Genomic DNA, 57,671 nt, shown 5'->3' with positions numbered 1-57,671 from the left:
TATTGATAAACCCATTCTTGCTTCGGTTTTATCGCTTTTCATCTTTATTGCAGGGCTGATTTCGCTCCCGTTGATGCCCATTTCCGAATATCCGGAAGTTGCGCCGCCATCGGTTGTGGTGCGCGCTGCTTATCCGGGCGCGAACCCCAAAGTTATTGCTGAAACCGTTGCTGCTCCACTTGAAGAAGCCATTAACGGCGTTGAAGACATGCTGTACATGTCATCGCAAGCTACAACTGACGGTAATGTGAATATTACCGTTACGTTCAAGCTGGGTTCCGATGCGGATAAAGCGCAGCAATTGGTGCAAAACAGAATTTCGCAGGCATTGCCGCGCCTTCCCGATGTTGTGCGCACCATTGGTGTGACGTCTGCAAAAAGCTCTCCCGACCTGACATTGGTGGTGCACTTATTTTCCCCCAACGACCGCTATGATATGCTGTATCTGCGCAATTACGCGCTGCTTAATGTCAAAGACCGTTTGGCGCGTATAGAAGGTGTGGGGCAGGCATTGTTATTCGGCGCGGGTGACTATGCGATGCGCGTCTGGCTTGATCCGCAAAAGGTCGCCGCCCGTGGTTTGAACGCCAGCGATGTTGTAAATGCCATTCGCGAACAGAATATTCAGGTTGCGGCAGGTATCATCGGTGGTTCGCCCGCTGCGAAAGATGTGCATTTTGAATTGCCCGTGAATGCGCAGGGCCGTTTACAAACCGTGGAGGAATTCGGGGATATTATTTTAAAAGCAGGGCAGGATGGTTCCATTACGCAATTAAAAGACGTGGCACGCCTTGAACTGGGTGCTTCGGAATATTCGCTGCGGTCATTGCTGAACAACAAACCTGCTGTTGCGGTACCTATTTTCCAAAGCCCCGGCGCAAACGCGATTGAAATCTCTGACCGCATCCGCGCGATGATGGAAGAATTGAAAAAGGATTTCCCCGAAGGCGTTGATTACAGCATCGTGTACGACCCCACCGTATTCGTTCGCCAATCGATTGAAAAAGTTATTCATACATTGCTCGAAGCTGTGGCTCTGGTGGTGCTTGTGGTCATTATCTTTTTGCAAACATGGCGCGCATCCATCATTCCGCTATTGGCTGTACCGATTTCTATTATCGGGACATTTGCCTTCATGCATTTGTTTGGCTTCTCGATTAATGCGCTATCACTGTTCGGGCTTGTGTTGTCGATTGGGATTGTGGTGGATGACGCGATTGTGGTGGTTGAAAACGTCGAACGAAATATTGAAAACGGACTTAAGCCGCGTGATGCCGCATTTCAAGCGATGAAAGAGGTGAGTGGGCCGATTATTGCCATCGCGCTCGTGCTGTGTGCCGTGTTTATTCCTATCGCATTTATCAGTGGTCTTACGGGCCAGTTCTATCGCCAGTTTGCGCTTACCATTACCATCTCTACGGTTATTTCTGCGTTTAACTCTCTCACTTTATCGCCAGCGCTGGCGGCATTGTTGCTCAAGAGCCATGATGCGCCAAAGGACGCGCTCACCAAGGCCATGGATAAGTTGTTCGGCCCCTTCTTTAGCTGGTTCAACAAATTTTTCCGCGCCAGTTCTAATAATTATTCACACGGTGTTGCCAAAATTCTAGGACGTAAAAGCATTGCGATGATGATTTATGGTGGCTTGATTGCTGCCACGTTCTTGTTATTCGGCATGGTCCCTGCGGGGTATGTGCCATCGCAAGACAAGCAATATCTTGTTGCATTCGCGCAGTTGCCCGGTGGCGCATCGCTTGAACGCAGCGAAGAAGTTATCCGCACCATGTCTGAAATTGCATTAAAAGAGCCCGGCGTTGAAAGCTCGGTTGCGTTTCCTGGTTTATCAATTGCGGGGTTTAGCAACAGCCCGAATGCCGGTATCGTGTTTACAACCCTGAAACCGTTTGAAGAACGTATGTCGCCAAATTTATCAGGCGCTGCGATTGCCGCATCACTCACGCAGAAATATGCAGGCATTAAAGATGCGTTCACCGCTATTTTCCCGCCGCCACCTGTATCGGGCCTTGGTACAATCGGCGGATTTAAATTGCAAATCGAAGATCGCGGCGATGCCGGATATGATGAATTGAATAATGTCATGATGCAGGTGCAGAATAAGGCCCGCATGTCCAATTTATTGGATCCATGGAGCGTGTTCAGTTCCTACCAGATCAACGTGCCGCAGCTGGATACCGAAGTAAACCGCGCGAAAGCCAAACAGCTGGGTATTCCGCTGACCGAAGTATTCAACACCATGCAGATTTATCTGGGTTCACTGTATATCAACGACTTCAATAAATTTGGTCGTACCTTCCGCGTGGTCGCACAGGCCGATGCGCCGTTCCGCGCGCATCCTGAAGATATTTTGCAGCTTAAAGTGCGTAATTATAACAATGAAATGGTGCCGCTTGGTGCGATGGTAAATGTAAAGGAAACTTACGGTCCTGATCGCGCCATGCGTTATAACGCATTCCGTTCTGCTGACCTGAATGGCGGGCCGGCACGCGGCGTTTCATCGGGTCAGGCGCAGGAAGAAATCGAACGCATTCTCAAGGAAACCTTGCCAAAGGGCATGAGTTATGAGTGGACAGATTTAACCTATCAGCAAATTCTTGCTGGCAACACGGCATTGCTTGTCTTCCCACTGTGTGTGTTGTTCGTTTTCTTTGTGCTCGCCGCGCAATACGAAAGCATCAGTCTGCCGCTTGCCGTTATCTTGATTGTTCCGATGTGTCTTCTTTGCGCTATTACAGGTGTGTGGATTATGGGCAAGGAGAATAACATTTTTACCCAAATTGGGTTTATCGTCCTGGTGGGGCTGTCGTGTAAAAACTCGATTTTGATTGTTGAGTTCGCGCGCGAATTGGAAATTCAAGGCCGCAGCATTGTCGATGCAGCGATTGAAGCCTGCCATTTGCGCCTGCGCCCGATTTTGATGACATCCTTTGCCTTTATTATGGGGGTAATTCCCCTGGCAACTTCCACTGGCGCTGGTGCAGAAATGCGCCGTGATATGGGCGTTGCTGTGTTTTCGGGAATGCTGGGTGTAACCTTCTTTGGCCTGTTCCTTACGCCGGTATTTTATGTTCTCATTCGTCAGCTGGCGACGCGCAATAAAAAACAAATCCCGCAGCAAGGGGCCCACCATGAATAAGGTAGCCATGAATAGAATTATCGTCACCGTTTCTTCCTTGCTGCTCGCAAGCTGCACCCTCGCACCTGATTTGGTGATGCCCGATACGCAAACACCCGAAGCATTCAAGGAAGCTGCAAAGGCACCAGCATCCAACGAAAAAATTGCGGATGGTGCGTGGGCACCCGCACGCACTGATTTATTGGCGGGCGGGCCATGGTGGTATGTATTTAATGACAAGCAACTGGATGAACTGATCGCAGAAGCAAAACAGCAAAACCCAACACTCGAAGCAGCAAAAGCCCGCCTCGAACAGGCACGCGCGCGTTCAGGAATTGCAGATAGTACATTATTCCCGCGCCTTGATGTGGGTGCTGGTCCAACAATTGGTCAGCCATCAGCCGTTTCGCTTGGCTTACCCCATGGCAGCATGTCAAAAACCACCTATACCTATACGGCTTCGGGCACGGTTTCATATGAAGCGGATTTGTTTGGTGGTAATCGCGCTGCATCGAATTCAGCAGAATTGAGTGCTGCAAGTGCCGAGGCAGCCTATCATGCTGCGATGCTATCGCTCGAAGCAGATGTCGCGCAGGCCTATTATGCCCTGCGTTCACTTGACCGCGAACAGGAAATTTTAAATACCACGCAAAAGCTTCGCGAAGAAACCCGCGATTTGACCAAGCGCAGTTTAAAAATCGGTGATGTCAGCGAACTTGACGTTACGCGCGCTGAAGCCGAGCTTGCGCAAACCAAGTCCGAAAGTTTGGAAGTAGGCAGACGGCGCGCCGAAGCCGAACATAACCTTGCATTATTGCTGGGTAAGCCGCCCGCCAAATTGAATATGAAAAAGAATGCCATTTCCGGTGTTCCGCCTGTTGTTCCTGCGGGCGTACCATCGGAATTGCTTCAGCGCCGCCCGGATATTCAAGCTGCGCAAAAGCAAATGGCAGCAGCAAATGAACGCATTGGGGTTGCCCGTGCCGCTTTCTGGCCAGTGCTTAACCTCACGGCGTCGGGCGGGTTCCAATCCAACCAACTGGGCCAGCTCTTTGACTGGTCAAGCCGCACATGGCTATTGGGACCGCTCGTTGGCACTATGCTGACTGCACCTATCTTTGATGCAGGTCGTAATTTCTCCAACCTTGCGTTGAGCAAAGCGGAATTTCAAGAAGCCGTTGCCAATTACCGCCAAAGTGTGTTGGTTGCGTTTAAGGAAGTTGAAGACCAGCTGAGTGGACTGCGTTATCTCAAAGGTGAAGCCGAAGCACAAGCCGAAGGGGTTCGCGCGGCGCGCAAAGCATTCTCGATTGCCAAGACGCGTTACGAAAATGGCTATATCAGCTATCTGGAATTTATCGATGCGCAGCGCTCACTACTTGCCGCTGAGCGTGGCGAAGTACAGGTCCTTGGTGGTCGTTACGTAGCCACCGTGCAGCTTATCCGCGCGCTGGGCGGTTCATGGAGTACGAAAGATATGCAAACCGCAACTCCAGTAGTAGCCCCAGAAACTGCAACCGTTGATTCTGCCAAGAAAACCAACCCGTAACGCAGTTTTTGAGACTCTATACGTAGTGGCTTTTTTCTCTTATCCTTCAGGGCTATCCGCCTGAACCAAGAGACAATCCTTTCGTGACTCCAGATAAAAATCTTTCGCTATTCCAACGCATGTCCAAGCCTTCGAACGAAGCGGAACTGCCAGCCTATCTGCATGTGCCCTTGCAGCAAAAGGCATTCACAATAGCCGATTCAGATTACAAGCTGACTGATGTTGAAAAACAAATGCGCCATAGCGGTTTGTTGTTTGATTATCTGCACCGCCGTTTTGGCCGTGATGGCGGTGCGCTTAATACGGTTTTATTGACCGAAGATTTATTGAAATGGCTTAATCAGCCCGCGCCCGGCAATTATCCATTGCCGATTACCAATTTACTGTGGCTGATTGCCAATTATGTTACGCCGTTTGACCGTCTATGCGATATCAAAACCAAAAAAGGTATCGAAGATTTATATACCGAGGTTGCAGGTAAATATTATGTAGGCATGAATTTGCCATCGCGCCTGCTTCCCGATGCCGTATTTGATTATTTAGCGCAGGATTATCCCTGCGCACGCTCGCCGCATGAACCAGCACTGCCGTTATCCCGTGGCATGGCACAAGTGTGGCGTGATTTTATACCCGAAGTTCCTTTTGCTCCCGCTGATGCGATGGCGCGTATCACTTTTTTCATGCGCTTTTTAATGCTTGTGCAAATGACCGAAATTGATTTGCGGTTATTTTCTCCGCAACTGGTCAAATACCTCAACGGGCCATTATTCCCCAGCGATATGAATAATGTACATGCAACGGGGCTAATTTACGAAGTACTTCGTCTTGCCGGAATGGGCGATGTGGCGGGTTGGAAAAATCCAAGCCAGGTTACCGATTATATAAAGCGTTTTTACAATGGCGCATTTGCAACGCTGCCCTTGCCAAAATCGGTTGGAGAGCATCATCTAGCATTGGCATCCCAGTTTGGGTTGCTGCAAAAGCCGCCTATATTTTTAGCGGGTGATACCAAGGCACGTAAGAAATATATTATGGAAGATGAACCTGCGCTGCCGCAGGACACCGGTAAAGCATGGGTAAACCTGATTGATGTTGGCGAAACCAACGCAACTTTTAATAGTATTACGCGCCGTTTGATACAGGCCATTCAAACCGCGCAGGTATCGATGACCACGTTGTTGCCGCCCTATGAACCCTATCTTGGCATTGTGAAGGCAAATAACTTAATTACCTCGCCATGGGGCAAATTGAATATTTTTGCGGTGGATGCCAGCAAGTGCGCCGATGTAATGCTATCGCAGGGCCTTTCAACCATGAATGGTCGCACCAATATCGGCTATTGCACATGGGAGACCAGCAAGCTACCCCGCGCGCATCGCGCTGGTCTTGATTTGCTCGATGAAATATGGGTTCCCAGTGAATATGTAAAATCGGTATTTGCAGTAGCAACCAGCAAGCCCGTACATGTTATGCCATACCCTGTCACGGTCATGCAGCCCAGCCCAGATATATCACGCAAAACATACGGTCTGCCGAATGATGTGTTTGTATTTGTTACTGCGTTTGATTGTTTTGATTTAATGGCGCGCAAGAACCCGCTTGCCGTTGTTGCTGCGTTTCAGCGTGCATTTCCGAATAATCCTGATGTGCGGTTACTTATTAAAACACGCAATATTGAAAAAGGAAATGCGCCGAAAGAACATGCTGCTCGCCATAAATTGCAGGAAGCAGCGCAAAAAGATACGCGCATTATCCTTTATCACAATAATTACTCGGATGTGGAAATGGCGTCCTTCCTCAATCTGGCTGATTGTTATGTCAGCTTGCATCGTTCCTCTGCCTATGGACGAACGATTATGGAATCCATGCTATTGGGCAAGCCTGTTATCGTAACGAAAGGTTCCGGTACTGCCGATTTTGCAAATGTTAAAACCGCATTACTGGTCGATGCAGTGGAGTGCAGTATTGTCTATGATGCCTATAAATTCCTTGATCAGGAAAAAGGCCATCAATGGCTCGACCCTGATCTTGCACAGGCAACCAAAGCCATGCAGCGTGTTGTGGAAGATAAGGCTTTTGCCGCAAACCTTGCCAAGGCAGGGCAGGCGCATATTGCGGCCAATTATAATCCTGAAGTTACTGGCGCACGGTTGCGTAAGCGTATTGAGGAATTGATGAAATGATCTCAGTCATTCTGTACGGTCGCAATGATAGTCATGGTTATAATCTGCATAAACGTGCGGCCATCAGCTTGAACTGCATTGCCGAAGTGTTGACCGATAAGGACGATGAAATCATATTTGTGGATTACAACACGCCTGATGATTTCATTACATTCCCTGAAGCGATTGCCGATACGCTGACGCCGCGTTGTAAATCCATGCTGCGCATCATTCGCGTGCGCCCCAAGCACCATAACAAATACTTTAAATCCCAAACGGATTTGGTTGCGCTGGAACCTGTGTCGCGCAATGTGGCGTTTCGGGCCAGCAATCCGAATAACCGCTGGATGTTATGCACCAATACCGACATGGTTTTTGCCATGCATGATGACAGCAAGTCGTTATCCGATGTGGTACGTGACTTGCCAGACGGGTTTTATGAACTGCCGCGTTATGAAATGCCCGATTTATTATGGGAAGGGCTCGCCCGCAGCAACCCCAAAGAAAATATCCGCCTCATGAAGGAATGGGGCATGCGATATCACATCAATGAAATACTTGAACGTGGGGAGTTTGCGCTCTTTGATGCGCCGGGTGATTTCCAGCTATTCCTGCGCAAGGATATTTTTGCGATGGACGGGTTTGATGAGCGTTATAACCTTGGTTGGCACATGGACAGCAATTTATGCAAACGCTTTTATATCAAATACGGCGAGACCTTATCGGCAGATAAATGGTTGGCAGGTTGGCATTGCAACCATACCCGCACACAAAGTATTGCGCATGGCGCGGGCCGCAAATCGAACTCCTGGGATGAGGTTGTGCATCAAATCGTACGCCCCGATGTACCGGAGCAGCGTGATACATGGGGCTTGGTCAATGAAAAACTTGAGGAGGTTCGTTTAACCGATAAGCGCAAAACTGATGTGCTCGCCGCATTAAATTCGCTTTGTCCGACAGCCGCAAAAGAACCATATCATTTTCCGAATTATTCGGGTGATTGGGTGCCGTGCCCGCCTGAACATCTCAAGCCCTATCTTGCGGATATTCTTTATCCGTTCCACCGTGATCATGTTGCAGGCTATATGGGCTATAGCACCGAACAGTTTGGTGCATTTGTTGAAGTATGGAAGCAGCTGGGTTTTACCGGAAAAATCTTGCTTATTGGCCGCGAACAACAGGCCGAATTTGCTCAAAAATCAGGCCTTGCTGACTTACAATGTGTTTCGCCGGAAGAAGCGGACGCGCAATGTACCATTTTTATAGCTGGTTATAAGGAATGGCGCGGCGAAGATTTTCAGGTTGATAAAGAACACAATGAGCAGCTCATCAAAATTATGGAAACCATGTTGCAACTGGAACAGCAGCGCGTTCCAATTCCTACCCATGCGCCGCGAAAATTCATTGTAACCAATGGTAACCAGTTCGAGATGTGCCGCTTGTTGCAAGCCTATACCAATATGCAGGAAACACCGTTTGGCACACGAATCCGCCACGGCTATGTCGGTGCAAAAAAGGCCAAATAACGTGCAAATCACTTGCTAATTCTTGCATCCAGCCCCGTTTAACGACACAATTCTAAATTCGTTATTTCTGGAGCGTATTTCGTAATGTCTTCTCTATCTCTTTCCGTTATTGGCCTTGGAAAGCTTGGCTCTCCCTTTGCTGCGGTCATGGCCGCCAAGGGCTATCGCGTAACTGCGGTTGATAAGAATAAAAAATTCGTCATGGCTATTAATGGCGGCATAGCCCCTGTGCCGGAACCGCAATTACAGGAATTCATCAAAAAAGGTCGCGCCCGTTTGCGCGCCACAATGAATATGGAAGAGGCGGTTCTGAATTCCGATGTCACGTTCATCATCGTGCCGACCCCTTCTGGCAAAGATGGTGTATTCAATAACGCCTTTGTGCTTAGTGCGATAAAGGAAATGGGGCCGGCCATTAAAAAGAAAAAAACACGGCATATTATTGTGGTCACATCTACGGTAATGCCCGGCTCTAGCGATAGTATTATCCGCGAGACGATTGAGAAAGCGACCGGCAAGATTGTGGGCGATAGCATCGGGTATTGCTATAATCCTGAATTTATCGCGCTGGGCAGTGTGATTGGCGATATGCTTGATCCTGACTTTATTTTAATTGGCGAATCCGATGCGCGGTCAGGCAAAACCGTCGGCGATATCTACAAAAAAGTGTGCGGCAAGGACACCATTTTGCACCGTATGAACTGTGTGAACGCCGAACTTACTAAACTCTCGATTAACACCTTTGTCACCGCTAAAATTTCTTATGCGAATATGCTCACTGATATTTGCGAACGCTTGCCCGGCGCAGATGTGGATGTAGTGACAGCGGCCGTCGGCGCTGACAGCCGTATCGGCAAAAAATATCTTAAAGGGGCGGTGGCTTATGGTGGCCCCTGCTTTCCGCGAGACAACATCGCGTTATCGATGATGGCGCGCAAATTGGGTGCGCGGGTTGATTTATCCTTTGCGACTGACCGCATCAATGATTATCAAACAGAGCGTTTGAATAAGCGCATTGAGAAAATGTTTCCGTCCGGCGCGCATATCGGTATTGCCGGCATGTCGTATAAACCAGATACGCCCGTAATTGAACGCAGCGCGGGTATGGCGCTTGCCGCGCAATTGCTGCGCAATGGCTATAAGGTATCGATTACCGACCCGCTTGCCGCAAAAGCAGCAAAAGCAGCGTTAAATGACAAAGTGTCGGTTGTTCCTGACATTAAAACGCTTGGCGCAAAAGTGGATGTGTTGCTGGTGATGAATGCGCAACACGAATATCGCAAGCTCACTATTGGTAAGCGCAAAAATCCGTTGGTGATTTTCGATTGCTGGCGCATATATGACCCGAACAAATTTGGAAAGAAGGCTGTATTGCTGGCACTTGGCCGCGGCAACAGTTTTGTAAAGAAAAAGGCAGGATAAGATGACCGTGAATTTAGCTAAAGATGCAAAAAATGATGTAATCGTAGTTACAGGCGCGGGTGGTTTCATCGGCGGTCATCTGGTTGCACGATTACGCACTCAAGGTTTTACAAAAATACGTGCGGTTGATGTAAAACCGCTGACCGAATGGTATCAGCGTTTCGACGATATTGATAACCGTCAAGGTAATCTCAAGGAGATGCAGACCTGTTACAATGTCTGCAAGGATGCAAAGATTGTGTTCAACCTTGCTGCGGATATGGGCGGCATGTGGTTTATCGAACGGTTTAAGGCCGAATGCATGTTATCGGTGCTGATTAGCACCAATATGTTATTGGCGGCACGTGACAGCGGGGTTGATCGTTTTTTCTATGCATCATCTGCGTGTGTTTATAATGCCGAGAAACAAAAACAGGCAGCCGTAACACCCTTGCGAGAAGAAGATGCATATCCAGCGTTATGTGAAGATGGCTATGGCTGGGAAAAACTGTTCTCCGAACGTATGGCGCGCCATTTTATGGAAGATTATTTTATGACCACGCGGGTTGCGCGGTTCCATAATGTGTATGGCCCGCAAGGCACCTATGATGGTGGGCGCGAAAAAGCCCCCGCGGCCATTTGCCGTAAAATCGCTAATGCCAAAATTTCCGGTCACCACGAAATTGATATATGGGGTGATGGCGAGCAAACCCGCAGCTTTATGTACATTGATGATTGTTTGGAGGGATCCATGCGCATCATGGAGAGCGATTGCAACGTGCCGCTGAATTTGGGCAGTGATGAATTGGTGACAATTAATCAAATGGTCAGCATCGTCGAAGGTATCGCAGGCATTAAGCTTAAACGCAATTACCAATTGGATGCACCGCAAGGTGTACGTGGCCGTAACAGCGACAATACCAAGATAAAAAAAGAAATTGGCTGGGCGCCGGGTATTACCTTGCAAACGGGTTTGGAAAAAACCTATGCGTGGATTTATAACGAATTGAAGAAGCCAGAGAGCGAACGCAAGGCCGCGTTTGTCGAAAAAACCGATGACCGTTATGCAGGCACTTTGGGTATGTCGGCTTTGGCAGGCCTTCCCAAGGATATTCCGGCGATGGGTCTGTTCAAATCAGAAGATAAAGCGAAGAAGTTTGTTTAGTGGGCAACCGCAGTTACGCACACATGCCAACCAAAGCGTTTTTCAAGCCAGCGAAATAATGGTTTCGGCATCCACGCAAAAAACCACTCGAAGCGATAGATGTATTTCACATAATCAGGAATGAAATACGGAAAAATGTGATCAACAAAAATATCTTTCACTTCAAACCCCTGCCGTTCCACATATTCGGTCAAGGTTTTCTTGGTATAGATATAAGTTACGGGGCAGCCCGTTTGTGCTTCGGAATGTTTGGCAATCAGCGCATCCGTTTGATCAAAGCGGAAGCCTTCCTGCGCTAATATCCAAAACACTTTCCACGACCATTTGTAATACATCATAATTTTAATTTCAGTGCCGGGCTTGGCGTATTTGCGAATTTCTGCCAGCGCAACATCAGGATGCGGGGTGTGGTGTAACACGCCGAATGAATAGATAAGATCGTATGTTTCTACAGGAACTGTTTTGCTTAGCTCTTCGGAGTTACAATTATAAAATGTGATTTTATCGGCAAGCCCCATAACCTCTGCACGCTGCTTGGCAAGGTTCAAACTTTCGGTTGATAGATCAACCGCTGTCACGGTCGCACCTGCACGGGCAAAATTGATGGTGTCGGTGCCAAGCCCGCAGCCGATTTCCAATACTTTTTTGCCATTCCACCGTTCAAACTCGGCAAACCCGGGAATATGCGGTTCAACAAAATATTTACGTGCCTCAACCTCGTCAAAATACTCTTTGGTGCCAACGGGCTTAGTGGAATGGCGGATATTGCATGGGCGCTTATCCCAATAGGATTTCACGTTTTCGATGGGTACTTTGGCAAAATCCATGACGAACCTTTGGCGATAAAAACCGGGATAAGGGGTTGCGGCGGGCACAAGCAATACTATATGATTCTATAAGTATTTAAAAAATTAACAACAATCATAAAGCCCCATAAATGAACCCCCTTCAACAAACCAATGAACTCTTTTTTAACCGTTCCGGAATGGATGAAGGCCGCGTCACGCGCCTTGTTCAGGATACGTTAAAAGGCCTCGATGATGGCGAGTTATTTCTGGAATATGTATCAAGCGAAAATTTTGTGTTTGATGACGGCAAGCTAAAAATGACCAATGCCGATACATCGCAAGGTTTTGGATTGCGCGGGGTGGTTGGCGATGTCACGGGTCTTGCCCATGCTACCACATTGGATGAAGCAGCCATCAAACGCGCTGCGCAAACCGTGCAGGCAGTAAAGATAGGTCGCACAGGAACAGCAGCGATGGATCCTGCGCAAACCAATCGCCACTTATATGCTGATGCTAATCCGCTAAATGCCATGGCCTTTGAAGATAAGATTGCATTATTGCAGGCGATGGATACATATGCCCGCGGTAAAGATCCGCGTGTGTCACAGGTTAGCGTGACGCTGGCAGGCTCATGGCAGGCGGTGCAAATCATTCGCGCCTCAGGCCAACGCCTTGCCGATATCCGCCCCTTGGTGCGTTTAAATGTCAGTGTCATCATGCGCGATGGCACGCGTCAGGAATCCGGCTGGGCTGGCGGCGGTGGGCGCGAAGCCTATGCACGTTTCGTTGAACCAAAATACTGGATGCCTATGGTCGATACCGCCGTTGCCATGGCAGAAACCAATCTGCGCTCGGTTGATGCACCGGCGGGTGAAACCACCGTGGTGCTTGGCCCAGGCTGGCCGGGCGTATTGTTGCATGAGGCCATCGGCCATGGATTAGAGGGGGATTTCAACCGCAAAAAAACATCCGTGTTCACATCATTGCTGGGCAGCCGTGTGGCAGCCCCCGGCGTAACGGTGGTGGATGATGGTGCAATTGAAAATCGACGCGGGTCACTAACCATAGATGATGAAGGTACACCAACCCAACGCACTGTGCTGATTGAAGACGGTATCTTGGTTGGCTACATGCAAGATAGATTAAATGGCCGTTTAATGGGTACCGGTTCAACTGGTAACGGCCGTCGTCAAGGGTTTGCGCATAAACCCATGCCTCGCATGACCAATACGCATATGATGTCGGGCAGCTATGCGCCGCAGGAAATCATTGCTTCGGTTAAAAACGGAATTTACGCCGCGCAATTCGGTGGCGGGCAGGTGGATATTACCTCCGGTAAGTTCGTATTTTCCGCACAGGAAGCATATAAAATCGAAGGTGGTAAAATTACTACGCCGATTAAAGGCGCAACCCTGATTGGTAGCGGCGCAGATGCATTGAAAAAAATTAGCATGGTTGGGAATGATAGCGCGCTGGATGGCGGCATTGGCACCTGCGGTAAGGATGGGCAAAGCGTGCCCGTGGGGGTAGGCCAGCCCACCATGAAGATTGACGGCATGACCGTCGGCGGAGCCGCTGTTTAAAATTTCCGGCGCTACCGTTTGATGCTTATTTCTTGGCGGGATAGCTGGAAGGTTTATCCAGCAGATTGCGCTTTACCTTATACAACGCGAATTCCGTTTCCATGGGGATAACAACCTGTTCCAGCCATGTCGGTATTTTATCGTAACTCATACGGTAGCCCAGCGATAATGTCTCCAGCTCCTTTTCATCGGGCCGTGTTTCAATCTTGTTCATTGAAACCGTGAGATTGGTGGTTTTAATGCGCGGCGCGCTATCCAGCGTACTTTCATAATAGGCCGCTTTGCACACTAGCACGTAATCCAAATCCAGCTTTTTGGCGATCGCACGCGCCGCAACATCATCGCGGGTGGAGCGGAAGAACATCACCATATCCGTGATGCCTCGGTCATTGCGATGATAGGGCGCGGCAATAAAATGGTGTTTGGTATAAAACATAAATTCGGGGGTGTAATCCATCTGCGCCATGATGGTTGCAGTCACATGTTCGTCATCATGCAAATCGCGCAGGTATGAAATGGTTTGTGTGCGGTCCTTGCATGGCATAGGCCCGCTATTGCCTAGATAGAACATGATATCGGGATTTAGTTTGCTGCCCTGAATAATTGCCGGAATGATCACTGTGGGAAGGAATGTAAAGGAAAGAACAACCAACATTTCCCAAGCGAATAACTGGCGCCCTGAATAATGGTGAGGGAGGGTTTTGAGGTAATTAATCAGCAGCCATACCAGCGGCACCATCGCTAATAACTGCGCATAGCTAATCAGGCGCACTTCCCAGAACATGGCAAGGCTGGTGAAAAACACTGTGAAAAATGCATAAAGAAGCCAGAGGCTACGCACACGCTGCGATTGGCGTGGTTTAAATAGTTGATAAAGGCTAGTAATCAGCGCAATCGTTGGTGCAAACAAACGGGTGGACAGGTAATAAATTGCCCCGCCAATCGCCTGATTGGGTGTGGATGAAAAACTATCCCCCAGCTTCAGCCATGCTTCATAAAACGGTATCGCTTCACGGATATTGGGGAAGAAGACTTGCTGCAGCAGAGGATTTACTTTTGCATAGGGTCCCATGATGAAATCCGGAAATTGCAGCAGGAATACATATAAATCAACCATGCTGGCAAACAGCGCAAAGGTCAGCAACACCGGCATGCTTTTAGTCATGCGCGAGACGATGAACAGCGCCGCAAAGAACGCGATTACATAAACGGCCAACATCACATGAAAGAAAGAATAGGAATCATATTCCGTTGCCCAGCGCACCGCCGGCGCTTTAGCAACTAATAACACAAGGATGCTGGTTGTCAGCAGCGACCCGCCAAATATCACCCCATTAATGAAGGCCGGGCGTTTTGATACAATCATCAGCAAGGTCATGCAGAAGCAAAACCCCAGCAGCATGGGAAGAATTTCTGCGCCATTCCACATCGCAAGGCCAATCGCAAGGCCTGCTAGCACCGCCATGCGTTTTTCCCGAATGCCCAATACCATGGATTGCAGAGCATAAAACGCAACACCCGCGCCCAGCAGAATATAGGCATGATGGTCAACCCGCATGGGCGAAAACTGGAAAATGAGCTGAATAGAAAGCGGCACCATGAAACAGGCGAGGCCCGCATACCCCTTGCCAAGCAGCGGGGTTGCAAAACGGCGCACCAGTTTAAGCAGGAAGAATAACAAAATGCAGGGCAGCACAAACGCGACCAGCATTGCCAAGCTGCTGCGTGGCGCATCCCATTGAAAGAAGTGACTTAAGGCTTCGAATACAAGGAGCAGACCTGCCAGCGGAATATCAACCAGCCGCGCCCAGTGCATGCTGATGACATGCTGCGGATAAAGTTGCGGTAGGCGCATATCAAACCAGCTTTGCCCGTCCAGCCAATTAAACACCTGCACAAAGCGGGTGTAATCATCGGTGTCCGGCATGGTCCAATGATTAAAATGGCTGTTGGGATTATAAATCGCCGAGATAACGACATAGAGCAGCACCATCCAATGCGTGGTGCGAAAAGGCGGTCGAAACGCGTCAACAATGAAACGAAAGAGGGTAGTCGTCCAAGTCATTTATAATACGACATATATGGGCGAAAGCTTTCTAAGGTTACGTACCTTGGGTTTCTATACCGGGTGGCAGGCTTGTGCTGCTGGAAGGGACAGAGCCCGATTTGCTGGCGACAGGCTTTGCGGGCGGCGGATTGTTGTTATCGCGGTTGATGTTTTCGCCGCGCAATAATGCACGTACTTCATCGCCCGATAATGTTTCGTATTCCAAAAGCGCCTTGGAAACTTTATGCAAATCTTCCATGTGGGTGGTAAGAATCTCGCGTGCTTTGCCTTCGGCCCAGTCAATCAGTTTGCGCACTTCTTCATCGATGCGGCGATTGGTCTCTTCCGACACGTTTTGCTGGCGTGCAACCGAATGGCCCATGAATACTTCTTCTTCATTGGAGCTGAGGCGTATCGTGCCCAAGGTTTCATTCATACCGAATTCGGTCACCATACGCCGGGCTAAGCCGGTGGCACGTTCAATATCGTTCGATGCGCCAGTGGTTACATGATCACTTCCAAAGATTAGTTCTTCCGCAACGCGGCCGCCAAACAGGGATGCCAGCTGTGACTTCAACTGCAATTTCGACATTGAATAACGGTCTTGTTCAGGAAGGCTCATGGTCACGCCCAGTGCGCGGCCACGTGGAATTATCGTTACCTTATGTAAGGGGTCATGCTCCGGCATATGCAGGCCAACTAAAGCATGGCCTACTTCGTGATAGGCGGTCAGCTTCTTTTCCTTTTCGGTCATGACCATGGAACGGCGCTCTGCGCCCATCATCACCTTATCTTTGGCATGTTCCAGCTCGGCCATACCTATGGTGTTCAGGTTGCGGCGCGCTGCCATCAGCGCTGCTTCATTCACAAGGTTGGCAAGATCGGCCCCCGAAAAACCCGGTGTGCCACGCGCGATTACCCGCGCATCGACGTCAGCTGCCAATGGAACTTTACGCATATGAACGCGAAGGATTTTCTCACGGCCCGAAATATCAGGGTTTGGCACAACCACTTGGCGGTCAAAGCGGCCCGGGCGCAGCAGCGCAGGGTCAAGCACATCGGGGCGGTTGGTTGCTGCGATTAAAATCACGCCTTCATTGGCCTCAAAGCCATCCATTTCAACCAACAATTGGTTGAGTGTCTGTTCGCGTTCATCATTACCACCACCAACGCCTGCGCCGCGCTTGCGGCCTAATGCGTCGATTTCATCGATGAAAATAATGCAAGGGGCATTCTTTTTGCCTTGTTCAAACATGTCGCGTACGCGCGCAGCGCCAACACCTACAAACATTTCAACGAAATCAGAACCCGAAATGGTGAAGAACGGCACATTAGCCTCGCCTGCAACGGCGCGAGCAATAAGCGTTTTACCTGTACCCGGAGGGCCAACCAACAATACGCCTTTTGGAATTTTACCGCCAAGGCGCTGGAATTTTTGCGGCTCACGAAGGAAATCGACGATTTCGGTCAGTTCCTGCTTTGCTTCATCCACGCCTGCAACATCTTCAAATACAACCTTGCCGGTTTTTTCGGTGAGCATGCGTGCGCGCGATTTGCCAAAGCCCATCGCCTTGCCGCTGCCGGATTGCATCTGGCGCATAAAGAAAATCCACACACCGATTAAAAGCAGCATCGGGAACCAGCCGATAAGCACGCCTAAAATACTTGGCTGGTTGCCATCATCGGGCTGCGCAGTGACACGCACATTCTTGTCCTTGAACATTTCGGTCAAGCTGGTGTTGGGCGGAACATAGGTTGTGAATGCCTGATTATCTGCCCCGCGGCCATAGATGTATTGCCCCTTAATCGTGATATCGGAAACTTTCTTTTCATCCACGCGTGCAAGGAAATCACTAAATGGGATATTTGCACCAGCTGCAACAGGGGAAGGATTTTGCGACATGTTGTACAAACCCATGAATACAACAGCCATTAAAATCAGAACCAGGATATTTTTGCCTAAATTATTCAAGAGAAGACCTCAGCGTTAGGTGGGTAATCGGTGGACGTTTAGTTTAAGCCGTGTGGTTCAAAGAGATATAGTGCCCATAAATGATTAAACAACATCAAACGAAGCAGCAAAAATGGGGTTTAACCAAGAAGTGCAGGGCATGGTTTAAAGGTCTCTGACAGTAGCAGTCTTTTTGGTAAAAAGATAGCTTTTACAATTGCTTGAGGATTATTGGCCGCGTCCTGTTCTGTCGTAAATTCAGGCACGCTATGCAATTGATTATCCACATATAAAGCAGGCAATGTGGCGCGGTGTAGCGCAGCGCAATCTGCAACCTGTTTGTACCCCATTTTTTCAAGCAATTCTCTGCCCAATGCGCCCAAGGGTGCGATGTATAAATTTTTATCGATTAGTGACGCCAAATGTGAAGAATTAGTAATAATTTTGAACCGGTTATCCCACAGCATATTATTTTCTAATCGTGCAGCTTTTGGTAATGCGGCATGCTCGCGGTAAAATTTAATCAGCCCAAACTGCATGATAATCTGGCAGCCGCACAATGTTTGATGCGGCGTTTCTTTTGACAAAAGATTTTGCACAAGAATTTCAATAGATGCATTCTTAGGCGGATAATCTTCTCCTGACATGCACAGTAACACGCGGATAAGCACGCGGCGCTTCATGTCGTCACCAAGACTTTTCCACGCGTTCATATCAATCTGGATATGCCCAAACGCACTAACCTCGGCATATTGCTTCAGCCATTGGTTGGTGGTTTCCTCCAGTGTAGCGCGCGCCAACCCTGCGCTTCGTGCCACTTCATAAAGTGTCGCTGTAGTAACGCCTTCTTGGGCCAAAGGTCCTGCCAAATTGCGTAGTCGTCCGCGCAAATATGCTTCTGATTCGTTCGATGGATCGCGTACATATGCCCAGCCATTCATGGCACAAGTGGCTTCCAGCCTATGTTTGTGTACGGGCAACAATGGGCGGATAAGTTTAATCCCATCCATCAAACGCGAACTGGGCATGCCCGCCAGCCCATCCACACCACTGCCTTTTAAAAAACGCATCATGACCGTTTCCGCTTGATCATCGGCATGATGCGCTACGAATAAATGTTCGATTTTTAAATTTCGGCATGCCTGCATTAACAATTCATAACGTGCATTGCGTGCCTGTTGGTGGATGGCAGAACTAGGCGCGTGTTCTTTTTCCCACTTCAATGTGACGTGTGTAATTTTTTTTGATACGCACCATTCATGGACTTGCGCAGCTTCGGTTGCTGATTCAGCGCGTAATTGATGATCAATGGTTATCGCAAACAGTTTGCCGCCACGTTGGTTTAACCAATCATTTAAAAGATGCGTAAGGGCTATGCTATCCGGCCCGCCGGAAACAGCGACTGCTACATGCGGTTTAGCGCCTAATGCTCCACAATGCTGCATCAGCCCGTCAAATTCTGAAGCACTTAAATGGCGCCCATTACTTGGCTTATACGCACCCTCGCATGATGCGGTTGTGGTGCTCATGAGCAGCCAAGCGTTTTCTTTTGCTGTTCGGCGCGGTTTTTGGTCACAGCTGTTGCGCTGGGGAATTTCTTGGAAAGTTCACCAAGCGTTGTGCACGCATCTGCCTTTTTGCCCATCGACCCTAATGACATGGAAAGTTTCAATAGATTATCCGGGGCTTTCGCGCCCTTGGGGAATTCCTGATAGGCTTCGGCAAATGAAACAGCGGCTTCCTGAAATTTCCCTCTTACATAGAATGTTTCAGCAAGCCAGTATTTCGCATTTTCAGTCAGATGATGCTTGGGGTGGTTTTTCAAAAACACCGTGAATGCTTTTTCTGCATCATCGTATTTGGCTTGGCGCAATGCGTTAAATGCTTCGTCATATTGTGCCTGCGCGGTTGAATCATCGCCCTTCACAACATTCGGTTCATCCTTGTTCTTGGAAATCGTGCCCAATGTGCCGTTGCTTTTATCCTTTGGCTGCGGCGCATCCAGCGTTTTGCCTGTTTCCGCTGGTTCCGGTGCAACAGCAGGAGTTGGTGTTGGAGCAGGTGCAGGCGGCGGCGCTGCTGCCGCGGCTTGTTGTTGTGCTGCTAAATTTTGCTGTGCAGCGACAAGGCCTTTCATATTGGCTTCGTGCGTTGCAATTTTCTGTTCCAGATCCTTAAAGCGAATATCATTGTCAGCGGCAATTTTTTGCTGGGTTTGTGCAAGCTGGTTTACCTGAAAGGTCAGCTTTTCCATTTGCCCTGTCATACCACGGACCAGATTTTCAAGCGCGTTCATGCGCAGCTGCAAATCAGTTGCCTGAAGGCCAACAGCTGGCGCGGTTTGTGGCGTGGCAACGGGTGGCGGTGGTGCGTCGCCTTCTTCAACACTATCGTGATTAAAATTTTGAGCAGCAGATAAGGGCAGTGCAAAACACAAGGTGCTCACAAGTAACGCGGAAAGCGTGACACGAAAAGAAGATGAGAGGCGCATAGGTATTCTCAATGAAGTGATTAGAACAAACCCAGTTTACACAGCATTAGGGCAAAAATAAAACGGGCAAAGAAAAAGGGCGCATAAAGCGCCCTTTTTTAATTGATTAAGCGTTAAGCTTATTTGATCACAGAAACACCGCGGCGGTTTTGTGCCCATGCTTCTTCGCTGTCTCCCGTTGCTTCTGGACGTTCCTTACCATAGGAAACCGTTTCAATGCGGTTTGCAGGAACGCCGGCAGCTACAAGGTACTTCTTAACGGAAGAAGCGCGCTTTTGGCCAAGCGCCAAGTTGTATTCGCGTGTACCGCGCTCATCGCAGTGACCTTCAACCGTAATGCTTACTGAACCGTATTCTTTGAGCCATGCAGCTTGCTTGTCCAAAGTTGCGCGGCCTTCATCGTTCACATCGGCTGAGTCAAAACCGAACCATACACGGTCGCCTACGTTATCAACGAAATCTTCAACGGATCCTGGTTTTGCATTTGGGTTCTTTAATGCGCCGCCATCAACGCCAGCAATGCCGCCACGGCCACCTGCACGGCTGCCGGATGAGTTTGCGCTGCCTGATGAACCATCGGGCGTGGATTCACATGCTGAAACCAGCAAAAGTGCAGCCACAAGGCTAAGAACTTTTAGACGCCCATTCTTCAATAACATTTTTATTCTCCGTGTTGGTTTTGGGTGGTGGTGTTTTTGGTAACTTTGAATCTCGTGAAAACGGCTTACGAATCATAGCCTTTGTTCGTCCATACTCTTGCCAAAACTGAAATCAATTTGAAAGAAGTACTTCAATAACTTAGGCTTTAATTTTGAAAATGTAACCCTGTCTCCACACAAATTTACGTAATGTGCCTAAATGCCTAAAAAGCATGGCAAAATTAAGAACATTACGCTCATGGAATAAGCGGCGACCATGCCGGATCAGAACCATCCAGCGGGGTTACAACTTCACGTTCATTATGACCCGTAATGTCGATCGAGTAGAGACGGGCGGTCTTGCCGCCACTGCCGCCACGTTCCTTGAAGAACATCAACACACGTCCATTTGGTGCCCATGTGGGGCCTTCGGCATGGAATGCCTGGGTAAGCAAGCGTTCACCGCTGCCATCTGGACGCATCACGCCAATATAGAACTGACCACCTTCTTGTTTGGTGAAGGCAATCAAGTCACCGCGCGGTGACCATACAGGCGTGCCGTACTTGCCACTGCCAAAACTGATACGGTGGGGGTTTGAACCTTCGCCGCCCATTACATAGATTTGTTGCGAACCACCACGGTCGGATTCAAATGCAATCTGATTGCCATCCGGCGAGTATGATGGCGCGGTGTTGATCGATGGATGGTTCGTCAAACGGTTGGTACGGCGCGTGCGCAAATCCATTGCGAAAATATTGCTGTCGCCGCCTTCTTCGATCAAGCTGAAGACCACCTTCTTGCCATCGGGCGAGAAGCGTGGAGCAAATGTCATCCCGGGGAAATCGCCCAATACTTCTTGGCGGCCACTGTCGATATTAAAAAGATAAACACGTGGCTTATTGTTGTAATAGGCAAGATAGGTAATTTCTTGCAGAGTAGGCGAGAAGCGCGGGGTTAGAATAAGCGTTCTACCATCGGTCAGGAAGCGGTGGTTTTCACCATCTTGATCCATAATCGCAAGGCGTTTTGCACGGCGGTTTTCTGCGCCGCTTTCTGAAATATAAACAACGCGGGTATCAAAATAACCTTCTTCGCCGGTGATGCGTTTATAAATAGCATCCGCAACAATGTGCGCGATGCGGCGCCAGTTTTGCGGCACAGTGAAGTAAGCCATGCCGGTCATTTGCTGTTCGGCGAACACATCCCACAAACGGAATTCAACTTTCAAACGACCATCGCCTTGCGGCGCGACGGTGCCGGTTACCAGTCCTTGCGCATTGATTACGCGCCAATCCGGAAAGCGCGGTGTGGCATGCGCACTGGCCGCATCTTGTACGAAGCTGTTCGGATTAATAGCTTTGAAAAGACCGGAACGCTCTAAATCTTGTGCGACCACTTTTGAAATATCTTGACCCACTCTTGCGCTAGTTGCATCGCTGCCGCCCATTTGGGTGATGGCAATAGGAATGGGCTCTGCAACGCCTTGCGTAATATCAACGCGCAATTTTGCTTCAGCGCGCTGCGCCGGTGATGCAAAAAGGCATAAGAGAACAAAAAGGCTGCGTAGGAGGATTTGCATTTTAGAGCATGTCCTTGGGGTTAAAGTTGAAAATGGTTTCTTGCCATTGTTGATATTTTTCGGGCGGTAAAGCAAGAGGGCTGCACCGAGGGTTACGTAAGGCCCTCAAGGCTGATTCCGCAACTGCCCTAAAGAAGGGGTCACGGCCCATGCGGGCCTGATCCACCACAATCGCATCTTTCAAGGTGCGGTCGGGATTGACCTGAATGTAAATCTCTACCGATATGTTTTCAATGTCCTTCGCGCCGACGGGAACATTCCAGCATCCGGAAATTTGTCTGCGTAATGCATCCTCCTCACTGATTGAAAGCTTATCAGCCATATTGGGTGCTGATGGTGCGGATGTGGCAGGTTTTGGTTCTTTTTGTGGCTCGGGCGTGGGTGTTGGTGCTGGCAAAGGCTTGTCAGCTGGCTTTTCGGATGGTTTCTTTATATCCGGCTTGGGTTCGTTCTTTAGCTTGGCTACGTTTTTCAAAATGCTCGATAAGGGGTCGGCCTTGGGTTCCGGCTTTTTCATCTCCGGTGGTTTGGGCTTTGGCGTTGGTGCAGGAAGAATGGCTTCCGGCTTGGGTTCAGGTGGTTTTGGTTCTGGTGTTGGTGGCTTGGGCTCCGGAGTTGGCGGCGCAGGCACAGGCTTAGGCGGTTCGGGTTTTGGCTCCGGCGGCTTGGGTGGTTCCGGTTTTACCTCGGGCTTTGGTGGCTCGGGTTTGGGGTCTTCCTGATGTTCAATATTTTTGGCGGTTGCAATCGGCGCTAATTCCGCGATTTCAACAGGGATAATCGCAGGGGGCTCCGGCAATGGCTTTGCGAATTGCGGTAAGCCAAGCCACAGCAATATGCATATTAATATATGAAGCAGCGCAGAAGCGACGACCCATTTTCTCATCTGTCTTGCCTAACCACTCGCAATTATTTTTTGGGCAAATCCGCAACCAACGCAACATGCTTGAAACCCGCGGCTGATAAAGCACCCATCGCTTCCATAATCCGGCCATAAGCAACACCCTTATCGCCACGCACGAAAATACGCATATCGGGATTTGCTCCCTTCATGGCTTGCAAACGCGGAACCAGCGCCTCAAGCGCAAGTTTTGTTTCTTGCAGATATATATCACCATTTGCCGTTACGGTAACAACCAGCGGCTCTTTATCGGATGAAATATTCTGTCCTTGCGTTTGCGGTAAATCCACTGGCACTGAAACAGTCAATAATGGCGCGGTGACCATGAAGATAATCAGCAGCACGAGCATGACGTCCACCAAAGGTGTGACGTTAATCTCGCTCATCGCGGCAGCTTTGCGCCGTCCACGCCGCCCAGCTTTTGCACCCAGTTGAACTGCCATATTACATATCCTCTAAATTGCGGGACATGGTGGCAAGCAAATCATTACCAAAATGGTCGAGGCGTTCAGCGTAGCGAGATATTTCGCTATTGAACTTATTATACGCAAGAACGGCAGGAATAGCCGCAACAAGGCCGATGGCGGTTGCAAACAATGCTTCGGCAATACCTGGTGCAACAACCGCAAGGCTCGTGTTTTGCGAGCTGGCAATCGCAGCAAAGCTGTTCATGATGCCCCATACTGTACCAAAGAGACCAATAAAGGTTGCAACTGAACCAACCGATGCAAGGAATGTCATGTGTTTTTCGATCTGGGTCAATTCGCGGCCGATCGTACCGTTAATCGCGCGTTCAATGCGTGCCAGCAAACTTGCGCGCATCGCTGCCGTTGCCGTCAGGTTCTTTTCAACAGCGGCTTTCCATTCCTTCATCGCGGCAATGAAGATGGAGCTCATGGGGTCAGAAATCTTGCCATTGATTTTATCATAAAGCATGTCAAGTGATCCACCGGCCCAGAAACGGTCTTCAAAGAAAATGGCTTTGTTCTGTAATGATTTCAGTTTGGATGATTTTTGCAAAATAATCGCCCATGTCCAAACGGATGAAAAAATCAGAACAAGAATGACGAGTTTTACAACACCATCGGCATGCATGAATAACCCTAATGGCGACATATCCACATGTGCTACAGAGCCGGGAAGTTTGAGCTGATCAACAATTTGCTGTTCCATGTTTCGTGCCTTAAGTGGGTTTGTGAATGGCGTTAATCTAAATTTGCGCGTGTTACCGCGTCAATGCTTGTGTATAGCTATTTTTAAGCTTTATTACGGCTCTATTTTACTTCTGATTGAGGCCGGAATACGGCAGGGTTGGCCGTTCTTATTAATCGACACCAAAACAACTTCGGATGTGGATAAAAGGGTGCCTTTACGCAAGACATTTTGTTGTAAAACCAGTGACGCATTGCCGATTTTAGTGATGCTGGTGTGAACTTCCAGCGCGTCATCCAAAACAGCGGAGGCCAGATATTCGATGTTGATGTTTTTTACAACAAACATCGCGCCATCATCTTTGATCATCGCGTTGTGGTCGGCGCCCATCGCGCGTAACATTTCTGTGCGTGCGCGCTCGGCAAATTTCAGGTAATTCGCGTGATAAACAATTTTTCCGGCATCGGTGTCTTCAAAATAGACGCGTACAGGCCATATATGTGGTTTATTCATCATCGCTACTTGTCAATAAACTGATTTGTTCTGGCGCGCGCTTTGGCGCTTTCATGCCTAAATGCGCATAGGCGTTATCTGTTACCATACGGCCGCGCGGTGTGCGCTGGATAAAGCTTTGCTGGATTAAATAGGGTTCAACTACTTCTTCAATCACATCGCGTTGTTCGGATAGTGCGGCAGAAATCGTCTCGATACCAACCGGACCGCCATTATAATTTTCAGCAATTAAACGCAGATAGCGTCTATCCATCGCATCTAATCCCTTCGCATCGACATCCAGTTTCTGTAATGCGCCATCGGCTAGTTTGGCATCAATTTCTTTCGCGCCTTGTACGGTTGCAAAATCACATACGCGTTGTAGCAAACGGCCAGCAACACGCGGCGTTGCGCGTGAACGCTTGGCTATTTCCAGTGCACCACTATCAGTAATCTTTAGCCCTTGAATGTTTACCGCGCGCAACACAATCTGCTGCAATTCTTCTGCGGTATAAAATTGCAAGGGCAGGGGAATGCCGAAACGCTCACGCAAAGGTTTAGTCAGTAATCCCGAACGGGTTGTTGCGGCAATCAGTGTAAAGGGCGGCAAATCAATTCGTACCGAACGCGCCGCAGGCCCTTCGCCGATCATCAGATCCAGTTGGAAATCTTCCATAGCGGGATACAGCACTTCTTCAACCGCCGGGTTCAGGCGATGAATTTCGTCAATAAACAGCACATCATGCGGCTGTAAATTGGTGAGAATGGCTGCAAGATCGCCCGCCCGCGTGATAATCGGACCGGATGTTGCACGAAAGCCCACGCCCAACTCACGCGATATGATTTGCGCAAGCGTTGTTTTCCCCAGCCCTGGTGGGCCATAGAGCAATACATGGTCCAGCGCGCGCTTGCGCATCGCAGCTGCTTGGATGAACACCGATAAATTGCTTTTCAAGCTGCTTTGCCCGACAAATTCTGCCAAACGCTGCGGGCGCAATTGCTGCTCTGCTTCACTTGCAGTTTCTTGGGCGATTTTTTCAGCACGGATGATGGGGTTGGGGCTGTTCATCTGACTTTATGGGTCGGTTTGGGTGAAAGTTCCTGCAATGATTTTTTGACCAAGGCATCAAAACCAATATCTTTTTCTTCACCAATTACGGCCATGACAGTGGCAAAGGCTTCATCACGGCGAAAGCCAAGATTGGTGAGTGTTGAAACCGCATCGCCGGCCAAGTTTGGAACAGCAATCGGTGATTTGGAAGTGGTATGAAACGCCGCAACATTGCTCGCGCCAATCTGTGCAACCTTGTCTTTTAATTCGGTCATTAAGCGCGCCGCGAGTTTTGGTCCAACACCATCGGCGGATGATAACAATGTCTTGTCACCATTTATAATTGCCGATGATAATTGCTCGCCTGATAAAGTGGACAAAATAGAAAGCGCGACCTTGGTTCCAACACCCTGCACGGTGGTTAAAACCTTAAACGCCGATTTCTCCTCTGCGTCAGCAAAACCAATCAGCGTGATTGCATCTTCGCGCACCTGCGTTTCAATCAGCAGTGATACGTTGCTGCCAACTCCGCCAATACGGCGCAATGTCTGCGCCGAGCATAACGCTACGTAGCCAACGCCATTCACGTCAATCAACGCTTGATTTTCATTCACCGCATCTAATCTGCCGGTTAATTTGCCGATCATGCGCGCATCCCATTCTGTAATTGGTTGCTCGCGCGGTGGTGCGCATGGCATACGGCAATCGCCAATGCGTCGGCTGCATCGGGTGACTGCAATTCGGCAGCAGGCATCAACATTTTTACCATCTGTGCGACTTGATTTTTGTCAGCATGACCATATCCGCTAATGGATTTTTTGACGACATTCGCGGCATATTCGCTAACATCCATTCCGGCATGGGCTGGCGCAAGCATGACAACACCGCGCGCCATTCCCAATTTCAATGCGGATAACGCATTTTTATTTACAAATGTTTCTTCAACGGCGGCTTCGTGCGGCATGTGTGTGTCGAGTATGGTTTTGAGCGTTGTATATAAGGTGGTTAGACGCTCACCTATCGTATCGCTTTTTGCAGCTGTTGTAATGCGTCCGCACGCGACATAGTGCAGGCTATGTCCGGCAGCATCAATAATCCCCCATCCGGTATGATTTAATCCGGGGTCGAGACCGATAATACGCACAGATGATTGTGGAGTGATTCGCTGCATCGTTTGATGCTAGCAAATTTCAGCTCTGATTCCAGTTGTGGTTGAGGGGGCCATGGCCTTTGCCGTAGCCCGGCGCATTCTTAATCGCGCCAATTACGTACTCACGCGCCCGGGCGACACTATCGGTTAACGACAACCCTTGCCCAAGGCTAACCGCAATCGCGCTTGCCAATGTGCACCCCGTGCCATGGGTATGGGTCGTTTGGATGCGCGGGCTTTGCCATTCATGCAGTACACTGCCATCCCACAGTACGTCGGTAATTACATCGCCGGGCACATGTCCGCCTTTAAGTAGCACAGCCTTGCTCTTAAATCTTCCAAGTTCCTGTGCGGCTTTGCGTACATCAGTGATCTTGCGTTCCAGCAGGGTTTCAGCTTCCGGAATATTTGGCGTAATCAGTGTTGCAAGAGGCAGAAGTTTTTCTTTGAGTGCCGCAACCGCATTGGCCTTCAATAACGCATTCCCGCTTTTAGAAATCATCACTGGGTCAACCACGCATGGAATGGTTTTAGCTTTTTTTGAAATAACAGAGGCGATGGTTTCAATCACTTCCGCGTCGTGTAGCATACCTGTTTTAAGCGCGTCCGCGCCAATATCTGACAGTGTTACATTCATCTGCGCAGCAATAATATGCGCGGGTACAGCATGTACATCGCTCACTTCACACGTGTTTTGTACAGTAATCGCGGTAATGGCGGTCATGGCATAGCCGCCCAGCGCACTCACGGTTTTGATATCACCTTGAATGCCCGCGCCGCCGCCGCTGTCAGAACCGGCGATGATAAGGATACGGCCTTTCATGACCTTAGGCTGCTTTTTGAATGAACGCGCACAACTCGCTGACCACGCTATTGACGAGAGCTTCATCATCGCCTTCCGCCATCACGCGGATAAGCGGCTCGGTTCCCGATTTACGCACCAGCAGCCGCCCTTGATTGCCTAAACGCTTTTCAGCCTGTGCAATCGCATCTTTCACATCATTTTCTTCCAGAACAGTTGTGGTGGTTACGCGTACATTTGTTAGTTTTTGCGGTACGGGCGTAAAGACCCGCAATGCTTCGCTGGCTTTCTTTTTTGTTTGCACCAGCATCGCCAGAATTTGCAGCGCGGCAACTAATCCATCCCCGGTTGTGTTGAAATCGCTCATCACAATGTGCCCTGACTGCTCGCCGCCCAGATTGCATCCGGTCTTTGCCATCTGTTCCACCACATAACGGTCACCAACAGCCGCGCGGTGCAGGTTGATATTCTCATTTTTCAGATAGCGCTCAAGGCCCAGATTGGACATTACAGTTGCGACAATTCCGTTACCGCGCAGCATCCCATGATCTTTCCAGCTTTTTGCAATCAGCGCCATAATCTGGTCGCCATCCACGCGCGCACCCTTTTCATCTGCCAAAATCAGGCGGTCGGCGTCACCATCCAGCGCAATACCTAAATCGGCATTGTGCAATACGACGCTTTCCATCATGGCTTCGGGCGCAACCGCGCCACATTTTTTATTAATGTTGAAGCCATCGGGTTTGGTTCCAAGCGAAATCACTTCCGCGCCCAGTTCCCATAATACCGCAGGCGCTACCTTGTATGCCGCACCTTCAGCGCAGTCGATGACGATTTTTAATCCATCCAAACGCAACCCTTTGGGGAATGAATTTTTTACAAACTCGATATAGCGACCCGCCGCGTCATCAAGGCGTTTTGCTCTACCAAAATGTTTTGGATCTGCCAAAAACTGCTGCAAGTCATTCTTCATCAATTTCTCAATCTGCATTTCAGTTTCATCCGATAGCTTGTTACCGTCAGGTCCAAAGAGTTTTATCCCATTATCATCAAACGGATTGTGGGATGCGGAAATCATCACGCCCAAATCCGCGCGCAGCGAACGCGTCAACATTGCAACCGCAGGTGTGGGTAACGGGCCAAGTAAAGTTACATCCATGCCCATGCAAACAAAACCGGAGGTAAGTGCAGGTTCAATCATATAACCGGAAAGACGCGTATCTTTTCCAATCACGACATGGTGGCGGTGATTGCCGCGCTTGAATTGCATGGCGGCGGCCATTGCCAATTTCAGCAATGTCGGCGCGGTCATGGGTTCTTGATTAACTTTGCCGCGTACGCCGTCGGTTCCGAATAAATGCCGTGTCATGAATACCCTGTTATTAAGCTCTGTTAGTACTTTGAATATAAATTATCGTACTGACTTTGAAACATCACGCTTTTTTACAGAGTTTTTCATGGGTTTGCACCGTTGTTTCAACCTGGTTTCAGGGCCGCTTTAAAAGACACAGATGGCTTCTTTCTCTAAAATACACGCCAAATGCTGTGCAAACTCAAGGTTTTGTTAAGGCCTGACCCATAGAGTTTTGAGCAGGATTCACAATAAAAAAGGCCTCTCCTTAAAGGCCATATTACAGGCATGAACACGCAACCTGCACCTGAGACGGCGGAAACTCCGCCCCTGTCTCCTGAAACATCTGCTGAACCGCAGACAGGGGATGCGTCCGCGCAACCTGCCGCTGTTGTAGCGACTGCGGTAATTGACAATGAACTGGATGCAAGTACGCACTTTGCCTTCAAACATAAAATTTTTACAATTAAAAATTGCCGTTTTGCGCTAAACGGCAGTGACCGCATGCCATGCTTTTACATTCCTATGGGCGAGAACACAGTCGCCATCGAGCTTGCGAAGTTACAACAGGAATTCAATCTCCCGCCAGACTCGGTGGATGCGGCATTGCTGCTTAAAGTTCAAAAGGGATTGAGCTACGTAAAAGAAATTCGTCCCAATGACAGTATCCCGCGTGAAATTCTCGATGGCAGCGCATCATGGTCGGTAGATGAATCCCATAAAGAATTGGCGCTTGCCAAATTACAAATGGAATTGATTTTCTGGATACAGGGGCGGCGTGATGAAGTGCCGGCACTGGAACAACTAAAACGCAATCTCGCAACTCCCAAACTACGCGGTCAGGTAAAGGATGCGCATGCCAAAATTTGCCAGCTTTTGAAGTTCGATGAATTGAAGGTTTCACGTGACCGTGTTGATGAAATTGCACGTGAAACCACCTATATCGAAGCATTACGGGAACGCAGCTATAAACTAAACGATATTGCTATCAAGCTCGCCAGCTTTTATACGACCTATAAAAAAGAAGCTGCATTTTCCGCCGAAATTACTCGCATGCAGGATTTAATGCGCCGCGCGATAAAGTTGATTGGCGAGCGCTTTAATAAAGTCGATATGATGCTGCGCGAAGTACTGAAAGTTGTAAATGAACACACCATTACCATCAATGTGGTGCGATCCATTCGTGATGAAGTGCATCTTGAACTAAGAAAATGGGATGAATACTTTCCTAAATGGGCAGCTCTAAATGTCGAGCGTGATGATGGAACCGAAAAATTCTTCCGCGTTTTCTACCGTTTTCTAGCTGAAAACTATATGGAACAGCAAAGCTGGAGCGCTCCAAAGAAGAAGTAAACTAGTTACGTTTATTCTTCAAAAGATCTTCTACCACGTTTGGGTCGGCCAGCGTTGATGTATCACCCAGTTGATCGGTTTCTCCGCAAACAATTTTGCGTAAGATGCGTCGCATAATTTTCCCTGAACGTGTTTTGGGTAATCCCACGGTGAATTGAATGAAATCCGGGGTTGCGATTGGGCTGATTATTTTGCGCACATGGCCAATCAGTTCCTTATTCAACGCATCGCTGGGGATCTGATCTGCTTTCAAGGTCACGAATGCATAAATTCCTTGTCCTTTAATATCGTGAGGGAACCCAACAACGGCAGCTTCAGCAACCGCAGTGTGCGCTACTAGCGCACTTTCGATTTCTGCAGTGCCCAAACGGTGGCCCGCGACATTCAGCACATCATCCACCCGGCCTGTAATCCAGTAATAGCCATCGCCGTCACGTCGTGCGCCATCGCCTGTAAAGTATTTTCCTGCATAGGTTGTGAAATAGGTTTGTTCAAACCGCGCATGGTCGCCGTATAAACTACGCGCTTGTCCGGGCCATGAATCGACCAAACACAAATTACCCTCTGCTGCACCGTGTAACTCCTTGCCATCATTATCAACCAGTACGGGCTTGATGCCAAAGAAGGGCAGGGTAGCAGAGCCTGGCTTTAGCGGAATGGTAGCGGGCATCGGCGTAATCGCATGCCCACCGGTTTCGGTTTGCCACCATGTATCAATAATCGGGCAGCGTTCATCACCAACGACGCGGTAATACCACATCCATGCCTCGGGATTGATAGGCTCGCCCACTGTGGCAAGGATACGTAACGATGCACGGCTGGTTTGTTTTACGAAGTCATCGCCTTCACGCATTAGCGCGCGGATAGCGGTTGGTGCCGTATAAAATATATTCACTTTGTGTTTATCGACAATTTGCCAGAACCGTGACGCATCGGGATAATTCGGAACACCCTCAAACATCAAACTGGTTGTACCGTTGGCCAGCGGGCCATATACCACATAACTATGCCCGGTTACCCAGCCCACATCGGCTGTACAGAAATAAACCTCGCCTTCCTGTACATCAAATACCCATTTATGGGTAAGGGATGCATAAAGCAAATATCCCGCACAGGTATGCAAGACGCCTTTTGGTTTTCCGGTGGAGCCTGACGTATATAAAATGAATAACGGGTCTTCGCTGCCGACGGGTTCTGGCGCGCAAACGGGCGCTTCCCCTTTAATTAGCTCGTGGTACCATTTGTCTCGTTCGTTCCATGAAACGCTATTGCCAGTGCGTTTGACGACCACCACATGCTTGACAATCGGGCAACCTTTCAATGCTTCATCGGTATTTTGCTTCAGTGGAATGGTTTTACTGCCGCGCAGGCCTTCATCTGCGGTAATTACAACTTCTGATCCGCAATCAAGGATGCGTTCTTTCAAACTGGTTGGTGAAAACCCGCCAAATACTACCGAATGCACCGCGCCAATCCGTGCGCAGGCCAGCATGGCAAAGGCTGCTTCAGGGATCATTGGCATATAGATCGTAACGCGGTCACCTTTCTTTACGCCCAACTTTTTCAGTGCATTTGCCAATTTACATGTTTCGTCATACGCCTGCTGGTAACTGATGTGTCGCGTTAAATGCCCATCATCGCTTTCCCAAAGCAGGGCGGTCTGGTGCGCACGTTTTTCCAAATGCCGATCTAGGCAATTAACCGATACATTCATTACGCCATCTTCAAACCATTTAATGGAAACAGGTTTGTTGAATGATGTATTTTTAACGCGTGTGAATGGCTTCATCCAATCCAGTTTTCGGGCCTGTTCTGCCCAGAATACATCCGGTTGCTCAAGCGATTGGTTGTACATCCGCTGATAATCCGCAGCGCTAACCAGCGCATGCTTTTGAATGGAAGGTTTGACAGGAATTAAATCGGAAGTGCTCATCAAAAAAACCTAATCGCTTGTGGATAGATTGCTTTAACCATTTGTTTAACTGATTTGATAGGTTTTTAGTAATTGCACAAGATCCATGAAAACCGCAGAAAAAAACCGTGTGAATCCAATACCCCCACGCAAACAGGCTGTGCACCGCAATAAACCCTTTACGCTTTTTTGGCTGAATAAACCCGAAAAAGCTTAAGAATTCAGCAAGTTATCTTTAACGGCGTTTTAGCACTTCAACGGCATACTATTGGCATCACAAAGACAAATTCATGTCCAGAATCTGACGACTTGGGAGAGAGTAACATGTCACGCGAAACCGAACTAACATTTGCAAGCGGCGCGGATGATACATTGGAACGCTTGGTCCAAATGACCAATCAGACCAATCTTGTTGCTTTGGACAAAACAATTGCTGCTATTCGCCGTTCACCAGTAACCACCTATGCAGCAGCAGCTGCACGTTGCGGCAGCATTGGTGAACGTATTGTTCGCGCAGCAACCGAAGTGGGCGCAACCTTGCAGGAACGCCCAGCTCGTTAAAATAAGCGCGCTAATGTTAAGCGGCTAATTCCAAAACCCTTTTCCATTCTTTATCGGTGACTGGTGAGACGCTAAGGCGTGATTGTTTGACCAGCGCCATGCCCTTTAAAACCGCATCTGTTTTTATCTGTTTCAGCGTCACGGTTTTTTTTAACGCCTTTAGTGGCTTTACGCTCACCATCACAAACCGCTTTTTTTCGTCCGACGGGTCAAGGTGGGCTTCCTTGGTAATTTCCATAATGCCAACAATTTCCAGTCCTTCATTGGAATGATAGAAAAATGCCCTATCACCCTTCTTCATGGCTTTCAGATTGTTAGCAGCTTGGTAATTCCGCACACCATCCCAATTGCCTTTGCCATCTTTCACCAATTTATCCCAAGGGTAAGCATCCGGTTCCGATTTCATCAGCCAGTAAGCCATAATTACTCCGTGGTAAGGGGACGGGAGAGAAGCTGTTCCATCATGGCGCCAATATCGGCGTTATGATGCAGCACGGAAACCACGGCATCGATAATCGGTGTATCGACATGGTATTTTTTGGCGAGTAATTGCGCTGCAAGCGATGTGCTAACACCTTCGGCAACCGAAACGCGGTTTTTTAATATGGTTTCCAATCGCTCGCCGCCGCCCAATGCCATGCCAAGCGACATATTGCGTGATTGCGTAGAACCACATGTCAAAACCAAATCACCAAGACCTGCAAGTCCCATCAAGGTTTCCTGCTTGCCGCCCAACGCAACTGCAAGGCGTGTCATTTCACGAAGCCCGCGGGTCATAAATGCTGTGCGCGCATTTTCGCCAAGATGTTTTCCAATTACCATACCGCATCCGATGGCTATGACGTTTTTCAAAGCGCCCGCAAGCTCAACGCCAATAATATCTGCGCTGGCATACGGTCTGAAATAATGGCTGCTTAGTTGTTCGCATAATTGCTTGGCAAAATCTAATGTATCGGCAGCGATGGTAACAGCGGTGGGTTTGCCTTGTGCCACTTCCTTGGCAAATGTTGGGCCGGATAATACGCAAATTGGGTTATCGCCAAATATTTCTTTCACCACATCGGCCATTAATTTGCCCGTGTTGCTTTCGATGCCCTTTGCACAAATGATAAGCGAAGCCGATATTGAAACACGTGTTTTGATACGTTCACACTCAGCGCGGATAAATTGTGCAGGGACAGCCAGCAACACCGAATCGCAATGCCTTAATCCGCTTACATCGCTCGAAGCGGTGATGGACGCATCAATATGAACAGCAGGTAAATAGTGGGAATTGATATGGGTATCGTTGATATCACGTACAACTTTTTCGTTGCGTGCGAACATGATAACTTTTTTGTGCGCCATGTGCATCGCTTGCGCTAATGCTGTTGCCCATGCGCCGCCACCCAAAATGCCGATTGTCTGAATAGGTTTCATGATTAGTGCTTATAGCATTTCTGTTGCTTCATAAAGAGGCCATCTAGGGCGCGGTTTGAAATCAAGCCCGTCAATCATGCCGAGGCGCAGTTTTTCCAATCCCGCCCAAGCCACCATGACCCCGTTATCGGTGCACAAGGCTGGCGGCGGTGTTACCAGTTTAAAGCCATGTTTTCCACTTACGTATTGCAGCTTGGCTCGCAGAGTCTGGTTGGCGGCAACGCCGCCCGCAACGACCAGCGTTTTTCCATTTGGATAATCCACGATCATCTTTTCTATCGCATGTTTTACGCGGTCACTAAGGCAATCCGCCACCACGCGCTGGAAACACGCGGCAATATCGCTGCGTTTCTGGTCATCCAGAACACCAATACGTTCCGATAGGCTTCTTACAGCCGTTTTCAAACCTGAAAATGAAAAATCGCAATTAGGTTTGCCCAGCATGGGGCAGGGCAGTTCGTATTTATTGGCATCACCTGTTTTTGCTGCCGCTTCAACGGCTGGCCCACCCGGAAATCCCAGCCCTAATAATTTGGCAACCTTGTCAAACGCTTCACCTACCGCGTCATCAATCGTCGAGCCATACAGTTTATATTTGCCAACACCTTCCACCGCCAATAACTGGCAATGCCCACCAGAAATCAGTAGTAGCAAATAAGGAAATGAAACATCATCCGTAAGACGCGCGGTCAGCGCATGCGCTTCCAAATGATTGACGGCAAGAAACGGCTTACCGGTTGAAAGCGACAATGCCTTGCCCATCATGGCGCCAACCATTACCCCCCCAATTAAACCCGGGCCGCAGGTTGCAGCAATTCCATCGAAGTCATGTAGTTTTATCCCGGAATCCCGAATCGTTTTTTGGGTCAGCACATCAATCGCATCCAGATGTGCACGTGCAGCAATTTCAGGCACAACGCCGCCATACACGCGGTGTTCGTCCAATTGCGATAATAAACTATGCGCTAAAACGCGGCGGTTATTATCCACAACCGCTACGGCAGTCTCATCGCATGATGTTTCAATCCCCAATACAATCATATGAAATGATATAGCCTAGCCCAAAAGCCTTTGCTATATCTCTTCACATGACAGCAATTGTTTCAATTCTCATGGGCATTGCCATGGCTGCCGTTCTGGTAGTGCTAGTACTCGGCCTGTTCAGCATGGTCAAAGGCGGGGAGTTCAACCGCAAATACGGCAACCGCCTGATGCGCTGGCGCGTCGGCTTGCAGGCCGTTGCGCTTGTCCTTTTTGCTGTCGCATTGCTTTTAAAGCATGGTTCTTAAAATAAGGATGGAGTTGGTTTAGATGAAAATTCTCGTTCCCGTGAAGCGCGTGATTGATTACAACGTGAAAATCCGCGTCAAAGCCGATAATAGCGGGGTTGAAACCGCAAACGTCAAAATGGGTATGAATCCGTTTGATGAAATCGCGGTTGAAGAAGCGGTGCGTCTGAAAGAAAAAGGCAAGGCAACCGAAGTCATTGCCGTTACAATTGGCTCCAGCCAGTGTCAGGATTTATTGCGTACCGCTATGGCGATTGGCGCAGATCGCGGCATCCATGTTGTATTTGATGGTGAAACACAACCGCTTGGCGTTGCCAAAACATTAAAAGCGATTGTCGATCAGGAAAAGCCGGATTTGGTTATTTTGGGTAAGCAGGCGATTGACGGGGATAACAATCAGGTCGGACAAATGCTTGGTGCGCTATTGGGCTGGGGTCAGGCAACCTTTGCTTCCAAAGTAGAAGTAGGTAATGGCAGCGTAAATGTCACGCGTGAGGTCGATGGCGGTCTAGAAACCTTATCGCTCAAACTTCCTGCAATCATCACAACCGATTTACGGTTGAACGAACCACGTTATGCAACACTTCCAAACATCATGAAGGCCAAGAAAAAGCCGATTGAACCGTTTGATGCCGCAGCTAAGGGCGTTGATTTAACCCCACGTATCAAAACCCTTCGCGTTGATGAGCCCGGCACCCGCAAAGCAGGTATTAAAGTGCCAGATGTAGCAACATTGGTTGATAAACTTAAAAACGAAGCAAAGGTGATTTAAGATGCGTGCACTTATTATTCTTGAACATGACGGCGTTGCGGTTAAATCTGCCACGCTGCACGCCATCGCTGCTGCAAAAAAATTAAACTGCCCAGCTGACGGTCTTGTCATGTGTAATGCGGGCGCAGCTGTGATCGATGCGGCCGGTAAAATCAGCGGCCTTGAAAAAGTGCTGGTCAGCGAAGGCGCGCAATACAAGGATGATTTGGCAGAAAACGAAGCGCCACTTGTTGCGCAGCTTGCCAAAAACTATACGCATGTATTTGTCGCGGCAACCAGCTTTGGTAAAAACCTGCTGCCACGCGTCGGCGCATTAATGGACGTTGCGCCGATTTCCGAAATTTCATCGGTTGAAAGCGCGGATACTTTTAAACGGCCAATCTATGCCGGAAATGCCATTGCTACTGTGCAATCCACAGATGCAATAAAGCTATGCACCGTGCGCGCAACATCCTTTGATGCGGTGCCTGCAACAGGCGGCAATACGGCTATTGAAAAGGTTGCCGCCACAGCAGATGCCGGCCTTTCCAGCTTTGTGGGCCGCGAAGTTTCCAAATCAGAGCGCCCTGAATTGACAGCAGCAAAGGTTGTAATATCCGGCGGCCGCGGTTTGGGTTCGGGCGAAAATTTCAAAATGCTTGAACAGCTCGCCGATGTGGTTGGCGGGGCGATTGGTGCATCACGTGCGGCGGTAGATGCAGGCTTTGTCCCCAATGATTATCAAGTGGGGCAGACGGGTAAAATTGTTGCCCCAGACCTGTACGTAGCAGTGGGTATTTCCGGTGCTATTCAACATCTGGCGGGTATGAAAGACAGCAAGGTGATTGTTGCGATTAACAAAGACCCCGATGCACCCATTTTTAACGTCGCAGATTATGGTTTGGTGGGCGATTTGTTCCAAATCGTGCCGGAATTAACGGCTGCGCTTAAGAAATAAAGACAAAAGAAATCAGCCCTTCAACAGCTGGTTTGTTTCTGCTATCAAACTGAAACGCATATGTGTTTTTGTGCGGAGGGGTGGCAGAGTGGTCGATCGCGGCGGTCTCGAAAACCGTTAAACCCGCAAGGGTTTCGAAGGTTCAAATCCTTTCCCCTCCGCCAATTACAAATTCAAAGGCATCCAGAGAAATCTGAGATGCCTTTATTTTTATAAGCAAAAAGTTATTTTTCTATCTGATGCCGTCCAGAGAAATTTTTTGCAATCCAGCCGAGTTATGAGTAGATTTGTGAGTAGATTTACCCATAGGACTCAAACGCATGGCACTCACGGCCTTAGCTATCAAGAACCTCAAGCCAAAAGCTAAAATCTACCGTGTTGCTGATAACGGTGGCCTGTGCCTTGAGATAGCCCCTACAGGAGGCAAGCTGTGGCGGTGGCGATATTACTTTAACGGTAAGCAGCAAATGCTGGCCTTGGGTAAATTCCCTGATGTTGGCTTGGAGCAAGCCCGTAAGAAACGGGATGAGGCGCGGTCACTGGCAACGGAAGGAAAACATCCTACCCGTGAGAAAGCTGCCCAAAAACTACGCAAATCAGTTGAAGGCGAAAACACCTTTGAGCGCATAGCCCGTAATTGGATGGAAATTAAAGGCGGCAAGCTAAACGCCAAATACCGCAAGCAATCCCTTGAGCGCATGGAACAGCACGTTTTTCCTATTATTGGTGCGTTTCCAATTATTGAAATAACTATCCCCGATGTTGTGCGTGTTGTGGAGAAAATCAGCAAGCGCGGCACGATAGAAACTGCCAAGCGTATGAAGCAACTTATCGGGCAAGTCTTCCGGTACGCAGCGCAACGGGGTTTGTGTCAGAATAACCCAGCCGCAGATTTGCGGGACATATTGCCCACCGCAGAAGAAAAGCATCATGCCTGCATCCATCCCAGCGAATTTCCAAAACTGTTGAAGGATATGGAAGCCTATAAGGGCGATAACCTAACCAAGCCAGCGATGCAGTTGCTTGCCCTTACTTTTGTACGCACAGGAGAGTTGATAGGTGCGCGGTGGGATGAAATAAACTTCGATAGGGAAGAATGGCATATCCCCAAAGAACGCATGAAGATGAAGCGTCCCCATCTTGTTCCACTGTCTCGCCAAGCGATTGCCCTTCTTAGAGGCTTACAAGAAATAACAGGCGAAAAGCAAAACGTGTTCCATAGCCAGCGCGGTAAGAGTAAGCATATCAGCAATGGCGCGGTGCTTATGGCTTTACGCCGCATGGGATACCAAGGCCTTATGACAGGACATGGTTTTCGTTCCCTTGCTTCCACCATCTTAAACGAAAAAAGCTATGCCCCCGACGTGATTGAACGCCAACTAGCACATGAAGATAACGACAAAATCCGCTCGGCCTATAACCGTGCAGAATACCTTTTGGAACGCAAAAAGATGATGCAGGACTATGCGGATATTTTGGATGCACTTAGATTGAGTAGCGATGATAAGAAAATCATTCCGATCCATAAACAACGGCTGGGGTAGGGGGGGCGTTTACGTAGAATGCCTGTGAAAGCAAGCGAGGGGTGCGACTATGAATATTTGCTATTTCAAAATCTGGAGTCAAAAATGACAATAATAAGAAAAAAATTATCCCCACCGCTCCCAGAAATAATGATTTCAGGCGGCTCGACTCCTCGAACACCACAAGTAAACAAAAGAAACGTTATGGAGCCGGATTATAAACACTGGGCTAGAATGGCAACTTGGGATGACGACCAAGCCGCAGCCCTACTAAAAGGGTTGAATCCGGATAAATGTTATGACGCTACAGATTATGCACCTGATGTCATAAAGAGCCATAACGAGCTTTCAAAACAAATTCAAAACGTGGGTTTTGGTCGGCTGCACGACTTGGTGCCATACCATAATCCCCCATACAAAATTATTGCTTGGGCAAAGAAAATGAGGATTTCAATTCCCCGAAAACTCACTACTGCTGTAAAAACATTCTCTCAAAAACCTCAGGAAATAATAAAGCCAAAAAGAGAGAATCTAACGGCACAAACAAAAGAGAAAGCCACCTTAATGAAAATTATTGTTGGACTTCTTTTGGCGCATTACAAAACTGCCATCAAAGAAAAAATACCTAAAATCAGTATGCTTCACGATTCCATAATCAAAACAGGTATTCAAATTGATGATGAAACCCTTGGTAAATGGATAAAAGAGGCGTGGGAAAACCATTATCCTGATGCTCGCAAAGAAAAATAAGCGAATTCGCTAAAATCTTTGGCGAATTCGCCCGATTGATATTTCATGCATATTACGTTGCTTCCATTAGAACCCTAATGGAGTTAACGCCATGCTACAGATATTACGAAAGCCAGAAGTAAAAAGGCTCACTGGGCTATCCAATTCCAGTATCTACCTAAAAATCTCCCAAGGCACATTCCCTGCCCCTTTCCCATTGGGAGAGAATGCCAGAGCAGTGGGCTGGGAAGCCGAATCCATACAAAACTGGATCAAAAAACAAATAGAAGCTTCACGTTTGAAAAATGGTGACCGCCATGAAGGATAAAGAAAAAGCCGCAGGCGGGAACCATGCGGCAATCTCAATTTCACCCACCAAATATACTCAAAGACCAACAATAAATCAAGCTAAGCAGCCAAAAATAACAATTACTGTTGTATCCGGTGGTGGTTCTGAGCCGCCATACACACATGTTATTAAGGGAACTTTGGCACGTTCACTTATGCACCTGAAACAATGTGAAATGAATGGCCTGACCCGAATTGAAGCTCTTTCAAAATTTGGCATTTTAAGCCTCACGCAGCACGTAAGCGTATTCCGGCATGAATATGCGCTTGATGTGGAATGCATACGTGTTTCGCATAAAGGCCGTCACGGGGCTTCAAAATATGGACGTTATTTCTTGAAAACGCAGATCATCATTCGAGTTATCTCAGGAGGTTTGCAATGTCAGATTTAACGCAACCTTATAACGATGTTCACGCAATCACAGTTTTAGCTGTTTCTAGCACAGAAACCGATAAAACCGATATAACCGACAGGGGACAATCTAAAAAGGCACAAAAAAATAAGCAGCGGGAAGATGGTGGGGAGCAAATTTTAATTCCTAGCCCTACCGAAAATGCTGTTTTTATAGCTTTACAAGCCCGTGGCCTTTACAAATCGCCTCTAGGCGGTGGGAGGCACGATATAACCTGCCCGTGGGTTAATGAGCACACGGACGCGATGGATGCAGGCACAGCTTATTTTGAACCAGATGATAATTTTCCGATAGGTGGCTTTAAGTGTCAGCATGGGGATTGCAAAAATAAGCATATCAGTCAGCTCTTGGAATGTTTGGGTATTCAAAAAAATGCAGCGCATATGAAGCCCACTATTCGGGTGCAGGCGGGTGAAATTGGTCGCATAGCAAATGCAGCCGAAAAAGAACTTGCTAAAGGTAGCCAATATTATCAGCGCGGTGGTCTAATTGTTATTGTTTGCACAGACCCCAGCACACGTGAAACAACGGTGCAGGGATTAAAGCTATCTTCCTTAGTTGCTGCATTAGCGGGGGCATTGAATTGGGAAAGGTATGATGGACGCTCTAAAGAATTTGTCCGAATAGACCCGCCTGCGCGTCATGCAGGTGTTTTGCTTGATGCGCCCGAATATCGCCACTTGCCTGTATTGAACGGTCTAACACGGCAACCTTATTTAAGGCCAGATGGTACATTGCGGAACGCTGCGGGATATGATGTGGAAACGGGCATGTTTGGCGTTTTTGCTGCCAAGGATTTCAATGTGCCGGAAAAACCCACAAAGGGGGATGCAGAAAATGCACTAAAATTATTGCTTAGCGTGCTGGAAGAATTCAGCTTTGCAAAGCACACAGATAAGGCCGCTGGATTATGTGCTTTCCTTACCGCTGCCATACGTTCAAGCCTGACTTGTGCACCAATGTTTCATGTTAAGGCTGCACAATTTGGCTCTGGCAAATCGTATCTTTGCTCACTGATTATTGCCTTTGCATCCCCGCAACGGGGTGCGCCCACTACCTTTCCGCAGGATGATGAAGAATGTCGCAAATTCTTGCTGGCAACATTGCTAACTGCGCCTGCGGTGGTGGAGTTTGACAATCTGACAGGTAATATTGTACCGCATAAAAGCCTTTGCACCACATTAACCTCTGAATACTTACAGGGGCGCATTCTTGGCGTTTCAAAGACCGCCACTGTTAGTACCCGCGCATTGTTTTTATCAAGCGGAAACAATGTCTGCCCTGTAGGTGATATGACAAGGCGATGTGTAACCATCACATTAGACCCCACTTGTGAAACCCCAGCCACACGCACATTTACAAATCCACGTTTGGTGCAAGATGTGTTGCGAGAACGCGGGCGATATGTTTCAGCGGCACTCACAATCATTCGCGCATGGATTGTTGCGGGGCGACCTGAGACAAAGTGCAAAGCTCTCAATGGGTTTGATGAATGGTCAAATCTTTGCCGTCAGCCTTTATTGTGGCTGGGGCAGGCAGACCCCGCTACGGCTGTTTATGAATCTATGGCGGATGATCCAGACCGCGATACGCTGGGCACGCTTTTACAAAATTGGCAGCGATGCTTTTGGGATAAGCCAACAATGGTAAGGCAAGCCGTTAATTGCATGGATACCGATTTGCAGGAAGTCATTCACGATATTGCAAGCGAGAAAGGCATTATCAATCGGCGTGTTTTGGGGCGGTGGATTCAGCGGCATTCGGGACGCATGGTGAATGGGCTTCGTTTTATTCGTGATAGTGGAAGCCGTTCTGCGGAAGCATGGACGGTTGAACAGGTAAAGTAGGTTTTATCGGTTTAATCGGTTTCTATCGACGGATTAAGGAAGGTGGCTAATATGAAGGGCATCGCATGTAAGCATTAGGCAAAAAACTTGGTATCATCACTTGTGCTTTTCATAACAGGAGCTGCCTTTTGCAATCATACAACAAATATATGACCAGTCCTTGTTTGAGGTAAGATTTTTTGAGGCCGCATAATCCCAAGCTGTATCGCCACAAGCAGGCAGCCCTTTTACTTTTCCAAGGTGATAATCTTTTTCACCATTTGGGAAAAAGAAGTAAACATTGTAATCAGCTGTTTCAATTTCTTTGCAGGTAAAATCAGAATAGGATTTACATTCATCGCCAATACCGCATGATTTTATCAATACAACTATCAAAGCTACGACAATGATAATATTCCACATGCTATCTCTCGCGCCACTCTAATTAATTAGCTTTCGCTATAAGGTATATCACAACGTCCAGAGACGTAAGCACAAAAAACACTGACAAAAATGGAAAAAGTATGCTCTACAATAAACAGTAACATCAAAGGCCCATACTTTATTTTCCAAATGATTTCGATAAAATATCAAGTGCAGGGTGATTGCCATGGGCAAGCTGTGTGTTGAAAGTACACTTGGGTTAAGCATGAATAAATTACTGCGGTGGGGATATATTGACTTAGAAAAATATGTTTCCGGTAGTATGTATTGGGGTGATGAAGATAACCGTGCAGGAAGCATAAGCTTTGTATGCCGTTTTGCTAACAGCCTTGAATTAAATTACTCAGCCAATGGCGATCCTATCAGGCAGGCAATAGTCATTCTTTGGACAGCCTGTCATTACGGGAATAAACGCCCGTGGTTTGAATGCCCGATTTGTTATAGACGGGCAGGGAGGCTTTTTTATCGCGCTAGGCGCTTCGCCTGTAGGCGTTGCCAGAAGCTTTGCTATGCCAGCCAGTTGGAAAATCCACGCAAGCGTGGCCTAGGTTTGTCATTCAAGTTATTGGGCAAGCTAGAGGCAATAGGCGGCAGTGAGGATTTCAAGCCCCCACGCATGCACTGGAAAACCTATAACCGCATTCTTGAACGTACAAATGCTTCATGGAACAAGTCTTTTGTTTCTTATTTTAATGGCAAATGGCACTTTCTTTAGTTCACGAAAAATGTACATGCTGACATTTTCTAGTGGCAGTTGGTATAAACCGTGCTGCCTATTTTATTGCTGCTACAGTTTATATTATTGTTTTGCATGGCTTGAGTGTCGCGTATCTGTTGCATCTGCTGATCGTAAAAGTTTTCCTGCCGAGCTTGCTGTTGAGACAATAACATCATGTTCTGATTATGTCTTAGTTGTGCATCTTGCTTTTCAGCAGCGTCTATATCGGCTGCATATTGTGCAAAAAGCTTTGATTTTTTGACTTCGTATTCATCAAGGGTTATACGACCATTTTGATACTCTAAGGCAAGTTCCTTTACCTTAGCATACTGCATTCTTAGTTGTGGTGGAAAGGGAAGCCCTGCCGCCAACAAATTTCTAGACGTTATGTCTTCTTTGCATGATACGTGTTTTAAAGCTGTTTTCTGAGTCAACTTGCCACATGATGATTCAATCTCTTTAGTGGTCTTTTCCATAGCCTCACGGATTACGTAGCTACTACCTGCACAGGAAGTCAGGGTTAGACATAGTACAACAAGCAATAATCGTATCATTTGATAGTCCTTGGTGTTTTATGGCGGTTGAAGTCAACCAAACTAATGGCTGACAAATTTTCTATTTGCTTTGCCGTATAGCGTCCAGCTAAATCCTAAGCATACGCGAGTAGATATATGCGTAGATTTGTGGTGGAGATTATGAAACGCTATTTACATCAAGCGGTTGGGGCGGCCTTTCGGCTGCTTTCCCCCCGCCAGTTTAATGGGTTTAAAACCGGTATCCGATGCTCACTGCGCCAAACAGATCGGCGCTATCCTGTCCATAAAATTCAGGCGCGCGCCAATTCAACGTATAATTGATCTGGGCGTGCCCATACGTAAAGGCTACGCCAATATTTGCATCACCCACGATCGGCTTCTTGCCAACCGATGGGCTGTCTTCAAACGTATTACCATCAAGAAAAATATTTCGTCCCACTGCGCGGCCTTCAAAGCCTGCAAAGAGTGACCATGAAAATTCGCCTTCGGGTACAGAGAAATATCCATTCCCCGGCATGGCGGGACGAACACGCAGCGGTGGTGTTTGCCATTTATATTGTTTGGGAACCAGTTGAAACATTAATCCGCTATTCGCGTAGGTATAGATGTTTCCAAGTGTTGCGCCAATATATGGCGAAGCACGAAAATGCAAATCACCCATTTCTGCGGTATAGGCTTCCGGCCACAGATGCTCCCATGATGCCATCAGGCCAACTTCGGTGTTTAACTGGTGTCCCCAACCTTTGGGATATGCGGCGTTCAACAAGGTATGAACAAATTCCTGCGTTTCTTTGCCAAGGGAATAGGGGCCAACGATGCCAACCGTCAATTCCACATTATCTTGGTGATTATTGGTCACATTAGACATGCCCACCGAGCCATACAGAAATCCGGCATAGGGTCGGTCTTTAGGGTCCGGGGTCGTCAATGATAATTCGCGCGGCGTATATAAATTCTGACCCACGGAATAATAAACCGATGTTGTGTCATTTACCGGAAATACCGGAATAATAGTATCAAGAAAGCTGGCGATTGCGGGTGGATGATCACCGGTATCATACCAACTTATACGTATGCCGTTGGTATAGTTTCTATCTGCACCAGATGCGAGGGAGTCATTTTCAACGGTGAGTGTTAAAAATTCATCGCGCGGTTTATCTTCAACATGCTTCTTGAATTGTTTTTGTAATGTTTCCTTCTTTGGCGGCTCGCCCCCCGCATTATCGATTGTCTGCGCATGTGCTACGGCAATGCAGGATGACAAGCATAAAGAAAGAATAAATGTGGAAACAAATTTCACGCGCATAAATCCCGGTTAAAACCTGCAAGCCTTATCCGTTGGGTTGATGCGTGTCGCATACCAAAAACGCATAAGTATTTGGTATGGTTTAATTGCACGTATTGCTGATTGTTTCGATCGATACTTGCTTTGTGCATGAATCATATACCTTGGCCGTGACCAACGTACCGCCTGGGCAAACTGTGCTGGTTTTCAAGATGGTGCTCTTGATACATCCTGCGGGTACGCAGTTGTTTTGGTAGAGCGTTTCGGTGGAAGTTCCTGCGCCATTATTGCTGCCATCGCATACCCTAACACGGCGAACGGTGATGATACCCCCATTATTCGGTTGGGGGCATGGCTTGGTCGTCAACACATCGGATGGCTTGCAGGTATAGGTTGTGCCGCCGCCCGGTGGTGCAGCTACACAGGTGTTGCTGGTAACGGTTGAAGTCGTGCTGCCTGCACCGTTATTGCTGCCATCGCACACGCGTGAGGTCACGGTGGTGATGCTGCCCGTTTGTCCCGATGGGCACGGCGTTGTGTTGGTATTGGTTGATGGAGTGCAGCCCGTCGTCCCGCCGCCAATCGGGCAGTTCTGGCGGGTGGTATCAATCGTATCACGGCCTGCGCCATTGTTCGAACCATCGCAAATGTGACGTCTAATTGTCGTGATGGTGCCCAGTGGATTGGTTGGGCAGGTTACCGTTTGTGTGTTGGTGGTTGCGGTACAGCCAGTCGTGCCGCCGCCAATCGGGCAGTTCTGGCGGGTCTGCGTAATTGTGTCGCGACCTAAACCGCCATTGCTGCCATCACAAATATGCGCCGTGATGGTGGAGATGGTGCCCAGCGGATTGGTTGGGCAGGTTTGCGTACTGGTGTTGCTTGATGCAACGCAGCCTGTTGTACCGCCGGTTGCGCAGTTGCGGCGTGTTACAATAATCTGGTCACGGCCTGCGCCATTATTTGTGCCATCGCAGATGTGATTGGTTACCGTGGTGATGGTACCCGCCGGATTGGTTGGGCAGGTTTGTGTCTGCGTATTGGTGCTTGGCGTGCAACCTGTCGTGCCGCCGCCAATCGGGCAGTTCTGACGGGTGGTGTTAACGCTGTCGCGACCTGCGCCATTATTGGAACCATCACAGATATGCGTCGTCACGGTGGTGATCGTGCCCGCCGGATTGGTTGGGCAAGTTACCGTTTGTGTACGGGTGCTTGCGGTGCAACCGGTTGTGCCGCCGGTGATACCACCACAGGTTTGGCTGACAACTTGTGCTTCAATCTGCTTGGTGCACGAGTTGAAAACGTCACGGTAAGTGATGGATCCTGATGCACCATTCGGGCAAGGCTTAGTATATTCGCGCAGCTTACTTGTCTGACAGGTTGCTGCGGGCTTTATATCGGCAGTTGTCTTGGCGCTGGTGGTTTCTTGGGTTGTAGTCGCCGTAACATCCATCGATACTTCTTGGGTCTTAGCTTGCGCTGTTACTGCTTCATCGTCGCTGGCGCTGGTTGTCACCCATTTGGTGCCGGCGCACTGCATATGGAAGTTCAAGAATGCGTCATCCTGACCTGAACACGCATATTGCGCAGTGTATGATTTTGAAGGACGCGAGTTATCTGGTAAAACCGCAGAAATATCATCGCGGTTCATCGGCAGCTTTAACACGGGATAGAACCCGTCTTCGCTTTGGTTATTTGCAAGCACAAATCCAGACTCTGCCGATTTTGAAACAGGTTCAGCAATTAAATGCGTGTGGTCAGCTGAATCAACAAGGCCCTTGAATACCCATCCGCTTTCACATGATGTTTGCGGGGTTGGAACATCGCCAACCACCATCGGACGCGGCAAGCAGCATCCAGCCAAATGGACACCGCTTACAGGGCGCGTCAAAAACGCAGCCCATTCTTCAGATGTCTTTAACGGAATAAACAGCGAGCTGCCGGAATTATTATCAACGTATTTGCATATATTGTGCACAAAAATTGGTGACTTGCTGATTTCATCAGATGAATCAAGGCGTACACCATTAAATCCTGCTTCAAGTATAGCATCATTGCTGTCACTTACAGGGCATTGCACGAAGCTATCAGTATTGGTGCGCAGGCTATGGTCAATCGTGCATTGACCGGATGGTTGTTGCGCATGTAATGGAAGAGCAAATGCGGCTAAGAAATACAAAAGCGCTAATGCAGCTATGTTTTTTGAAAACAGTTTCATGGCATCTCTCTTCACAAAGACATTTGAATGCAGTGGTTACTTCCGCGAATGAATGCACGTCAAAAACGGCAGTATCACTTTTCGATGTGGAAGTAGCCTGGAAAAATCAATGCGCATAAAAACCATATAAAAAAGCCGGGCGCAAGCCCGGCCTTTTGTTAATAAAATGCTTAATGCCATAAGCATTAATTTTTAAATTGCTTATTCGCCTTAGTAGGTTGGTTTTACTTGGCTTCTGGACTTCCTACGATTTATGAGCAGTGCCATCTCTATGCCTTATTTATTCACCGATCGGAAAACGCAATGTGTACTGCCTCAACCCAGTCTTATTTGCTTGAATAGTTTGTTTGATGGTATGGCCTTCAAGCTCTGCTGTTACGGTATATCGGCCTGGGCTCAAGTCTGCGAGCAGGATTGGGCCATCCGTGGTCGTGTTGATGATGCGGTTTTGGTATTTGTCATCAATCGTCACGTTGATTGAATCCAGATAAATTCCGCCAATTCCTACAAAGGTAATCTTCACGGAATAGTGATGTTGGATATAATTTATCTGTGCTTCGCTTTGATCGCTTACGCCTCCTGTTACAATTTCAGGATTCATTTTGGTTGGCAAATCTTGCGGATAAGTTTTTGCATAAGTCGGGCTCGCCATGAATGGGCAAGCGCTAATTAAAACGAATACAGCTATCCGTAATGCACGAAGTGTCATAAGGGGCTCCTCTTTATTATGGGATGCCGCCGTTTAAATTGTCTTTTGTCAGCGGCTTTACTTCAACGCAGCTGATGAATATAGCACTCAGTTGCGTCTAAGTCAGGTGGGATTTTCCGAAGTGTCGGCTAGTGCACGCTGCACTTGCCCGTACGCAGTCTTAAGTCCAGCAAGTAATGGCGCTTTTTGTGTTAATGTCTGCCCACTTGCAAGCTCGGCTTCAAAGCTTAACGTGGCCAGTTCTTCTGCGCCAAGATTGAATGCAATACCTTTTAATGCATGGGCAGCGTTTCGCCATTGCACAGGGTTGTTGCTTTTAAGGCTGCTTTCTAAATCATCAATGCAATTCCGATAACAATTATGAAAATTCACAATCAGTTGCTGTTCCATAGCCTTGTCATGATCAATGATGTCACGAAGATTTCGTAAATCCAGTACGCTACCCATGATGCGCTTTCCTACTATCTGGTATGCAATGTGACGTAATGGTCGATTGCAGTTTGAATTTTGTTCTTGCTGTAAGGCTTTGCGATAAAACCCTTCACGTTGTTTTGCCGTGCAGCCTGAATGTCCTTGAGAAGCGGGCTGCCGGTTATATAAACAATATGACTGTGCGGATCTGATTTTTTCAGCACAGATGCAATATCATGCCCTGAAAAATCCGGCAGATTAATATCCAGCAATACAATATCAGGAGCATGGGTTGCATATAGTTCCATTGCTTCTACCGCGTTCTTGGCGACGTAGCAGCTATAGACGGACTCACGCGACAGTAAGTCATGCAATAATTTTCGCGAAAAATCCTGATCTTCAACAATCAGTATGGTGATGCCGAATGATTCCAGACCTTTTTTGGATGAGCGCTCACGGATAGCGCAGACAAGCTTGGTTTGCTGTTTTTCATCAAAGCCAAGCGATGCATCCGCGTCCAGTTGTTCGAATGAATGGTTTTGTGTTGTCATAAACACATTATGCAACAAGAAAAAAAAAGTTTGCTTAAATCGCTGCATACTCGGAAATGCAGCAAAGTATCAAAATATCCATCAACTTTTTTTAACGTCGGTGAATATCTATTTTTCTCAGGATGTAAGCTGTGACCCAAGATTTCAATCCGATTGGTACCACAACCACGGTGCCGAGATGTGACGAACAGTTGCTTATCTATACGCATGAGCTGGAAGAGCAGCACCATGCCTTAAGCGAAGCCAAGGAACAGGCAGAAAAGGCTAATAAGGCAAAATCGGAATTCCTTGCCAATATGAGTCATGAAATACGTACACCGCTAAATGGTATTATCGGTATAGCCAGCTTGCTGCGTGACACACCGCTTACGCCAGAACAGAAAGGCTGGGTGGACATCATCTGCAAATCAAGCGATGTGCTGCTTGGCCTTGTGAACGACATTCTTGATGTATCGAAAATTGAAGCCGGGCAATTGGTTCTGGAATCCCTGCCCTTTAATCTTGGGACAGCCATTACGGATGTGACGGACAACTTCGCGCACCTTGCGAAAGAGAAAGGGCTGGCGGTGTATGTGGAGCAGGGGGAATTAAGCCCGCTTTATCTTGGTGATGTCACACGTATCCGTCAGGTGCTGTTCAATATGCTGGGTAATGCACTTAAATTTACACATCAAGGCTATATTTCGCTGCATATTCGGGAAGAAAAGCTTACAGGCGGGTTGGCGCGCATCTGCTTTAAATTGCAAGATACCGGTATTGGTATTCCTGCAAATAAATGTGCACAGATTTTCGAAAAGTTCACGCAGGCAAATGAATCCATTACGCGCCAATATGGGGGCACGGGCCTTGGGCTATCGATTTGCCGCAGTTTGATTGAATTAATGGGCGGATCCATACAGGTAGAAAGTGTTTTGAATTCTGGATCGTGTTTTACGTTTGATATCTATTTGCGTTGTGTTGAGCAGGATATTCAAACGCCTATTCCCCAAACGCTTCCAGTAACGCAGTATAAAAATAAACGTGCACTTGTCGTTGATGATATTGAAGTGAACCTTATTCTGCTTAAAACGATTTTGGCTAAGAATGGTTTTGACGTCGTTGTGGCACATAACGGGGTGGAGGCGTGCGAGATTACCCAAACCCAATCCTTCGACATTATCTTTATGGATTGCCATATGCCGCTGATGGATGGGTATGTCGCGGCAGCACAGATTCGCAAACAACTGGCAGCATCAGAATCAATCTACACACCTATCATTGCGCTGACCGCAGATGCAATGAAGGATAACCGCGACCGCTGCCATAATGCGGGTATGGATGATTTCATAACAAAGCCAATAACTAAGGAACAATTACTGACATCACTCAGTAAATGGCTTGGCGCAGCCAATACCCAGTAGTTGTTTAACCAGTAGATTTTTGCCATGGTTTGGGCTTAGATGATTGCTCATTAAAAAACGCGGCGCAATACCGTGACCGTTATCCCACCCTGAAATACTCCTTATCGAGATAGGTGTTCCTTATGAAACGTGATTTACTCTTCCGCACACTTGCCGTAACGGGTCTCTTGACCTTGGCATTGGGTGCAGTGCCAGCCACCGCAGGCTTTTCTTCCCAAGAAGTTGTTGGCAGCAAATATGACAACAAGGTTCAAACCAAAGACGGCAGCTGCGTTCGTACCAAGTGGCAAACCGGAAATGATGCCTGTGGCACTAAGAAAGAAGCGCCACCCCCGCCCCCTGTTGTGTATGAAGCACCGCCTCCACCGCCACGCCCGGTTGTAAAAGCGCCGCCCCCGCCACCAGCGCCGGTTGTTCGTACCGTGATTAAGGAAGATGCCCGCACCATTTATTTTGACTCAGGAAAATCCGTTATTACCCCGGGTGGTCAAAAGAAGCTTGATACCCTGGCAGCAACCTTGAAAGGTGCCAAGGACATCCAGCGCGTTGAAATCGTAGGATATGCCGACCCCATGGGCTCAACCGCGTCCAATCAGGCATTATCAGAACGCCGCGCAGCAGCAGTTCAGAAATACCTGAATGACCATGATTATATGAATACATCGATAGCAAAGGTGAAAGCTGTTGGCGAAAGCCAGGCATCGGCCAATTGCGATACGAAGATGAAGCGCACCAAGAAAATTGGTTGCTTGGTCACCGACCGCAAGGTTCAAGTGGAAGTGGTTTATGTAACCGAGACCGTTCACTAAACCTGAACCAACTTAAAATAAAAGCGGTGGCGCTTTAAAGCTCCACCGCTTTTTTTATGCTGATGTAAGATTGAACTTAATCAACTACATTGTAGCCACGGCCAACCATGCATTTCTTCACGATATTGCCGCGTGCATTTTGGGTGTCGATGGCACTCTTGCCAAGACCGCCTGCTGCACCAACACCAGCGCCAATACCCGCACCGGCCCAATCGCCTGTCACGCCGCCAATCAATGCGCCAAGGCCAGCGCCCACAGCGGTATTGGTTGCGGTTTCACCGCTTGCATAATCTTTTTGTTTGGCCAAAGCCTGGCACGCTGCCAGATCTTTTTCATAATTCGGACCCGGGCGATCAACGATCGGGCGGGTATCCGCACCAGAATTAGCGCATGCCGCCATTACAAGGAGGAGGGGAATAGCAAGAAAGTTGGGTTTCATAAGGAGCGCTCCTAAAGAGTGTTTATTAACACCTATGACACTAACCCATGCGTTAACAAATGCAAGTCATCACAAAGGATTATCAAGCGGTCGTTCATGCAGACAAAAAAAAGGGCGGGGAAAACCCCGCCCTTTATATTTGTTCAGCTAGCTAATTACTTAGCGCCCTTACGGAACTTCTTAGCTTTGATGTAGTTTACTTCAACTTCAACCTTACGGTCTGGGCTGAGGCAAGCTACGAGTTCATTGTGTTCCATCTTGCCATTGCACTTAGCTGATGGCTTGGTCTTGCCAACCCAACGGGTCTTGGTCACGCTTGCATTGGTGTAGCCGTTAGCTGCCAAGTAGTCTTTAACAGTCAGCGCGCGCTTCTTTGACAAAGCTTGGTTGTAGCTTTGTGAACCGATACGGTCAGCATAACCAACGATTGAAACGCTTTGGATTTCTTTGTCTGACTTCAAGATGGTCAACAGGCTGTCGAGCTTAGCCTGAGCTGCTTCGGTCAGTGTTGAGTCGTTGAAGTTGAAGTACACGGTACGATCTTCAAGAGCGATTTCGCGGCGAACGCCTTCGCAAACACCGTCATTGCCTTCCCAGCGGGTGACAACGCAGTTGCCGTTGGTGCTACGCACCGCATTACCACGAGCGTCCCGTACAACGAGAACATTCTGGGTCACATGCGCATCAGCAGCAACGCTTGTAAGTGAAATAACAGAAGCGATAACTAGACCGCCGATAAAAGCATAACGGGAAAGCATTTTTTTCTCCTTTGTTTCCAAGTGCCTAGCCATCCATACGGCCTGCACTAATCTCTTGGGCTTTTAGTATAGGAACTTATCTCATAAGTAAAGGCTGCATCCGTGTTAAGAAAGTGCAGATTCCGAGGTGCATTCTATGCGCATAGCCTTAAAAAACCATGAGCAGAAAGTCTTGCAATCTATTGGTTTTTTTAGGTTATTTTCAATTTACTGTTTTTCATGCACTGCGCATTACCCCCTTTATTCACTTCGTTAACCCATGCAGTGTGGTGCTAAAACCTATCACCTGTAGCACTTTTGCATCACTATATCTTATCAACCAAAAAACCCTTATTAATCGGCCAAATCACTACCTATGGCCTGATATTCGATGAACCTCTCGGATTTTGATTTCCAGCTTCCTGAAAGCTCTATTGCCCAGCATCCGGCTGTTCCACGGGATAGCGCGCGCCTCCTATATATAGGCAAGCATCTGGAAGATAAGCGGATAACAGATCTTGTTGACCTTTGCCGCCCCGGTGATGTCTGGGTTTTGAATAACAGCAAGGTCATTCCGGCCCGATTATATGGAAGAAGGGGGGAGATGAAGGTTGAAATCCTTCTTCACAAACGCCTCACTCCAACTGATTGGGAAGTTTTCGCCCGCCCTTTAAAACGATTGCATCTGGGTGATGACATTATTTTTGCCGATGATTTTAAGGCACGTGTAATTGCTAAACACGAAAATGGTTTAGCAAGCATACAATTTGATGGCAGCGCGCAGCATATCATGGCGTCAATCATGCGTGATGGATTAATGCCACTGCCGCCCTACATCAAACGTAATGAAAAAGTTGCCGACGATGCAATCTGTTACCAAACAGTATATGCGCAACACGAAGGTTCGGTTGCTGCGCCAACCGCTGGCCTGCATTTCACTGATGAATTACTGAATAAGCTCAAGGAAAAAGGTGCCACAATTGTAACCGTCACCTTGCATGTGGGTGCAGGCACCTTTCAGCCCGTGAAGGTAGAAGATATCTCGCAGCATGTCATGCATTCCGAATGGGTTGAATTAACGCCCGAAGCTGCCGCGGCAATCAACACCGCAAAGGAAAAGGGCGGGCGCATTGTGGCGGTGGGTACAACATCTACCCGTGTTCTCGAAAGCGTTGCGGGAGAGGATGGCCGTGTGAAACCATGGCAGGGCGATACATCCATCTTCATTACCCCAGGCTATCGTTTTAAAATTGTTGATGCGCTGATGACTAATTTCCATCTGCCAAAATCAACCTTGTTCATGTTGGTTTCTGCCTTTGCAGGAACACAAGCCATGCATGCGGCATATCAACATGCTATTGAAAACGGCTACCGCTTTTACTCCTACGGCGATGCCTGTTTTATCGAAAGTAAAGCCATATAGATTAATTGGCTTAAAGTTATTATAGTCGTATTTTTTAACAAATGATTGATATGACAACGACCCAAAAATCCAATCTGAAATCTTCGCCCAAAGTCGGCATCGTAAGCCTTGGTTGTCCAAAGGCGTTGGTGGATAGCGAGCGCATTTTGACCCAGCTGCGCAGCGAAGGGTATGAGATTTCAGGTACGTATGCGGGCGCGGATGTGGTTCTGGTTAATACCTGCGGATTTATTGATAGCGCGCGCGATGAGTCCTTGAATGCAATTGGCGAAGCGTTAAACGAAAACGGTAAGGTGATTGTCACGGGGTGTTTGGGCGCGGAACCCGAAGTCATTCTTAAAAAATTCCCCAAAGTTATGCATGTGACTGGCCCTGCGCAATACGAAGCGGTGGTGAATGCGGTGCATGAAGTTGTGCCCCCCAGCCATGACCCCTATATAGATTTATTGCCGCCGCAGGGCATTAAACTAACGCCCCGTCATTATGCTTACTTGAAAATTTCCGAAGGCTGCAATAACCGTTGCAGCTTCTGCATCATTCCCGCACTGCGTGGCGATCTGGTTAGCCGCAATATTACTGATGTGATGCATGAAGCTGAACGCCTTGCCAAAGCAGGCGTGAAAGAATTATTGGTGATTTCCCAAGACACCAGCGCGTATGGCATAGATATCAAATATGCCGAAGGTAAATGGCGCGATAAAACATGGCGCACGCAGTTTGTGGATTTGGCAAAGGCGCTTGGCGAACTCGGCATCTGGGTGCGTATGCATTACGTTTATCCATACCCCCACGTGAATGAAGTGATGCCATTAATGGCGGAACGTAAAATTCTTCCCTATCTTGATATTCCATTCCAGCATGCAAGCCCGAAGGTGCTCAAGGCGATGTGCCGTCCCGCGAACCAGGAAAAAACACTGGAACGAATTAAGGAATGGCGCGCAGCATGCCCTGATTTAGTGCTACGTTCCACGTTCATCGTGGGTTTTCCCGGTGAAACCGATGAAGATTTCGAAGTGTTGCTGAACTGGCTGCAAGAAGCGCAGCTCGACCGTGTGGGTTGCTTTAAATACGAACCGGTAAAGGGCGCAGTTGCCAATGATTTGGAAGGCGCTGTTCCTGAAGAAGTAAAAGAAGAACGCTGGCACCGTTTCATGCAAACCCAGCAGGCAATTAGTACGCAGCGTTTGAAGCGCTTCGTTGGTCAAACGGTAGATGTATTGATTGATGAAATTGATGGCAAGAAAGCATCCCAAAAAATTGGTGTGGGCCGTTCATACGCCGATGCGCCGGAAATTGATGGCCGCGTCTATGTATCCGCAATCGGTGATGCCAAGGCAGGCGATATGATAAAAGTCGCCATTAGCAAAACCGATGAATACGATCTGCACGGCAAGCGCACAGGATAGCGTTATTTTCCTGAATTCATATCTTGCTGGAGAATATCTTCAAGTTCTTTGCGTTTCTGGCGCGCGAATAAAATCAGCTTCTCTTCATCGTCAAAAAACGCGAATGATTTTTTCAGCGTTGCAAAATCATGCTTCTTGAACAGCGTTGCTTTGGCTTTCATTTCATCGTTGTCATGGCCAAGATACACCATAATATCGCTTGCCATATTCAGCGCTGAGTCAAACAATTCGCGCTTGAAATAATCAACGCCAAGCTTGTTGAGATTATAGGCGTGGCGGCGGTTACGTGCCCGCGCAAAAATCGCTACGTTCGGGAAGTCACGCTTGGCAATCGTCGCAATTTCCATGCAGCTTGCTTCATCGTCCACCGCGATAATCAAAATCTTGGCGTCCTGCAAACCGGCGCTACGCAAAATATCGATGCGCGCGGCATCGCCGTAATAGCCTTTAAATCCGAATTTGCGCAGCTGTTCGATTTGGTCGGCATCTTTTTCTAGTACAGTTACCTTAACGCCCTGCGCCAACAGAAAACGTGAAATAATCTGACCAAATCGTCCAAATCCTGCGACGATGATCTGTGATTTTTTATCAATCGTATCGTAGGTCGCCTCGGGTAATACGCTCATATACAACGGCACAACATATTTGCTGTAAATCATCATCAGAAATGGCGTTGCCACCATCGAAAGCGTAACAACTAGGTTCAGAAAGTGTACATGCGCCTCACTAACAAGTGATAATCCGCCGATGAATTGGAACAGCACGAATGCAAATTCCCCGCCTTGCGCCAGTGCAAAGGCAAATCCTGAATCATGTTCCGGTGACAAGCCGAACAACTTGCCTAGGATATACAGGATTAATCCCTTTACGGTGATAAGCAGTAATGCGCAGCCGATAATGGTTGCGGGCTCGCTGGCGAGCATGCTGAAATCAATCCCCATCCCGATGGAAATAAAGAAAAGACCAAGCAGCAATCCTTTAAATGGCTGAATATCGGTTTCAATGGTGTGGCGGTATTCGGAATTGGCTAGAACCACACCGGCAATAAACGCGCCAAGCGCGGGCGATACGCCCAGCATATTCATCAATAATGTCACGCCAATCACAAGCGCAAGGGAGGTGGCCGTGAATAATTCACGCAGGTTAGTCCGTGCGATAACGCGGAAAAAACTCCGTGAAAACTTACGTCCAGCTGTAACCATCAGGCCGATGATAGCCACAATAATTAGCGCGCGGGCCCATGCCGGATATCCTTGCAGCCACTCGGGCGATGATGTAAGCGCGTCCGGCACATGTGCAGCCAGAAAAGGCAATGCAACCAAAATCGGAATAACGGCAATATCCTGAAACAGCAGTACAGCAAATGAACTTTCTCCCATAGCGGTCTGCATCAATTTCTTTTCCTGCAAGATTTGCAGAACAATCGCGGTTGATGAAAGCGACAGTGCCATGCTCACCGCAAGGCTAACTTTCCAGTCATGCCCCAGTGCCATGCCAATCGCTGTGAAGGCGCCGGTTGTCAAAATAACCTGCAATCCGCCAAGGCCAATAATCGCTTTACGTAAACGCCACAGGATGGATGGTTCCAACTCAAGCCCGATAAGGAATAACATCATCACCACACCGAATTCGGCAAAGTGGGAGATGTTTTCCGTATCGGTAATCAGGCTCAGCGCAAACGGGCCGATTAAAATACCAGCAAGAATGTAACCAAGCACGGAACCGAGTTTGAAACGGCTCGACAGTGGAACAGCAATACATGCCGCAGCAAGAAACACAAAAATATTTGCAAGCGCCGAATTTTCCATAACTGATTTTTCGCATGTTGGGATAGGAACGTCTATTAAATTATAATGTGAATATTTATGCACAGTTGTGCGGTGCATAATTTCAATCGTGAACGATTGACGATTAAACCCCAATATGCTTCATAAGAAGCTTAAGCCCACCACTGAAATGGAGAAAAAACGATGAGCATATTTACAGAATTCAAACAATTTGCGATGCGCGGCAACGTAATTGAACTGGCAGTGGGTGTGATTATTGGCTCAGCCTTTACCAGCATTGTTGATTCAGTGGTAAAAGATCTTATCAATCCAGTTATCGGGCTCTTGATTGGGGGGATCGATTTTTCCAATATGTTCGTCACCATTAAACCCGCAGCGGAAGGCGCAACCTATGCTACGCTCAAAGCTGCGCAGGATGCAGGCGCGGTTACGGTTAATTATGGATTGTTCATCAATTCATCCATCAAATTCCTGATTGTTGCGTTTGTTGTGTTTATGCTGGTTAAGTCACTTAACAAATTGCTTAAGCCAACACCGGGTGTGCCTGTTGCACCATCCCGTCAGGAAGTATTGCTCGAAGAAATTCGCGATGCGATTAGAAAGAAATAACCTAAAATTTTAGCGATCGTTAAACTTGTCTTAAGGCCCCTTATCGTAAGCTACTGGCTCACATAAGGGGTTTTTCTTGGTTGATGCTATTTCGTCATCACTCGCTGGTTTAAACGCAGCTTCTTCGCGCTTGGCTACCGCGGCTGACCGCATTTCAAAAGCAGGCCTTACAACCAACACCACCGCATCTCAGCAAA

At 48.1% G+C, this 57,671-nt stretch carries 53 protein-coding genes and 1 tRNA gene (1 of these 54 running past the window's edge); 24 read left to right on the top strand and 30 right to left on the bottom strand.

Annotated elements, in window-relative coordinates; translation table 11 throughout:
• From SFW65_08635 to SFW65_08610, 6 genes are all read left to right on the top strand, one after another.
• A protein-coding gene (locus SFW65_08635) for an efflux RND transporter permease subunit (protein ID MDX1923178.1) crosses the window boundary here: on the top strand, positions 1-3,154 show its 3' portion. It extends 20 nt beyond the left edge of the window; the window shows 3,154 of its 3,174 coding nt (coding positions 21-3,174); its start codon lies beyond the left edge, outside the window; the stop codon is at positions 3,152-3,154.
• The gene (locus SFW65_08630) at positions 3,147-4,682 is read left to right on the top strand and encodes an efflux transporter outer membrane subunit (protein ID MDX1923177.1); all 1,536 of its coding nucleotides are present in this window, start codon (positions 3,147-3,149) and stop codon (positions 4,680-4,682) included. Before SFW65_08635 ends, SFW65_08630 begins: the two co-directional genes overlap by 8 nt.
• Positions 4,683-4,765: 83 nt before the next feature.
• Complete coding sequence (locus tag SFW65_08625) at positions 4,766-6,865, top strand: glycosyltransferase family 4 protein (GenBank protein MDX1923176.1); 2,100 nt, start codon at positions 4,766-4,768, stop codon at positions 6,863-6,865.
• Positions 6,862-8,370, top strand: coding sequence for a hypothetical protein (locus tag SFW65_08620; protein ID MDX1923175.1), 1,509 nt, complete (start codon positions 6,862-6,864; stop codon positions 8,368-8,370). Before SFW65_08625 ends, SFW65_08620 begins: the two co-directional genes overlap by 4 nt.
• An 84-nt stretch (positions 8,371-8,454) precedes the next feature.
• Positions 8,455-9,792, top strand: a complete 1,338-nt coding sequence (locus tag SFW65_08615) for a nucleotide sugar dehydrogenase (protein MDX1923174.1) — start codon at positions 8,455-8,457, stop codon at positions 9,790-9,792.
• 1 nt (position 9,793) lies between these two features.
• Positions 9,794-10,936, top strand: coding sequence for an NAD-dependent epimerase/dehydratase family protein (locus SFW65_08610; GenBank protein ID MDX1923173.1), 1,143 nt, complete (start codon positions 9,794-9,796; stop codon positions 10,934-10,936).
• Here SFW65_08610 and SFW65_08605 read toward each other — a convergent pair.
• On the bottom strand, positions 10,933-11,763 hold the full coding sequence (locus SFW65_08605) for a class I SAM-dependent methyltransferase (GenBank protein ID MDX1923172.1): 831 nt from the start codon (positions 11,761-11,763) through the stop codon (positions 10,933-10,935). The two genes, SFW65_08610 and SFW65_08605, sit on opposite strands and share 4 nt — an antisense overlap.
• 110 nt (positions 11,764-11,873) lie before the next feature.
• Here SFW65_08605 and tldD point away from each other — a divergent pair, with 110 nt between their 5' ends.
• Entirely contained in the window at positions 11,874-13,307 is a 1,434-nt protein-coding gene (tldD, locus tag SFW65_08600) for a metalloprotease TldD (protein MDX1923171.1), read from the top strand.
• A 25-nt stretch (positions 13,308-13,332) separates the two neighbouring features.
• Here the strand turns inward: tldD and SFW65_08595 are convergent, their stop codons facing one another.
• The 15 genes from SFW65_08595 to glmM form a co-directional block, all read right to left on the bottom strand.
• Entirely contained in the window at positions 13,333-15,372 is a 2,040-nt protein-coding gene (locus tag SFW65_08595) for a hypothetical protein (GenBank protein MDX1923170.1), read from the bottom strand.
• Between the two features lie 37 nt (positions 15,373-15,409).
• A complete protein-coding gene (ftsH, locus tag SFW65_08590) occupies positions 15,410-17,326 on the bottom strand; it encodes an ATP-dependent zinc metalloprotease FtsH (GenBank protein ID MDX1923169.1) in 1,917 nt (638 codons plus the stop codon).
• Between the two features lie 119 nt (positions 17,327-17,445).
• The gene (gene tilS / locus SFW65_08585; protein ID MDX1923168.1) at positions 17,446-18,834 is read right to left on the bottom strand and encodes a tRNA lysidine(34) synthetase TilS; all 1,389 of its coding nucleotides are present in this window, start codon (positions 18,832-18,834) and stop codon (positions 17,446-17,448) included.
• Positions 18,831-19,796: a tol-pal system protein YbgF gene (ybgF, locus tag SFW65_08580; protein ID MDX1923167.1), complete on the bottom strand. Its 966-nt coding sequence runs from the start codon at positions 19,794-19,796 to the stop codon at positions 18,831-18,833. The genes tilS and ybgF overlap by 4 nt, the downstream gene beginning before the upstream one ends.
• A gap of 119 nt (positions 19,797-19,915) precedes the next feature.
• Positions 19,916-20,455 carry a peptidoglycan-associated lipoprotein Pal gene (gene pal, locus SFW65_08575; protein MDX1923166.1) on the bottom strand — a complete coding sequence of 180 codons (540 nt, stop codon included), beginning with the start codon at positions 20,453-20,455 and terminating at the stop codon, positions 19,916-19,918.
• Between the two features lie 236 nt (positions 20,456-20,691).
• Positions 20,692-22,014 (bottom strand): Tol-Pal system beta propeller repeat protein TolB, encoded by a 1,323-nt coding sequence (gene tolB, locus SFW65_08570; protein MDX1923165.1) that lies wholly within the window; start codon positions 22,012-22,014, stop codon positions 20,692-20,694.
• Between the two features lies 1 nt (position 22,015).
• Complete coding sequence (locus SFW65_08565; protein MDX1923164.1) at positions 22,016-22,900, bottom strand: energy transducer TonB; 885 nt, start codon at positions 22,898-22,900, stop codon at positions 22,016-22,018.
• A 23-nt stretch (positions 22,901-22,923) separates the two neighbouring features.
• Positions 22,924-23,358: a protein TolR gene (tolR, locus tag SFW65_08560; GenBank protein MDX1923163.1), complete on the bottom strand. Its 435-nt coding sequence runs from the start codon at positions 23,356-23,358 to the stop codon at positions 22,924-22,926.
• Between the two features lies 1 nt (position 23,359).
• The gene (gene tolQ / locus SFW65_08555; protein ID MDX1923162.1) at positions 23,360-24,088 is read right to left on the bottom strand and encodes a protein TolQ; all 729 of its coding nucleotides are present in this window, start codon (positions 24,086-24,088) and stop codon (positions 23,360-23,362) included.
• Between the two features lie 93 nt (positions 24,089-24,181).
• The gene (gene ybgC, locus SFW65_08550; protein ID MDX1923161.1) at positions 24,182-24,583 is read right to left on the bottom strand and encodes a tol-pal system-associated acyl-CoA thioesterase; all 402 of its coding nucleotides are present in this window, start codon (positions 24,581-24,583) and stop codon (positions 24,182-24,184) included.
• Positions 24,573-25,628, bottom strand: a complete 1,056-nt coding sequence (gene ruvB / locus SFW65_08545) for a Holliday junction branch migration DNA helicase RuvB (protein MDX1923160.1) — start codon at positions 25,626-25,628, stop codon at positions 24,573-24,575. The genes ybgC and ruvB overlap by 11 nt, the downstream gene beginning before the upstream one ends.
• Positions 25,625-26,308: a Holliday junction branch migration protein RuvA gene (gene ruvA / locus SFW65_08540; protein ID MDX1923159.1), complete on the bottom strand. Its 684-nt coding sequence runs from the start codon at positions 26,306-26,308 to the stop codon at positions 25,625-25,627. Before ruvA ends, ruvB begins: the two co-directional genes overlap by 4 nt.
• Positions 26,254-26,781: a crossover junction endodeoxyribonuclease RuvC gene (gene ruvC / locus SFW65_08535; GenBank protein MDX1923158.1), complete on the bottom strand. Its 528-nt coding sequence runs from the start codon at positions 26,779-26,781 to the stop codon at positions 26,254-26,256. Before ruvC ends, ruvA begins: the two co-directional genes overlap by 55 nt.
• 19 nt (positions 26,782-26,800) lie before the next feature.
• Positions 26,801-27,583 carry a bifunctional hydroxymethylpyrimidine kinase/phosphomethylpyrimidine kinase gene (gene thiD, locus SFW65_08530; protein ID MDX1923157.1) on the bottom strand — a complete coding sequence of 261 codons (783 nt, stop codon included), beginning with the start codon at positions 27,581-27,583 and terminating at the stop codon, positions 26,801-26,803.
• A gap of 4 nt (positions 27,584-27,587) precedes the next feature.
• Positions 27,588-28,931 (bottom strand): phosphoglucosamine mutase, encoded by a 1,344-nt coding sequence (gene glmM / locus SFW65_08525; GenBank protein ID MDX1923156.1) that lies wholly within the window; start codon positions 28,929-28,931, stop codon positions 27,588-27,590.
• A 270-nt stretch (positions 28,932-29,201) separates the two neighbouring features.
• Between glmM and SFW65_08520 the strand changes: the two genes are divergently transcribed.
• Positions 29,202-30,266, top strand: coding sequence for a hypothetical protein (locus tag SFW65_08520; protein MDX1923155.1), 1,065 nt, complete (start codon positions 29,202-29,204; stop codon positions 30,264-30,266).
• A 1-nt stretch (position 30,267) separates the two neighbouring features.
• Here the strand turns inward: SFW65_08520 and acs are convergent, their stop codons facing one another.
• The gene (gene acs, locus SFW65_08515) at positions 30,268-32,199 is read right to left on the bottom strand and encodes an acetate--CoA ligase (GenBank protein MDX1923154.1); all 1,932 of its coding nucleotides are present in this window, start codon (positions 32,197-32,199) and stop codon (positions 30,268-30,270) included.
• Positions 32,200-32,502: 303 nt separating this feature from the next.
• On the opposite strand from acs, the gene SFW65_08510 reads away from it, so the two are divergent.
• Complete coding sequence (locus SFW65_08510) at positions 32,503-32,739, top strand: hypothetical protein (GenBank protein MDX1923153.1); 237 nt, start codon at positions 32,503-32,505, stop codon at positions 32,737-32,739.
• Positions 32,740-32,755: 16 nt separating this feature from the next.
• Here the strand turns inward: SFW65_08510 and SFW65_08505 are convergent, their stop codons facing one another.
• The 3 genes from SFW65_08505 to tsaD are packed head-to-tail and all read right to left on the bottom strand — an operon-like array spanning position 32,756 to position 35,199.
• The gene (locus SFW65_08505; GenBank protein MDX1923152.1) at positions 32,756-33,160 is read right to left on the bottom strand and encodes an EVE domain-containing protein; all 405 of its coding nucleotides are present in this window, start codon (positions 33,158-33,160) and stop codon (positions 32,756-32,758) included.
• A 2-nt stretch (positions 33,161-33,162) separates the two neighbouring features.
• Positions 33,163-34,158, bottom strand: a complete 996-nt coding sequence (locus SFW65_08500; protein MDX1923151.1) for an NAD(P)H-dependent glycerol-3-phosphate dehydrogenase — start codon at positions 34,156-34,158, stop codon at positions 33,163-33,165.
• Positions 34,159-34,167: 9 nt separating this feature from the next.
• Complete coding sequence (gene tsaD / locus SFW65_08495) at positions 34,168-35,199, bottom strand: tRNA (adenosine(37)-N6)-threonylcarbamoyltransferase complex transferase subunit TsaD (GenBank protein ID MDX1923150.1); 1,032 nt, start codon at positions 35,197-35,199, stop codon at positions 34,168-34,170.
• 47 nt (positions 35,200-35,246) lie between these two features.
• On the opposite strand from tsaD, the gene SFW65_08490 reads away from it, so the two are divergent.
• The 9 genes from SFW65_08490 (at position 35,247) to SFW65_08450 (ending at position 42,016) form a co-directional block, all read left to right on the top strand.
• Positions 35,247-35,447 carry a twin transmembrane helix small protein gene (locus tag SFW65_08490; GenBank protein ID MDX1923149.1) on the top strand — a complete coding sequence of 67 codons (201 nt, stop codon included), beginning with the start codon at positions 35,247-35,249 and terminating at the stop codon, positions 35,445-35,447.
• A gap of 22 nt (positions 35,448-35,469) precedes the next feature.
• Positions 35,470-36,219 (top strand): electron transfer flavoprotein subunit beta/FixA family protein, encoded by a 750-nt coding sequence (locus tag SFW65_08485; protein ID MDX1923148.1) that lies wholly within the window; start codon positions 35,470-35,472, stop codon positions 36,217-36,219.
• 1 nt (position 36,220) lies between these two features.
• A complete protein-coding gene (locus SFW65_08480) occupies positions 36,221-37,156 on the top strand; it encodes an FAD-binding protein (protein ID MDX1923147.1) in 936 nt (311 codons plus the stop codon).
• 74 nt (positions 37,157-37,230) lie between these two features.
• A tRNA-Ser gene (locus SFW65_08475) sits at positions 37,231-37,320 on the top strand.
• Positions 37,321-37,476: 156 nt separating this feature from the next.
• On the top strand, positions 37,477-38,700 hold the full coding sequence (locus tag SFW65_08470; GenBank protein MDX1923146.1) for a tyrosine-type recombinase/integrase: 1,224 nt from the start codon (positions 37,477-37,479) through the stop codon (positions 38,698-38,700).
• Between the two features lie 18 nt (positions 38,701-38,718).
• The gene (locus tag SFW65_08465; protein ID MDX1923145.1) at positions 38,719-39,429 is read left to right on the top strand and encodes a hypothetical protein; all 711 of its coding nucleotides are present in this window, start codon (positions 38,719-38,721) and stop codon (positions 39,427-39,429) included.
• Positions 39,430-39,520: 91 nt separating this feature from the next.
• A complete protein-coding gene (locus tag SFW65_08460) occupies positions 39,521-39,736 on the top strand; it encodes an AlpA family phage regulatory protein (protein ID MDX1923144.1) in 216 nt (71 codons plus the stop codon).
• Complete coding sequence (locus tag SFW65_08455) at positions 39,726-40,148, top strand: hypothetical protein (GenBank protein MDX1923143.1); 423 nt, start codon at positions 39,726-39,728, stop codon at positions 40,146-40,148. Before SFW65_08460 ends, SFW65_08455 begins: the two co-directional genes overlap by 11 nt.
• A 404-nt stretch (positions 40,149-40,552) precedes the next feature.
• Positions 40,553-42,016 (top strand): hypothetical protein, encoded by a 1,464-nt coding sequence (locus SFW65_08450; GenBank protein ID MDX1923142.1) that lies wholly within the window; start codon positions 40,553-40,555, stop codon positions 42,014-42,016.
• A 96-nt stretch (positions 42,017-42,112) separates the two neighbouring features.
• On the opposite strand, the gene SFW65_08445 is transcribed toward SFW65_08450, so the two are convergent.
• Complete coding sequence (locus SFW65_08445; GenBank protein ID MDX1923141.1) at positions 42,113-42,418, bottom strand: hypothetical protein; 306 nt, start codon at positions 42,416-42,418, stop codon at positions 42,113-42,115.
• A gap of 187 nt (positions 42,419-42,605) precedes the next feature.
• Here SFW65_08445 and SFW65_08440 point away from each other — a divergent pair, with 187 nt between their 5' ends.
• Positions 42,606-43,154 carry a hypothetical protein gene (locus SFW65_08440; GenBank protein MDX1923140.1) on the top strand — a complete coding sequence of 183 codons (549 nt, stop codon included), beginning with the start codon at positions 42,606-42,608 and terminating at the stop codon, positions 43,152-43,154.
• Positions 43,155-43,183: 29 nt separating this feature from the next.
• On the opposite strand, the gene SFW65_08435 is transcribed toward SFW65_08440, so the two are convergent.
• The 6 genes from SFW65_08435 to SFW65_08410 all read right to left on the bottom strand — a co-directional run bounded on the left by SFW65_08435 (position 43,184) and on the right by SFW65_08410 (position 48,864).
• Positions 43,184-43,633 (bottom strand): hypothetical protein, encoded by a 450-nt coding sequence (locus SFW65_08435; protein MDX1923139.1) that lies wholly within the window; start codon positions 43,631-43,633, stop codon positions 43,184-43,186.
• Positions 43,634-43,922: 289 nt separating this feature from the next.
• Positions 43,923-44,993: a lipid A deacylase LpxR family protein gene (locus SFW65_08430; GenBank protein ID MDX1923138.1), complete on the bottom strand. Its 1,071-nt coding sequence runs from the start codon at positions 44,991-44,993 to the stop codon at positions 43,923-43,925.
• Positions 44,994-45,081: 88 nt separating this feature from the next.
• Positions 45,082-47,193: a hypothetical protein gene (locus SFW65_08425; protein ID MDX1923137.1), complete on the bottom strand. Its 2,112-nt coding sequence runs from the start codon at positions 47,191-47,193 to the stop codon at positions 45,082-45,084.
• A 280-nt stretch (positions 47,194-47,473) separates the two neighbouring features.
• The gene (locus SFW65_08420; GenBank protein ID MDX1923136.1) at positions 47,474-47,902 is read right to left on the bottom strand and encodes a hypothetical protein; all 429 of its coding nucleotides are present in this window, start codon (positions 47,900-47,902) and stop codon (positions 47,474-47,476) included.
• Positions 47,903-48,004: 102 nt separating this feature from the next.
• Positions 48,005-48,349 carry an Hpt domain-containing protein gene (locus tag SFW65_08415; GenBank protein ID MDX1923135.1) on the bottom strand — a complete coding sequence of 115 codons (345 nt, stop codon included), beginning with the start codon at positions 48,347-48,349 and terminating at the stop codon, positions 48,005-48,007.
• A gap of 14 nt (positions 48,350-48,363) precedes the next feature.
• Positions 48,364-48,864 (bottom strand): response regulator, encoded by a 501-nt coding sequence (locus SFW65_08410; protein ID MDX1923134.1) that lies wholly within the window; start codon positions 48,862-48,864, stop codon positions 48,364-48,366.
• 131 nt (positions 48,865-48,995) lie between these two features.
• On the opposite strand from SFW65_08410, the gene SFW65_08405 reads away from it, so the two are divergent.
• Both SFW65_08405 and SFW65_08400 read left to right on the top strand, forming a co-directional pair.
• Positions 48,996-50,264, top strand: coding sequence for an ATP-binding protein (locus SFW65_08405; protein ID MDX1923133.1), 1,269 nt, complete (start codon positions 48,996-48,998; stop codon positions 50,262-50,264).
• Positions 50,265-50,386: 122 nt separating this feature from the next.
• Complete coding sequence (locus SFW65_08400; GenBank protein ID MDX1923132.1) at positions 50,387-51,073, top strand: OmpA family protein; 687 nt, start codon at positions 50,387-50,389, stop codon at positions 51,071-51,073.
• Positions 51,074-51,149: 76 nt separating this feature from the next.
• Here the strand turns inward: SFW65_08400 and SFW65_08395 are convergent, their stop codons facing one another.
• Both SFW65_08395 and SFW65_08390 read right to left on the bottom strand, forming a co-directional pair.
• Entirely contained in the window at positions 51,150-51,512 is a 363-nt protein-coding gene (locus SFW65_08395; GenBank protein ID MDX1923131.1) for a glycine zipper family protein, read from the bottom strand.
• 155 nt (positions 51,513-51,667) lie between these two features.
• Positions 51,668-52,270, bottom strand: a complete 603-nt coding sequence (locus SFW65_08390) for an OmpA family protein (GenBank protein ID MDX1923130.1) — start codon at positions 52,268-52,270, stop codon at positions 51,668-51,670.
• Between the two features lie 370 nt (positions 52,271-52,640).
• Here SFW65_08390 and queA point away from each other — a divergent pair, with 370 nt between their 5' ends.
• Together queA and rimO are read left to right on the top strand one after the other, a co-directional pair.
• Positions 52,641-53,672: a tRNA preQ1(34) S-adenosylmethionine ribosyltransferase-isomerase QueA gene (queA, locus tag SFW65_08385; protein ID MDX1923129.1), complete on the top strand. Its 1,032-nt coding sequence runs from the start codon at positions 52,641-52,643 to the stop codon at positions 53,670-53,672.
• A gap of 50 nt (positions 53,673-53,722) precedes the next feature.
• A complete protein-coding gene (gene rimO, locus SFW65_08380) occupies positions 53,723-55,078 on the top strand; it encodes a 30S ribosomal protein S12 methylthiotransferase RimO (protein MDX1923128.1) in 1,356 nt (451 codons plus the stop codon).
• A 2-nt stretch (positions 55,079-55,080) separates the two neighbouring features.
• Here the strand turns inward: rimO and SFW65_08375 are convergent, their stop codons facing one another.
• A complete protein-coding gene (locus SFW65_08375; protein ID MDX1923127.1) occupies positions 55,081-56,886 on the bottom strand; it encodes a monovalent cation:proton antiporter-2 (CPA2) family protein in 1,806 nt (601 codons plus the stop codon).
• Positions 56,887-57,048: 162 nt separating this feature from the next.
• Between SFW65_08375 and mscL the strand changes: the two genes are divergently transcribed.
• Complete coding sequence (gene mscL, locus SFW65_08370; GenBank protein ID MDX1923126.1) at positions 57,049-57,474, top strand: large conductance mechanosensitive channel protein MscL; 426 nt, start codon at positions 57,049-57,051, stop codon at positions 57,472-57,474.
• The last annotated feature ends 197 nt before the right edge of the window (positions 57,475-57,671 follow it).

The sequence above is a fragment of the Alphaproteobacteria bacterium genome, assembly GCA_033762625.1.
In the GTDB taxonomy this organism is placed as follows: Bacteria; Pseudomonadota; Alphaproteobacteria; order UBA9219; family RGZA01; genus RGZA01.
The sequence above is the reverse complement of the archived record's forward strand: the minus strand, read 5'-3'. Positions and strand labels throughout refer to the sequence as shown.

Excerpts from the sequence above, each read along its gene's own strand:
- tolQ (MDX1923162.1), bottom strand. The coding sequence starts at position 24,088 with ATGGAACAGCAAATTGTTGATCAGCTCAAACTTCCCGGCTCTGTAGCA.
- SFW65_08630 (MDX1923177.1), top strand. The coding sequence starts at position 3,147 with ATGAATAAGGTAGCCATGAATAGAATTATCGTCACCGTTTCTTCCTTG.
- SFW65_08425 (MDX1923137.1), bottom strand. The coding sequence starts at position 47,193 with ATGAAACTGTTTTCAAAAAACATAGCTGCATTAGCGCTTTTGTATTTC.
- SFW65_08465 (MDX1923145.1), top strand. The coding sequence starts at position 38,719 with ATGCCTGTGAAAGCAAGCGAGGGGTGCGACTATGAATATTTGCTATTT.
- SFW65_08470 (MDX1923146.1), top strand. The coding sequence starts at position 37,477 with ATGGCACTCACGGCCTTAGCTATCAAGAACCTCAAGCCAAAAGCTAAA.
- tolR (MDX1923163.1), bottom strand. The coding sequence starts at position 23,358 with ATGGCAGTTCAACTGGGTGCAAAAGCTGGGCGGCGTGGACGGCGCAAA.
- SFW65_08620 (MDX1923175.1), top strand. The coding sequence starts at position 6,862 with ATGATCTCAGTCATTCTGTACGGTCGCAATGATAGTCATGGTTATAAT.
- rimO (MDX1923128.1), top strand. The coding sequence starts at position 53,723 with ATGACAACGACCCAAAAATCCAATCTGAAATCTTCGCCCAAAGTCGGC.
- SFW65_08610 (MDX1923173.1), top strand. The coding sequence starts at position 9,794 with ATGACCGTGAATTTAGCTAAAGATGCAAAAAATGATGTAATCGTAGTT.
- SFW65_08395 (MDX1923131.1), bottom strand. The coding sequence starts at position 51,512 with ATGAAACCCAACTTTCTTGCTATTCCCCTCCTCCTTGTAATGGCGGCA.
- tsaD (MDX1923150.1), bottom strand. The coding sequence starts at position 35,199 with ATGATTGTATTGGGGATTGAAACATCATGCGATGAGACTGCCGTAGCG.
- ruvA (MDX1923159.1), bottom strand. The coding sequence starts at position 26,308 with ATGCCATGCGCACCACCGCGCGAGCAACCAATTACAGAATGGGATGCG.
- SFW65_08420 (MDX1923136.1), bottom strand. The coding sequence starts at position 47,902 with ATGACACTTCGTGCATTACGGATAGCTGTATTCGTTTTAATTAGCGCT.
- SFW65_08435 (MDX1923139.1), bottom strand. The coding sequence starts at position 43,633 with ATGGAAAAGACCACTAAAGAGATTGAATCATCATGTGGCAAGTTGACT.
- tldD (MDX1923171.1), top strand. The coding sequence starts at position 11,874 with ATGAACCCCCTTCAACAAACCAATGAACTCTTTTTTAACCGTTCCGGA.
- ruvB (MDX1923160.1), bottom strand. The coding sequence starts at position 25,628 with ATGAACAGCCCCAACCCCATCATCCGTGCTGAAAAAATCGCCCAAGAA.
- SFW65_08450 (MDX1923142.1), top strand. The coding sequence starts at position 40,553 with ATGAAGCCCACTATTCGGGTGCAGGCGGGTGAAATTGGTCGCATAGCA.
- SFW65_08605 (MDX1923172.1), bottom strand. The coding sequence starts at position 11,763 with ATGGATTTTGCCAAAGTACCCATCGAAAACGTGAAATCCTATTGGGAT.
- SFW65_08415 (MDX1923135.1), bottom strand. The coding sequence starts at position 48,349 with ATGGGTAGCGTACTGGATTTACGAAATCTTCGTGACATCATTGATCAT.
- queA (MDX1923129.1), top strand. The coding sequence starts at position 52,641 with ATGAACCTCTCGGATTTTGATTTCCAGCTTCCTGAAAGCTCTATTGCC.
- thiD (MDX1923157.1), bottom strand. The coding sequence starts at position 27,583 with ATGAAAGGCCGTATCCTTATCATCGCCGGTTCTGACAGCGGCGGCGGC.
- SFW65_08375 (MDX1923127.1), bottom strand. The coding sequence starts at position 56,886 with ATGGAAAATTCGGCGCTTGCAAATATTTTTGTGTTTCTTGCTGCGGCA.
- tilS (MDX1923168.1), bottom strand. The coding sequence starts at position 18,834 with ATGAGCACCACAACCGCATCATGCGAGGGTGCGTATAAGCCAAGTAAT.
- SFW65_08505 (MDX1923152.1), bottom strand. The coding sequence starts at position 33,160 with ATGGCTTACTGGCTGATGAAATCGGAACCGGATGCTTACCCTTGGGAT.
- SFW65_08400 (MDX1923132.1), top strand. The coding sequence starts at position 50,387 with ATGAAACGTGATTTACTCTTCCGCACACTTGCCGTAACGGGTCTCTTG.
- ybgC (MDX1923161.1), bottom strand. The coding sequence starts at position 24,583 with ATGATGAATAAACCACATATATGGCCTGTACGCGTCTATTTTGAAGAC.
- SFW65_08440 (MDX1923140.1), top strand. The coding sequence starts at position 42,606 with ATGGGCAAGCTGTGTGTTGAAAGTACACTTGGGTTAAGCATGAATAAA.
- SFW65_08510 (MDX1923153.1), top strand. The coding sequence starts at position 32,503 with ATGTCACGCGAAACCGAACTAACATTTGCAAGCGGCGCGGATGATACA.
- ruvC (MDX1923158.1), bottom strand. The coding sequence starts at position 26,781 with ATGCAGCGAATCACTCCACAATCATCTGTGCGTATTATCGGTCTCGAC.
- SFW65_08390 (MDX1923130.1), bottom strand. The coding sequence starts at position 52,270 with ATGCTTTCCCGTTATGCTTTTATCGGCGGTCTAGTTATCGCTTCTGTT.
- SFW65_08615 (MDX1923174.1), top strand. The coding sequence starts at position 8,455 with ATGTCTTCTCTATCTCTTTCCGTTATTGGCCTTGGAAAGCTTGGCTCT.
- pal (MDX1923166.1), bottom strand. The coding sequence starts at position 20,455 with ATGTTATTGAAGAATGGGCGTCTAAAAGTTCTTAGCCTTGTGGCTGCA.
- SFW65_08485 (MDX1923148.1), top strand. The coding sequence starts at position 35,470 with ATGAAAATTCTCGTTCCCGTGAAGCGCGTGATTGATTACAACGTGAAA.
- SFW65_08595 (MDX1923170.1), bottom strand. The coding sequence starts at position 15,372 with ATGACTTGGACGACTACCCTCTTTCGTTTCATTGTTGACGCGTTTCGA.
- mscL (MDX1923126.1), top strand. The coding sequence starts at position 57,049 with ATGAGCATATTTACAGAATTCAAACAATTTGCGATGCGCGGCAACGTA.
- SFW65_08500 (MDX1923151.1), bottom strand. The coding sequence starts at position 34,158 with ATGAAACCTATTCAGACAATCGGCATTTTGGGTGGCGGCGCATGGGCA.
- SFW65_08520 (MDX1923155.1), top strand. The coding sequence starts at position 29,202 with ATGAACACGCAACCTGCACCTGAGACGGCGGAAACTCCGCCCCTGTCT.
- acs (MDX1923154.1), bottom strand. The coding sequence starts at position 32,199 with ATGAGCACTTCCGATTTAATTCCTGTCAAACCTTCCATTCAAAAGCAT.
- glmM (MDX1923156.1), bottom strand. The coding sequence starts at position 28,931 with ATGACACGGCATTTATTCGGAACCGACGGCGTACGCGGCAAAGTTAAT.
- ybgF (MDX1923167.1), bottom strand. The coding sequence starts at position 19,796 with ATGCGCCTCTCATCTTCTTTTCGTGTCACGCTTTCCGCGTTACTTGTG.
- SFW65_08490 (MDX1923149.1), top strand. The coding sequence starts at position 35,247 with ATGACAGCAATTGTTTCAATTCTCATGGGCATTGCCATGGCTGCCGTT.
- SFW65_08455 (MDX1923143.1), top strand. The coding sequence starts at position 39,726 with ATGAAGGATAAAGAAAAAGCCGCAGGCGGGAACCATGCGGCAATCTCA.
- SFW65_08445 (MDX1923141.1), bottom strand. The coding sequence starts at position 42,418 with ATGTGGAATATTATCATTGTCGTAGCTTTGATAGTTGTATTGATAAAA.
- SFW65_08460 (MDX1923144.1), top strand. The coding sequence starts at position 39,521 with ATGCTACAGATATTACGAAAGCCAGAAGTAAAAAGGCTCACTGGGCTA.
- SFW65_08480 (MDX1923147.1), top strand. The coding sequence starts at position 36,221 with ATGCGTGCACTTATTATTCTTGAACATGACGGCGTTGCGGTTAAATCT.
- SFW65_08410 (MDX1923134.1), bottom strand. The coding sequence starts at position 48,864 with ATGACAACACAAAACCATTCATTCGAACAACTGGACGCGGATGCATCG.
- SFW65_08565 (MDX1923164.1), bottom strand. The coding sequence starts at position 22,900 with ATGAGAAAATGGGTCGTCGCTTCTGCGCTGCTTCATATATTAATATGC.
- tolB (MDX1923165.1), bottom strand. The coding sequence starts at position 22,014 with ATGCAAATCCTCCTACGCAGCCTTTTTGTTCTCTTATGCCTTTTTGCA.